At 61.7% G+C, this 57,671-nt stretch carries 42 protein-coding genes and 1 pseudogene (1 of these 43 running past the window's edge); 16 read left to right on the top strand and 27 right to left on the bottom strand.

Going from position 1 to position 57,671, the window contains the following annotated elements:
• Window positions 1–5,302, top strand: partial view of a hypothetical protein gene (locus PLL20_05980; GenBank protein HPD29523.1) — the 3' portion only. 785 nt of this gene lie to the left of the window's left edge; only the last 5,302 of its 6,087 coding nucleotides appear in the window; the start codon falls outside the window, past its left edge; the stop codon is at window positions 5,300–5,302.
• Window positions 5,303–5,430: 128 nt separating this feature from the next.
• Here the strand turns inward: PLL20_05980 and PLL20_05975 are convergent, their stop codons facing one another.
• The 6 genes from PLL20_05975 to PLL20_05950 form a co-directional block, all read right to left on the bottom strand.
• Window positions 5,431–5,859: a PIN domain-containing protein gene (locus tag PLL20_05975; GenBank protein ID HPD29522.1), complete on the bottom strand. Its 429-nt coding sequence runs from the start codon at window positions 5,857–5,859 to the stop codon at window positions 5,431–5,433.
• Window positions 5,856–6,062 (bottom strand): type II toxin-antitoxin system VapB family antitoxin, encoded by a 207-nt coding sequence (locus PLL20_05970; GenBank protein ID HPD29521.1) that lies wholly within the window; start codon window positions 6,060–6,062, stop codon window positions 5,856–5,858. The genes PLL20_05975 and PLL20_05970 overlap by 4 nt, the downstream gene beginning before the upstream one ends.
• Before the next feature lie 150 nt (window positions 6,063–6,212).
• The gene (locus tag PLL20_05965; GenBank protein HPD29520.1) at window positions 6,213–6,767 is read right to left on the bottom strand and encodes a DUF4956 domain-containing protein; all 555 of its coding nucleotides are present in this window, start codon (window positions 6,765–6,767) and stop codon (window positions 6,213–6,215) included.
• Complete coding sequence (locus PLL20_05960) at window positions 6,764–7,510, bottom strand: polyphosphate polymerase domain-containing protein (GenBank protein ID HPD29519.1); 747 nt, start codon at window positions 7,508–7,510, stop codon at window positions 6,764–6,766. The genes PLL20_05965 and PLL20_05960 overlap by 4 nt, the downstream gene beginning before the upstream one ends.
• The gene (locus tag PLL20_05955; GenBank protein HPD29518.1) at window positions 7,510–8,355 is read right to left on the bottom strand and encodes a DUF1559 domain-containing protein; all 846 of its coding nucleotides are present in this window, start codon (window positions 8,353–8,355) and stop codon (window positions 7,510–7,512) included. Before PLL20_05955 ends, PLL20_05960 begins: the two co-directional genes overlap by 1 nt.
• Before the next feature lie 233 nt (window positions 8,356–8,588).
• Window positions 8,589–9,467, bottom strand: coding sequence for a sugar phosphate isomerase/epimerase (locus PLL20_05950; protein ID HPD29517.1), 879 nt, complete (start codon window positions 9,465–9,467; stop codon window positions 8,589–8,591).
• A gap of 284 nt (window positions 9,468–9,751) precedes the next feature.
• On the opposite strand from PLL20_05950, the gene PLL20_05945 reads away from it, so the two are divergent.
• The 3 genes from PLL20_05945 (at window position 9,752) to PLL20_05935 (ending at window position 13,950) form a co-directional block, all read left to right on the top strand.
• Window positions 9,752–10,660, top strand: a complete 909-nt coding sequence (locus tag PLL20_05945) for a Gfo/Idh/MocA family oxidoreductase (protein HPD29516.1) — start codon at window positions 9,752–9,754, stop codon at window positions 10,658–10,660.
• Between the two features lie 163 nt (window positions 10,661–10,823).
• A complete protein-coding gene (locus PLL20_05940) occupies window positions 10,824–11,675 on the top strand; it encodes an ABC transporter substrate-binding protein (GenBank protein ID HPD29515.1) in 852 nt (283 codons plus the stop codon).
• Window positions 11,676–11,778: 103 nt separating this feature from the next.
• Entirely contained in the window at window positions 11,779–13,950 is a 2,172-nt protein-coding gene (locus PLL20_05935; GenBank protein ID HPD29514.1) for a LamG domain-containing protein, read from the top strand.
• Between the two features lie 146 nt (window positions 13,951–14,096).
• Here the strand turns inward: PLL20_05935 and PLL20_05930 are convergent, their stop codons facing one another.
• Window positions 14,097–14,528: a DUF488 family protein gene (locus PLL20_05930; GenBank protein HPD29513.1), complete on the bottom strand. Its 432-nt coding sequence runs from the start codon at window positions 14,526–14,528 to the stop codon at window positions 14,097–14,099.
• Between the two features lie 136 nt (window positions 14,529–14,664).
• Here PLL20_05930 and PLL20_05925 point away from each other — a divergent pair, with 136 nt between their 5' ends.
• Window positions 14,665–15,483 carry a hypothetical protein gene (locus tag PLL20_05925; GenBank protein HPD29512.1) on the top strand — a complete coding sequence of 273 codons (819 nt, stop codon included), beginning with the start codon at window positions 14,665–14,667 and terminating at the stop codon, window positions 15,481–15,483.
• A 92-nt stretch (window positions 15,484–15,575) separates the two neighbouring features.
• Here the strand turns inward: PLL20_05925 and PLL20_05920 are convergent, their stop codons facing one another.
• The 4 genes from PLL20_05920 to PLL20_05905 form a co-directional block, all read right to left on the bottom strand.
• Window positions 15,576–18,989, bottom strand: coding sequence for a hypothetical protein (locus PLL20_05920; GenBank protein HPD29511.1), 3,414 nt, complete (start codon window positions 18,987–18,989; stop codon window positions 15,576–15,578).
• Window positions 18,990–19,067: 78 nt separating this feature from the next.
• Window positions 19,068–20,330 (bottom strand): neutral/alkaline non-lysosomal ceramidase N-terminal domain-containing protein, encoded by a 1,263-nt coding sequence (locus PLL20_05915; protein ID HPD29510.1) that lies wholly within the window; start codon window positions 20,328–20,330, stop codon window positions 19,068–19,070.
• On the bottom strand, window positions 20,327–21,739 hold the full coding sequence (locus PLL20_05910) for a beta-N-acetylglucosaminidase domain-containing protein (protein HPD29509.1): 1,413 nt from the start codon (window positions 21,737–21,739) through the stop codon (window positions 20,327–20,329). The genes PLL20_05915 and PLL20_05910 overlap by 4 nt, the downstream gene beginning before the upstream one ends.
• Window positions 21,740–21,798: 59 nt before the next feature.
• Window positions 21,799–23,094 carry an alpha-L-fucosidase gene (locus tag PLL20_05905; protein ID HPD29508.1) on the bottom strand — a complete coding sequence of 432 codons (1,296 nt, stop codon included), beginning with the start codon at window positions 23,092–23,094 and terminating at the stop codon, window positions 21,799–21,801.
• A 382-nt stretch (window positions 23,095–23,476) separates the two neighbouring features.
• Between PLL20_05905 and PLL20_05900 the strand changes: the two genes are divergently transcribed.
• The 5 genes from PLL20_05900 to PLL20_05880 all read left to right on the top strand — a co-directional run bounded on the left by PLL20_05900 (window position 23,477) and on the right by PLL20_05880 (window position 28,896).
• A complete protein-coding gene (locus PLL20_05900; GenBank protein ID HPD29507.1) occupies window positions 23,477–24,031 on the top strand; it encodes a hydrolase in 555 nt (184 codons plus the stop codon).
• A gap of 405 nt (window positions 24,032–24,436) precedes the next feature.
• Window positions 24,437–24,763 (top strand): PqqD family protein, encoded by a 327-nt coding sequence (locus tag PLL20_05895; protein HPD29506.1) that lies wholly within the window; start codon window positions 24,437–24,439, stop codon window positions 24,761–24,763.
• Window positions 24,760–25,716 (top strand): hypothetical protein, encoded by a 957-nt coding sequence (locus PLL20_05890; protein ID HPD29505.1) that lies wholly within the window; start codon window positions 24,760–24,762, stop codon window positions 25,714–25,716. The genes PLL20_05895 and PLL20_05890 overlap by 4 nt, the downstream gene beginning before the upstream one ends.
• A gap of 79 nt (window positions 25,717–25,795) precedes the next feature.
• Window positions 25,796–26,893 carry a nucleotidyltransferase family protein gene (locus PLL20_05885; protein ID HPD29504.1) on the top strand — a complete coding sequence of 366 codons (1,098 nt, stop codon included), beginning with the start codon at window positions 25,796–25,798 and terminating at the stop codon, window positions 26,891–26,893.
• A gap of 95 nt (window positions 26,894–26,988) precedes the next feature.
• Window positions 26,989–28,896 (top strand): glycoside hydrolase family 127 protein, encoded by a 1,908-nt coding sequence (locus PLL20_05880; GenBank protein ID HPD29503.1) that lies wholly within the window; start codon window positions 26,989–26,991, stop codon window positions 28,894–28,896.
• A 76-nt stretch (window positions 28,897–28,972) separates the two neighbouring features.
• On the opposite strand, the gene PLL20_05875 is transcribed toward PLL20_05880, so the two are convergent.
• From PLL20_05875 to ilvB, 6 genes and pseudogenes are all read right to left on the bottom strand, one after another.
• Entirely contained in the window at window positions 28,973–29,437 is a 465-nt protein-coding gene (locus tag PLL20_05875; protein HPD29502.1) for an aminoacyl-tRNA deacylase, read from the bottom strand.
• A 57-nt stretch (window positions 29,438–29,494) separates the two neighbouring features.
• The gene (gene cyaB, locus PLL20_05870) at window positions 29,495–30,064 is read right to left on the bottom strand and encodes a class IV adenylate cyclase (protein ID HPD29501.1); all 570 of its coding nucleotides are present in this window, start codon (window positions 30,062–30,064) and stop codon (window positions 29,495–29,497) included.
• A gap of 84 nt (window positions 30,065–30,148) precedes the next feature.
• Entirely contained in the window at window positions 30,149–30,799 is a 651-nt protein-coding gene (locus PLL20_05865; GenBank protein ID HPD29500.1) for a Uma2 family endonuclease, read from the bottom strand.
• 593 nt (window positions 30,800–31,392) lie between these two features.
• A pseudogene (ilvN, locus tag PLL20_05860) lies at window positions 31,393–31,866 on the bottom strand (acetolactate synthase small subunit).
• A 53-nt stretch (window positions 31,867–31,919) separates the two neighbouring features.
• The gene (locus PLL20_05855; GenBank protein HPD29499.1) at window positions 31,920–32,741 is read right to left on the bottom strand and encodes a DUF502 domain-containing protein; all 822 of its coding nucleotides are present in this window, start codon (window positions 32,739–32,741) and stop codon (window positions 31,920–31,922) included.
• A gap of 20 nt (window positions 32,742–32,761) precedes the next feature.
• A complete protein-coding gene (ilvB, locus tag PLL20_05850; GenBank protein HPD29498.1) occupies window positions 32,762–34,420 on the bottom strand; it encodes a biosynthetic-type acetolactate synthase large subunit in 1,659 nt (552 codons plus the stop codon).
• Window positions 34,421–34,906: 486 nt separating this feature from the next.
• Here ilvB and PLL20_05845 point away from each other — a divergent pair, with 486 nt between their 5' ends.
• Window positions 34,907–36,277, top strand: a complete 1,371-nt coding sequence (locus PLL20_05845) for a sulfatase (GenBank protein ID HPD29497.1) — start codon at window positions 34,907–34,909, stop codon at window positions 36,275–36,277.
• Window positions 36,278–36,363: 86 nt separating this feature from the next.
• On the opposite strand, the gene PLL20_05840 is transcribed toward PLL20_05845, so the two are convergent.
• Window positions 36,364–37,710 carry an MFS transporter gene (locus PLL20_05840; GenBank protein HPD29496.1) on the bottom strand — a complete coding sequence of 449 codons (1,347 nt, stop codon included), beginning with the start codon at window positions 37,708–37,710 and terminating at the stop codon, window positions 36,364–36,366.
• 197 nt (window positions 37,711–37,907) lie between these two features.
• On the bottom strand, window positions 37,908–38,342 hold the full coding sequence (locus PLL20_05835) for a hypothetical protein (protein ID HPD29495.1): 435 nt from the start codon (window positions 38,340–38,342) through the stop codon (window positions 37,908–37,910).
• A 574-nt stretch (window positions 38,343–38,916) separates the two neighbouring features.
• On the opposite strand from PLL20_05835, the gene PLL20_05830 reads away from it, so the two are divergent.
• The gene (locus PLL20_05830; GenBank protein ID HPD29494.1) at window positions 38,917–42,186 is read left to right on the top strand and encodes a hypothetical protein; all 3,270 of its coding nucleotides are present in this window, start codon (window positions 38,917–38,919) and stop codon (window positions 42,184–42,186) included.
• 73 nt (window positions 42,187–42,259) lie between these two features.
• Here PLL20_05830 and PLL20_05825 read toward each other — a convergent pair whose 3' ends face one another.
• Window positions 42,260–43,660 carry a sulfatase-like hydrolase/transferase gene (locus tag PLL20_05825; protein HPD29493.1) on the bottom strand — a complete coding sequence of 467 codons (1,401 nt, stop codon included), beginning with the start codon at window positions 43,658–43,660 and terminating at the stop codon, window positions 42,260–42,262.
• Window positions 43,661–43,810: 150 nt separating this feature from the next.
• Between PLL20_05825 and PLL20_05820 the strand changes: the two genes are divergently transcribed.
• Window positions 43,811–44,875 (top strand): DUF933 domain-containing protein, encoded by a 1,065-nt coding sequence (locus PLL20_05820; protein ID HPD29492.1) that lies wholly within the window; start codon window positions 43,811–43,813, stop codon window positions 44,873–44,875.
• Here PLL20_05820 and trpC read toward each other — a convergent pair.
• Window positions 44,865–45,686 carry an indole-3-glycerol phosphate synthase TrpC gene (trpC, locus tag PLL20_05815; protein ID HPD29491.1) on the bottom strand — a complete coding sequence of 274 codons (822 nt, stop codon included), beginning with the start codon at window positions 45,684–45,686 and terminating at the stop codon, window positions 44,865–44,867. The genes PLL20_05820 and trpC overlap by 11 nt on opposite strands.
• 101 nt (window positions 45,687–45,787) lie before the next feature.
• On the opposite strand from trpC, the gene PLL20_05810 reads away from it, so the two are divergent.
• Window positions 45,788–46,798, top strand: coding sequence for a CPBP family intramembrane metalloprotease (locus tag PLL20_05810; GenBank protein ID HPD29490.1), 1,011 nt, complete (start codon window positions 45,788–45,790; stop codon window positions 46,796–46,798).
• A gap of 23 nt (window positions 46,799–46,821) precedes the next feature.
• On the opposite strand, the gene PLL20_05805 is transcribed toward PLL20_05810, so the two are convergent.
• The 5 genes from PLL20_05805 to PLL20_05785 all read right to left on the bottom strand — a co-directional run bounded on the left by PLL20_05805 (window position 46,822) and on the right by PLL20_05785 (window position 53,233).
• Complete coding sequence (locus tag PLL20_05805; protein ID HPD29489.1) at window positions 46,822–48,915, bottom strand: alginate lyase family protein; 2,094 nt, start codon at window positions 48,913–48,915, stop codon at window positions 46,822–46,824.
• 313 nt (window positions 48,916–49,228) lie between these two features.
• Window positions 49,229–49,579 carry a hypothetical protein gene (locus PLL20_05800; GenBank protein HPD29488.1) on the bottom strand — a complete coding sequence of 117 codons (351 nt, stop codon included), beginning with the start codon at window positions 49,577–49,579 and terminating at the stop codon, window positions 49,229–49,231.
• A 44-nt stretch (window positions 49,580–49,623) separates the two neighbouring features.
• Window positions 49,624–50,514 (bottom strand): prepilin-type N-terminal cleavage/methylation domain-containing protein, encoded by an 891-nt coding sequence (locus tag PLL20_05795; protein ID HPD29487.1) that lies wholly within the window; start codon window positions 50,512–50,514, stop codon window positions 49,624–49,626.
• Between the two features lie 333 nt (window positions 50,515–50,847).
• A complete protein-coding gene (locus PLL20_05790) occupies window positions 50,848–51,381 on the bottom strand; it encodes a hypothetical protein (GenBank protein ID HPD29486.1) in 534 nt (177 codons plus the stop codon).
• 28 nt (window positions 51,382–51,409) lie between these two features.
• Window positions 51,410–53,233: a HAMP domain-containing sensor histidine kinase gene (locus PLL20_05785; GenBank protein HPD29485.1), complete on the bottom strand. Its 1,824-nt coding sequence runs from the start codon at window positions 53,231–53,233 to the stop codon at window positions 51,410–51,412.
• A gap of 211 nt (window positions 53,234–53,444) precedes the next feature.
• Here PLL20_05785 and PLL20_05780 point away from each other — a divergent pair, with 211 nt between their 5' ends.
• Window positions 53,445–54,962 carry a hypothetical protein gene (locus PLL20_05780; protein ID HPD29484.1) on the top strand — a complete coding sequence of 506 codons (1,518 nt, stop codon included), beginning with the start codon at window positions 53,445–53,447 and terminating at the stop codon, window positions 54,960–54,962.
• A gap of 251 nt (window positions 54,963–55,213) precedes the next feature.
• Window positions 55,214–56,620 carry an NADP-dependent phosphogluconate dehydrogenase gene (gene gndA / locus PLL20_05775; GenBank protein HPD29483.1) on the top strand — a complete coding sequence of 469 codons (1,407 nt, stop codon included), beginning with the start codon at window positions 55,214–55,216 and terminating at the stop codon, window positions 56,618–56,620.
• A 105-nt stretch (window positions 56,621–56,725) separates the two neighbouring features.
• Here the strand turns inward: gndA and PLL20_05770 are convergent.
• On the bottom strand, window positions 56,726–57,671 hold a 946-nt coding region (locus PLL20_05770), incomplete at its 5' end, for a hypothetical protein (protein HPD29482.1).

The raw sequence follows: 57,671 nt of genomic DNA, 5'->3' as shown, positions 1-57,671 counted from the left end.
CGTTGTGCTGATTATTTCGTCGCTACTGGTACCGTTGAATCTTCTGGCTTTTGCCGTGTTTTCGCCGCGGGGGCCGACGATCAACGCCTGGACCTTGATCGTGGAGCTGCCGGCCGTGGCCTTGTTCGCCTGGCTGACCTTGCTGGCAGGCCGCGTCATTATGTCGGATGGGGCAAGACTGTTCGCGTCCGGAATCGTGGTGCTATCGGTATGCTCACTGGTCATCCGCTTTCTGTCGCCGTTGTCCGCCAGCGGACTTGTGGCCGTGGGGCTGCTGCCGGTCGGGTGTTACGTCATCGTGATGGGCATTTCTCTGCGACGGCAATCACGAGTCGCATGCATCGAGGACACGGACGCCAAGAGGCTGATCCTGCAACTGGGAGTTCAAACGTTTGCCTGCCTGGTGCCCTTGGGGCTGCTGCTCGGTGAATCGGGGCATCTGGCCGGGGCACTGCACGTACTCTCGCCCTTGATCTGCGCCTTGGCCGCACCCGCACTGCTGGCCGGCCTTCTGCTGGTCAGTCGACTGGCGCCCGCAGTGCCTGCTCAAACGCGTTTGACCGCTACAAGCATCGCCCTGGTCGCGGCCGCGGTCATGCTGATCGGCGTCGGGTTGGCTTGGCCGACGCCGTCACGGTTGCTGCCCGCGATGCTTCTGAACGCCCTGGCCGCGGCGGCCGTTTGTTCGTCAATTCGCCACCCCGCCATGCATGCAGCCGTCGCAACGTGGCTGACGCTCGCATGGATCCTGGGAATCCACCTGATTTGCGGCGCGGTTTCGTGGTCAGAGGTTGGGTCGAGAGCGATGCTTGCCGCATTGTTCTCCGCCCGGACGGGCCAGGCATTGGTCGGGCCTGTCGCGGCATGTGCCGTGGCCGCGGCCTTGCTGCACCGTCGTCAACGTCGGGAACTGGCGATCGGATACGACCTGAGTGCCCTGGTTTTCTCCCTTCTGAGCATCGGCGTGGTGACATGGTTCGGCTTCGGCGTGCCGGGAGATGCTCAGCACGTCATTTGGGTGTACCTGGTCTACGGCGCGGCCGCGATGGTGGGTGCCGGTCGACTCAAGAGCACGCGCGTCGCCTGGGTCGGCTGCATCCTGATTCAGATGGCGATCATTCAGGCGATGGTTTACGCTTGGCCGCTGCAACAGTTCCCCTGGCCGACCGCATTGCTGATCGGGGCCGGCGCTTGCACAGTGGCAGCCGTTGTTCTGAGACTCGCTCGGCTGACAAGTGACGCCGCGAACACGTATGTCGACTCTCTGGCCGGGTTCGCGACGGTCGGATCGTGGCTGGCCGTCGTGTGGATGCTGAACACGCTGCCGTCACATTCACTCGCCGCGTTCTCGGCAAGGATGGCGTGGACCTCGGTCATATGGGCTGTTGTGGCAATCGTGAAACTATGGCCCATTCTGCTCACGGGCGCCGAGATTGCCATAATCGTGTCGACATGCACCGCGCTGCAATGTCACCTTCGCAGTCTGGAATGGTACCGACTGCTCTCATCACCATTTCACGACCCGTGGGTCTGGCAAGCGCACCTGATGGTGATCGGCGGGTTCGGCTTGGTCCTGATCGTGGCCCGCCAGGCGATCACGCAATGGTTTGCCCCACTGACAAGCGGGGACACGCCGGAAGCACCGGCGCCAAGCGACGCAGGTTGGCGAAGTGTCGCAAGACAGTTGTTGGAGCCGTGGTTCCCCGCAACAGACCGTTGGCTGGTCGCTCTTCCATTTCTCGCACTTGTGTTTCTGGCCGGCTGGAGCGTCGCGCCCGCAGTGGTCGTCGAGCATGGTGCCGCAGCCTCGAAGGTGGCCTGGGGTCTGCACGCTCACGCGGCCGGGGCAGGGTCATGGATTCTGCTGGCGCTGGTCGCAGCAACGCTCCTGCTTCACATTTGGGAGGGATTGCGCAGATGGGCCTTGCTTGGGATCATTGCCGCGGCGGCATGTGGCCTCCTGCTGGTCGTCGCGAGGTTCGAGTCGCGGCACCAGGTCGTCGATGCCTGGCGCTGGCTGTCGGCATGCGCGTTCCTGGCCGTGTCTGTTGCATTCTGGATGCGTGGCTACTGGGTTGACAGACTGCTGCAAATGGCTCGCTGTCGCCCCGCACGGCAATCAGGGAACACCGACATCACCCGCGTTTGCCTTTTCTGCCTCTTCGCGTTGCCGGCCGTTCTACTCACCGCGTCGCACATGGCGGCCGCCGGTTCCATGAAGCTTCCGATCTCGCCTGACTTGACCGAGCTTCGACTGCACGTTGCCTTGCTCGGCCCGGTGGTGCTTGTGATCGTTTCGGTGATCGGCTACGGCCTCAGCGAGCGGCAAGTCGGTTATGCCGTTGCGGCTGCCGGGTTGGCGTGTGCCGCCGTGACCGTGACCGAGTTGCACATTCTCAGACAAACCAAGCAGCCGTTTTCTGCGGGTTTTCTGATCTGGCTGACGCAATTGAACCTCATTGTCTCTTCCGTCGTTCCCATTTTCTGGAAGGTGCTGCGAGATCTGTTCCGGACGAAGGATGATCGCTCTGATTATCCATCGGGGCCGCTGATCGCAGGTCGCGTGGCCGTCGGCATCCTTCTTGCCGTCGCGGCCACCGGAATGTGGATCAGCCCGCAGTTTCTGCCCTCGGTCACGGTCGCGGCCGGCACGTTGTGGGGCATTGCGGCGGCACTTCTCGTCGAATACGCGCTGCTGACCTCGTGCCGCCCATCGTCGGCCAACCAGAGGGGCCACCGCGAGAGCGTGTGGGTGCTCTACGGCGTAGCCCTTATTGCGTGTGCCCTGGCGCCGCTGGATACAGGCAACTGGCTTTGCTTCCACGTCGCGATGGTCGGTTTTGTGACCGCCGCCGCGATCAGGCTTTGGGCTGGTGACAGACAGGCCCGCGAACTGGTCGGAGCCGGCTGGCAGGAGACGTTCGATACCGCCTCCGCCGACGTGAGCGGCGCCGTTCGGCAGATCGACCATGACCTGAGTTGCACACGATGCGGCTATAACCTGCGAGGGCTTTCTCCGTCCAGCCGATGCCCCGAGTGCGGCCTGGAGATTCCGGGTTCGGTCGAGACCGCGGTCAGCAGGTTGACGCCGCAGTCGACCGCCGAGCGCGCCCAGGCCCGCGTTCAAGCCGTGACCGGCGTTCTGGCCTGCATCTTCCTGGCAACCCTGTTGGCGATGCGGGCGGCTACCGACGACCCCCAGCGTCCATGGTGGTCGACGGGAACCATGTGTGCATTGTCGGTGCTGTGCATAATCACTGCCGCATGGGCGCCCCGTCGTGCGCTGGCCTATCTCGGCGGCGTCGAGATCTGCCTTGCGGCGAGCGTCTGGTGGGTGCGGTTCTTCTGGCTCAGGCTCGCTACCTTCTCTGGGGCGAATCTGATCGACCTGGTGAATGTCAACGTCATTGCGCTGGCGGCGGCGGGAATCACTTGGTTGCTGGTCGAGCGCCGATTCGTGCTGCCTCGCGTCCCTTCCGGCCACACGGAGCGCTGGCCCTCGTTCCATCACGCGGTTGCGACGGTTTCCGTCGTCATCGTGTTCTTGCTGGCGTTGCGGGCGATCTGCCTGGCGGCCATCGGAGAGCCGGCCGGCAACTCGATTGCCGTGAGCTGGCTGGCGTGGACGGCGGCCGTCGCGATCGTGCTGGTCTGCGGCCTGGACTCCAAATCGGTACACTTGCCTGCGGGCATCTACCTTCTGGGGCTGACGGGCATGAGCCAGATCATGGCCCAGACGGGCATGACGCCGCGATACCTTGAGTGGGCGATGTCGGTGGGGCTGGCCGGTTACGCGGTGGTCACGACCCTGTCCTGGCGGCGATGGACGAGAACCGGGCCGCTTGCAGCCGCCCGGCAGACCACCGACGGCTGGTTGCCCTCAGCCAATAGCATCCTCGCGCTGATCGCCATGCTTCTGGCCCTGCACGTCAGTTGGGGCCATCCTGCCCTGGTCTGGCGCATGCTCATCGTCATATCGCCGCTGCTGTGCGCCGCATGGGCTGTGCTTACGGCCGTGGAGGCAAGGCGGCTGGTTATGCAGACCTGCGCTATGCAACTGCTGGCGGCGGCTGCCATCCTGTTTGCCTGGTCGTGGGTCTCGCCGGAGATGGCGGCCGGAGTACTCCACCGGGCGGTCGGTCTCATCGCGGCCGTCGCCCTGGCCACGCCGGTTCTCGCCGTGGTCAGAACGCGAATTGCAGCGGGCGATACATGGCCGACGGCCCTGACTCGTTCGATCATCACGGCAAACGCGTTGGCGGTCGCCGGACTGGCGTACTGTTGCGCCTCTGACGCATTGAGCATATTGGGCGATGACCTCCTGCCGCTGACTCGGCCGGCCGTCGTCGCCATGGTCTTGGCCCTGCCCCTGATGATCATCTATTGCATTCTCTTTGCCACGCGCGATCGGCTCGATCCGCTGCAGCTCGACGCCCGCCGCAAAGAGGCCTACGTCTATGCCGCCGAGGTGCTGGCCGGCCTATTAACGCTGCACGTCCGCGCTTCGATGCCCTGGCTGTTCACCGGCGTGATCGAGCAGTATTGGCCTCTCCTGGTGATCGCTCTGGCATTTGCGGCGGTGGCAGGCCAGGAAGCCTGCGAGCGATACGGGCAGCACGTGCTGGCCCGGCCGTTGGGACGAACGGGTGTTTTTCTGCCGGCGTTGTCGATGCTGGATCTGTTCATCGCCGCGTCGCGGGTCCACTTCTCGGTAGTGCTGTTCACGACGGGCGTTTTGTACATCGTCCTTGCCGCCACGCGGCGATCGATGGTGATGGCCGTGCTCGCGGCCTCGTCGTTCACCGGCAGCCTCTGGTATCTGCTCTATCGGACGCCGGGCATGGGCCTGACCGAGCATCCCCAGTTGTGGTTCATCCCGCCGGCGATAGCCGTGCTCATCGCCACGCACCTGAACCGCGACCGTCTCGACGAGATGCAGCGAAGGACCGTCCATTACGCGTGCCTGCTGACCATCTACCTTTCATCAACCGCGGACATCTTTCTGATCGGCGTGGCCCAGGCGCCCTGGCTGCCGCTGATTCTGGCCCTGCTGTCGGTGGTGGGCATCTTCGTCGGAGTCGCACTGCGGATCCGCTCGTTCCTGGTGCTCGGCACCGGGTTCCTGTGCCTGTCATTGCTGACCATGATCTATCACGCGGGCAGCAACTTGGGTTGGGTCTGGATATGGTGGGCAAGCGGCATCGCCCTGGGCATCGCGATCCTCTTCGTGTTCGCCTTGTTCGAGAAGAAACGCAACGAGATGGTCGCCCTGCTCGATCAGGTTCGCAAGTGGCATGACTGAGAGGATCCCCTGGCTGGTTTCTCTCCCGTCGCGTGGAGAAGTCGGAAGGGATCCTTTCGCTACCCATCCTCACTCCTGCCGAGCGCGGTTCCGCTATCACGATGGGAATGTGTGCTCCATTGCTCAGGTCAGTCGGGGATTTCCGGCAACTTGTGCAGCCGGATCGGGAGAAACTTCGCATACCGAGCGAAATCTTCGTCGGTCGTAAAGATGGGCACATCCGCACGAGCGGCAACAGCGCAGATCAGCAGGTCGATGGCGGTACCGGCAAAACCTTTGCCGCGACAAACATTGAAGAACGCTGCGGCCTGATCGTAGTCCTCCGGGAGGATTTCGATGCAGCCAAAGGCGGACAGCCGCGTGCGAACCGCGAGGAAGTCGGACTCTCGGCGGATCCCGGAAAGGATCTCTTGACGAATAGGACCGATCAACAAGATCCGACCCGCTTCGACCAGTGATGCCCACTCCTGAACCAGCAGCCGTTCGCGGCGATTGAGCTCCGACGTCCGGCGCCGCAGAGCCAGGGACCAGATCGTCGTGTCAACGAGCATGCTCATTGCCGCCGGCCCCGCCGCAGGGCCTTGTGATCGTAATCATCCCAGTATTCCACCCGCCCGGCCAGGGTGAGGATTTCTCGCTGCTTGCGGTGCTGCACGTACTCCTTGAGCGCCGCGGTCACCGCGTCTTTCTTGGTTTTGTGCTTGCCGGCCTTGCGGGCTTCCTCGATCAGCCTGTCGTCCAGTGCCAGGTTCGTAGGCATAGCTCACCTCACTTTGGCCCCTTAATCCTACACGATGTCATGTGTAGGAGCAAGCGCGTGTCACTTCTGAAGCGTGCCGAGATATCGCAACGGAAAAAGAATCGGGATCCCAAAGCCTTCTCGTCAGGGACGCTCTGCGCAACGCCGCTTCTACTTCTGCTGCGGCGGTTTCTTCCCGTCGGTTTGCCCGCCGTCCAGGAGACTGAGCAGATCGGCGGCCTTTCTGTTGGCGACGGTCAGGGATCGGCGGTGGCCAAGGTACAACAAGCACATCACAGCGAGCACGACGACGGTGCCGATCACAGCCACCAGAACCTGCCCCAAGCCGCAGGCCATGCCCATGATCATGCTGAACAGCAGGATCGTTGTATCCTTCGGGTCGCGGACGATGGTGCGGTAGCGGATCAGCCCGATGGTTCCTGCCAGGCCGAAGGCCCGCACAAGGTTGTCGCCGACCACCAGCCAGATCAGCGCCCCGCCCAGACACAAGAGCAGGTGCGTGTCCGGCAGCGTCGGGGCGAACCGCTGGCCGGTATAGGTTCGGCGATAAACATGCCCGATCAGAAACCCGATGGCGCACGCGGCAATCAGGCGATAAGCAATAACGTCCGCCCCAAGCCGCGCGTCCGAGGTTCCGCCAAAGGTGTCGCTGATGAGCCGTTCGAGGTCCGGATGGTCTTCGAGGAAGCCGGCGATGGTGTTCACGAGATGCACCTCTGCGATTGAAGCTCCAGGATTCGTTGCATGCTGCGAGCAAACTTGGAGAAACGCTTGACCCTCTTGAGCCCCAGGCTCCTGCGCATCTCGCGCAGATGCTCCGGCTCATCGCCGTGGTGCTTGCTTTCGATCACCAGACCCTCCAGGATGCCGCTGTAGCAGCCGCAGCCGCTGACAAAACGCAGGTTGCGGTCAAGGGTGATCCGAAAGCTCCGGGAGTCCGGGCCCTGGAAGGCCAGGCGCTCGTATTCGACCCGCACCGCCGGCCTGAGACGCTGTTCCAGGATCATTGCCCGAATCGCACTGTAGATTTGAGTAATGTCCCCCTCGTTGCAGGGGGCAACGCGATCGAGAACGTCTTCGCCGCGCATCAAAGCAGCCAATTCCGGCTTGCGGCAACAGAAGCGGCGTTTGAGGCTGAGGCGATGGTTCTTGATCTTGATTTCCACCCAACACAGGTTGCTGAACTCTCCGGCCACACCGTACTGGCGGATCCGGATCTTCTTTCGGAGGGGCAATCGGACGAGGTATTCCCGATAGGCCGCGAAATCGGCCGTATCGAGGTACGTGGTGCGGATGCTCGACCAGTCATGATCTCCGGCATAGCGGTGTATGGGCAACAGTTCCGACAAGCGCGCGACCGCGAGATCCAGCATGGCATCGGGCAATGCATATTTGCGCTCGACACGCTGGGAGGTGGTGGATATCGGTGCTTGCTCGATCTCGAACATCACTCACCCAAGCCGGGGTCAGGATCCCAGGGTCCCATATCCGGCGGCTGCCAGATGATGGAGCCTACCGGATTGGGCCTGCCTGCGTCATAATCGGCCTTGTTGTACGACCTCAAGGCCAGCGCCTTCTTCTTCATGTTTTCCACGTGCCAGTCGGCAAACAGGAGGTTGGTGGCGATGTTATGACGGTAGTTGACATCGTCATTGTGCAATCGCCAGCGGCCCTTGAACGACGGCGGCGGCGGTGAACCCGGCCCAAGATCGACAGGGCCTGTTCCCACATCGCCGTCAAACAGGACAACCGTGTCTGACGGCCGCTTGAGAGTCTCGACCCTTCGATAAGGCATGAAATAATCGTTCCGAGTGCCGTCCTTTTTATAGAGCGAATAGTCCGCCAGCTTGCTGTTCATCCGGTAGCTCTCTTCACGATTGGGCTCGAATCGCTGGACGGTCGGGCAGATCTTGACTTGCTCGGCAGAGACTCCCTTGCCCATGTAGCGATCCAGGCAGTCAAACCAGCAGATCCAGCCGCGGACCTGGGCCGGCCGGCCGGCCGACGCGGGCACATCGTCCCACACCTTGTCGCCGTTTTCGTCCTCGCCCATGCCTGGACGAGGGTCGGGCCGTTCCTCGAACGGCAGGACTCCGTTGGTGGAATTGACATACATCAGGATGGCCAGGCCCCACTGATGGAGATTGCTGCGACAGTTGACCGAACGGGCGTTTTCGCGACTGCGGGACAGCGAGGGCAGCAAAATAGACAGCAACAGCGCGATAACGCCAATGGTGACCATCACCTCGATAAGTGTAAATGCCGCTCTCTTATGGAACCTGCAGGAGGACATCACCGTTTCGAAGCCCCGTTATCTGACCCATCCCGGCTCCCTTGACTGCTCCGCGTCATTCTATTGTACCACACGCCGGTCCGAGTTGGAAACGCTTCCATTAACCGAATAGGAACCGAATCTCAACACCACGGACTCTTCCGCACTCTATGTCGTGGACGGCCAGACGGGACTGGAATGAGGGCTGCCCGAAACCAAGCCCTGCATGGGGGGTAGAGGACAAGTCCGCTCCGTCAAACGGTTTCCAGGTACTGCAGTGATGCCAGGAGGCCGGTCTGTTCACCCAGCTCGGTACCGTTGTACTCGGCGTCCTCCAGTTCAACCGAAACAACACCGCCAAAACCCGATTTTGCGAGGATCGCCAGAATGTGGCTCCAGCGGGCCACGCCGTGACCGGGAATCGTGTATCGCCACACGAACTCGCCACAGAAGAACGGTTTCTGGAAGATGGACTGCTGGTATAGGCCAATCTCGTAGAGGTTATCGGTAATGATCTCCGTATCCTTGGCGTGAAGATGTATGATCCGATCGGCGAACTCGGCGGCGAACCTGGCATGGTCGATGCCCATTCGAATGAGGTGCGAGGGATCGTAGTTGATGCCCAGACCGCGGCAGGGCACCTCACGGAACATCGCCCGGCAGGTCTCCGGATTGCAGCAGAGATTGGCGAACGGCGGACTGCCGGGCCAGCCTTCCAGTGCGATCGTCGCTCCCAGGCTCTCGGCCACAGGGGCCAGATCGCCGTAGCTGGCGACGGCCAGGTCGAAGTTGTCCTTGCCCGGCCGGGAGGGGTCCTCTGGGATGGCCACGGTGAAGAAAACCTGGACCCCCAGAGTAGCCATCTCCTTGAAATAGGCCGCGTTGCGGGCGATGGCCGACCGGCGTTTGCCGGCGTCGGGACTGAGCAGGGCCGACCAGTCGAGCATGTCCACGGATACCACCTGCAGGCCCGCATCCCGTACTTGACCGATATCTTCGGGTCTTGCCTGCGCAAGATCGATGGCCTCAAAACCCGCATCCTTGGCCCAGGTTGCCAAGGCAGGCAGGTCTTTCTGCCAATCGCTCCACCCGCGACGAAAACCGATCCGAAAACCGCCGGTACGTGTGCGCATGGACACCTCCCAAACAGCATGCGGCTCCTGGTGTCGCAGGATAGGAGGCTGGCCAGACCAAGTCAAAACCGCTCGGCCCGGAATCCCTTCCGAGCCGCCTCGCCTGGCCGAATCCGTTCGGCATTCGGTGATAATGAGGATGGGAATCCTCGACGCAGATGGCCCCAGAATGGATTCTGGGACCAGCAAGACCAGACCAAGTCAAAAGCTTCACGGCTGGATTTCCCTGCCGCTCTCCGTTATGAAAGTGCCGGAACGAGAAAACCGAAAGGAGATTTGCCTCCATGCCAGACACCATTCGCGTCGGGATGATCGGTTGCGACACATCGCACTGCGGAGCGTTCACCAAGCTGTTTCACGAGCAGGCCCCGGCCGAGGGCGTGCCCGCGGTCCGTGTGGTCGCGTGCTACCCCTCATTCAGCCCGGACGTCAAAAGCAGCGCCGATAGGGTTGAGGAGTACAAGAAGAACCTGGTCGAGAAGTGGCAAGTGAAAATGACCGCCTCCATCGAGGAGATGCTCAAGGAGGTGGACGTGGTGATGATCGAGAGCGTCGACGGCCGTCGGCATCTCAAGGAGCTTCGGCCTGTGGCCGAGGCCGGCAAGCCGGTCTACATCGACAAGCCCTTTGCCGCCAGCCTGGGCGACGCCAAGGAGATGTTCAAGATCATCAAGGATGCCAAGCTGCCGGCGTTCAGTTGTTCGTCGCTGCGATTCGACAGCCGGGTGGCCGGTTTTGCCGACCTGACCGACAAGCACGGCAAGGTGGTTGGCTGCGATGCGTTCGGACCTGCGCACCTGGAGCCTACGAATCCCGGGTTCTTCTGGTACGGCATCCACGGTGTCGAGATCCTCTACACCATTATGGGTCGCGGGTGCAGGGCGGTGCAGTGCATGAGCACCGCCGACGGCGACCTGGCCATCGGTGCGTGGAAGGACGGACGGCTGGGCTCGATGCGCGGCATCCGCAAGGGTAAGGCCGAATACGGGGCGATGGTGCTGTGCGAAAACAGCCTCCAGCCGCTCCACCCTGTCGGCGACTACTACCCCGGTCTGGTCAAAGAGCTGATCAAGTTCTTCAATACCAAGCAGCCGCCGTTCCCCATCGAAGACACGCTTGAAATCTGCGCCTTCATCGACGCGGCCCTGCGGTCGGACAAGAAGGAAGGCGACGAGGTGGCGTTGGATCTGTGAGAGCACGTGCGAAAACCTGCTGGGGCAAGTGGTAGGGCAGCGTCGAGGTCGCCCCGGCGACCGAGACTTGCCGCATAGCTGAGCTTGGGTTGGCAGGTCTCCGCCGCCTCCGGCGGCTCCGACCATGCCCTACCGTTTTCGTACACGCTGTGAGGCATAGAAGATGGCAAACCAGAACACCTCTCACAGACTCCTCCTCGGCCACAGCCCCGACCCGGATGATGCCTTCATGTTTTACGGGCTGGCGACCGGACGCGTGGATTCCGGACGATGGCGATTCGAGCATATTCTGCAGGATATCCAGACGCTCAATGAACGTGCGATGCGCGGCGAACTGCACATTACCGCGATCAGTATTCACGCCTACCCGCACGTGGCCGGCCAGTACGCCCTGACCAACTGCGGATCGAGTATGGGTGACGGCTACGGTCCGATGATCGTCGCTCGCCGGCCGATGGACGTGGCGGCGCTCAAGGGCAAGCGCATCGCCGTGCCCGGACGCATGACCACCGCCTTCCTGGCTCTCAACCTGCTGCTCGGCAAGGATTCCTTTCAGCACGAAGTGGTCATGTTCGATCAGATCCTCGCCCACGTGGCCGACGGCAAGGCCGACGCCGGGCTGATCATCCACGAGGGCCAACTCACCTACCGGAACAACAAGCTGCACTGTGTCGTGGATCTGGGCGTCTGGTGGAAAGAACTGACCGGCCTGCCGTTGCCGCTCGGGGGCAATGCGATCCGCCGCGATCTCGGCGAAGGGAACATGCGCGAAATCGCCGGGATCATCAAGAACAGCATTCAATACTCGCTCGATCACCGCGATGAGGCCGTTCAGCATGCGATGCAGTATGCCCGCGACATGAACCAGTCGCTGGCCGATCGGTTTGTGGGCATGTACGTCAATGAGTGGACGCTGGACTACGGCGACACGGGCCGCAAGGCCGTTCGCGAACTGCTCCGCCGCGGCCACGCCGCAGGACTGGTACCCGACGCCGGACGGATCGACTTCGTTTAGCCGCCTTCCATTCCCGAAAGCGCCGGCCGACAGAGTCGCATGGGAGATGCCACGTGCGGCTGACCCCGCGGCATTGGGTCAATACACGAATGGAGACGAATCCATGCTGTGCAAACACGATCGACAGGTGCGGTTGCAGGGCATGAGGCCGGCCTCCGGCAACGCGGCGAAGGTGAGCATCGGGATTGCCTTGCTCTCGAGCGTGTTGTTGACGGCTGACCAGTCGGCGTTCCCCGCTGACGATGGCTTGCTGGCGTGGTGGCGGTTTGATGACGGCAAAGGGAGAACGGCCGTCGATGCCGTGGGCCAGACACCCGATCAACTGATCGGCAACGTCAAGTTCGCCGAGGGCGTCTCGGGAACAGGGCTCAAATGCGATGGCTTCACGACCTGTCTGACGCGAAGGGCGAAAGACGCACCGAAGCCAGGCGACGCGTTCAGCGTTGAGGCCTGGATTGCCGTGCAGGCTTACCCTTGGGGATGGTGCCCGGTCGTGAGTCAGCGAACCGGTCACACGGCCGGGTATTTGTTCGGCGTGGATGCCCGCGGCCGCGTGGGTCTGCACATGGCCGTGGGCGGGCAATGGCGGGAATGCACGTCGGAGGCTATGGTCCCGCTGATGACATGGGTCCACGTGGCCGGCACGTTCGATGCAGGTTCGGGGCTCACCGTCTACATTGACGGGGCGAAGGCCGGCACTCTTGTTTCCTCAGGCTCGCCAACGTACGCCGACGACGTCGACCTGCTCATCGGGCGTAACCACACGAAAGAGCCTGCCATGTTCTCGGCCTTGTGGGGGGCCGCCGATCAGCCGGTCCACTTCGCCTTCGACGGCATCATCGACGAGGTGAAGATGCACGGCCGCTGCCTGACCGCCGACGAGGTGCGCAAGGCGTTTCAGGCAGTTCGCCCGAGCGCGCCGCTAGACCTGAAACCGCGCCGCATGCCTTCGGGGCCGAAAGATATCCATCGTTTCGGGGCGTTCTATCATCATCTGAAGTACTGCGAGGAATGGGACGCTATCTGGCGAGGCAACGGGCCCGACGTGGTCGTGGCCTTCAAGTTCGCACCCGTGCGGCTGGTCTTCTGGCGGGGTGTCTCCTACGCACCCTGTTGGGTGACCGAGAAGGACAACTGGTTCACAAACGAGTTCATGGAACGCGGGCCCGATCGCAAGACACGGGGCTGCTCGGAGTCGATGTCGGACAAGCGCGCCCACTACTCGCACGTCAAGATCCTTGAAAACAGCGACGCGCGGGCGGTCGTGTACTGGCGGAACGCTCCCGTTGGCATCAACTACGAATTCGCCTTCGTGGACGAGATCACGGGTTGGGGCGACTGGTCCGAGGAATATCATACGATCTACCCCGACGGCGTGGCGGTGCGCAAGGTCGTCATGTGGAGCAGCAACTTCAAGGAGTGGCACGAATGGTGCCAGTCGATTCAGCCGTTGCACGCCGGACAGCGACCCGAAGACGTGCTTGACGCCAAACGCATCATGTCGGTGGCGAACATGAACGGCGAAACCAAGACGTTCGGCCGGGAATCAGGCGAGAAAGGATACGGTTTCCCGACCATTCCGGGGGCCAACATCCAGATCGTCTATCTGGCGTCGAAGTACAATCCCTTTCTCGTGCTTGATGATCGTGAGGGCAAGAACGATCGTGGACGGCCAGGTCCTGAAATTGTCCGGGCAAGCGGCGACGGCTGGTCGGAGCACTCGGTATTCCCCTGGGGAAACCACTGGCCGGTCACGCAGATTCCGGTGCTGGCACGGTATCCACAGGCCGCCGACCGACCCTCGCACACATGGACCTCGACTCAGTACAGTGCTGCCTATGAAACCACCGACAACTCGATGACCAAGATCATGCTCTGTGGCCTGACCGACAATTCGGTCGAGGAACTCTTGCCGCTGGCCAAGTCATGGCTTCGGCCGCCCAAGCTGACGGTTAACTCGGCCGCGTTTGTCAACGAGGGCTACGATCCCGCCGAACGAGCTTACGTTCTGGCCTGCAAGGACCACGGCAAGCCCGCGAAGCTGGAGGCGGACATCGCGGCCAATGAGGAATCTCCTCTGGTGAACGCGGCCTTGGTTATCAGAGACTGGGGCAAGGCCGGTGCCACGGCCCGCCTGAATCAGGTCGCGGTCGAGGCCGGAGAAGACTTTGCCGTCGGCCACCGGGACAGAATGGAGGGCACCGACCTGATCGTGTGGATTCGGACGACCTCCACGACGCCTGTTCACATCGAGCTGACGCCGGCCGGCGAGTAACAAGCCGAGTTCGCCAACCGGAAGGCTTGCTGCCAGGTCACACCATAACAGGTCGGGTAGTACCGCTCCGGCGCTTGCGGCTTGGCGAGGGCATTTTCACGTTCGCGCAACCGGCAAAGTCCATCGAGGTCCTCGCAAGCCGCCGGTCAGCTACAGGGAATCGCCATGTGCTCTTCGATAAGGGCCTTCAAGAGTGATCGATGGCACCGCGATTCCAGGATGCAGGCAGATGAACAAAGCAGCGTGATCGTCTCACCATTGGCCGCTCGTTTGGCCAATTCCGTTATCGTGGAGATCTGCTCCTTCATCTCTCTTAGGTATCGAGCTCGATATTGTTGCCAGCCAATCGGCGGTCTGCCTTTGCCGTAGAAGGCTGCGTGCAACTCGGCACTCGGCGCGAGATTCGGCAGCCATGCCTCCCATGTTTCGTCCGCCTTTGGCAGCGCCCGCGGCCGGTATCGCGTGATCAGCACGCGATAGCCATCCTCCGGCTCCCGAGGGTCGTCCCATCGCTTGGTTCGTATTGCCATGTTCAGGCACCACACCTCATGCAAGACCGCGTCGGATCGTGCAGACACGAGACTCTCCTATTCTAGCCTCGACCGCAAGGGCTGGGCAACACTCGTCGCGATTGCGTTCTTGCCCAGTCCTCGATAAGTTAATCGTGGCGTTAATTCATCAGATGATCTGTTTTTCGTCCGGAGACTATGCCCTTTGGTCATTCGCCTTCTCATTACGGTCAAGACCTACCCGATTCCTTCGGCGAAGTATGATGAGCTGGTCTGTACTGCCGGCGTAACGGAAAACGGCGACTTCATCCGGCTCTATCCCATCAATTTCCGCGACTTGCCGTACACCCAGCAATACCGGAAGTACCAGTGGATCGAGGTCGATGCGGACAAACACACCGGTCGAGACGTCCGAAAGGAGAGCTACCGGCCCAGGCCCGATACTCTAAAGGTTATCGGGAAGCCGATACCAACTCGAAATGGCGACTGGTCAGAACGGGCGAAATATGTCCTGAAGAAAAAGGCCCAGTCGATGGAGGAACTCCAAGCGAGGCAGGAGGCGGACCAGACCTCGCTGGGCATCTTTCGTCCAAAGAAGGTCAACGACTTGATCATCGCGCCCGACGACCGCGAATGGAAACCTGCATTCCAAGCGGCAATGCGACAGGCTCGGATATGGGATGAACGCACGGTCAGCAAGGAGCCGCCTCGAAAAGTGCCGTTCAAGTTTCGTTACCGCTTCGAGTGCGACGACCCGAGGTGCAGGCGAAACCATGAGATGATGATAGAGGACTGGGAAGTCGGCGCCCTGTTTTGGAATCTTCGCGACAAAGGCGCGACCGAGGCGGAGGCAGCCCAAGGGGTTCGTAGCAAGTTCCTCGACGGGCTATGCGCCCCCGACAAGGATACCCACTTCTATGTGGGTACCGTTCTCAGCCATCCGAAGTCGTGGATCGTCATTGGAGTGTTCTATCCGAAACTGGAGAAGACACGTGTTCCCGATCTGCCCACGCTCTTTGACTAGGGCATGGAAGGGCCTTGGCGATCAACTCGTGACTTCTGCGTCACTGTCAGATTCACAAACCGCCGAGCAAGCCGAATGCACATCGCTCGCGCTCAATACTGCACAATCACGTTGACGACCTCGCCGGTCTTCGGCAGCCGGATTCGCTCGTGTTTTGGATCGACGTCCGTCCACTCCTTGCCGTTGATCTCGACCTTCCTGATTCGTTTAGCATCGGGCACGCGAACGTAGAGCCAGACTTCCTTCGGCGCGTTGCGGGTCGGAGGTCGGACCGTGGCCACCACCGTGTTCGGCTCGTCGCCGGCGTGCATCGTGAAGGCCAGCGGGCCGAAATACGAGTTGATCTCATCGACGCGGATGCCCTCTTTCGACGCCAGCCAGCGGCGAGGCGTGCCCGAGGCCAGCCACAGGTCATCGCCCGACTCCAGCACCAGCATGTCACGCAACCGATTCACGAACCGGGCCTCATCGGGGCTCTTGTAGAACGGCCCGCTGGCCCGGCCCCACATGCGGTATTCCTCGGTCAGGGTGTTAACGTCGGGGTAGAGGCAAGCGACGAAGTTGTTGTAGATGTTGCGAATGGCCGCCGGCACCTCGTTGCGCTTCAGGTACATCTGGATCGGGTTCTGCAGGTTCGATTGCCAGACCATCCCACCCTGGCTGAACCAGAGCCTCTCGTCGGTGATCCCGTGCACATTGAACCGCCGCTCGCCCGAGAGCGTGAGGTTGTCCTCCCAATCGTCCAAGATCCAATCGGCAACTACGTCGTTCGGCTCAAACATTCCCAGATCCAGCAGGATGATCGGCCCGTAGAGCACCTCACGCGTGCCTGAGAGCCTGAAACACGGCAGCACGTCCTCCGGCTTGCCGTAACGGCTGTAGAACTCGGCCTGAAGCGGGCCAAACTGCCGGAACCGCTGCCGGGCTCTCGTCGCGATGTACGGCGAATAGGTGCCGTCGCGCATCTTGACCACCGGTGAGATCTCGGCGGTGCGAATCACCGAGGATCGCAGGTCTTCGCAGTATCCCGCAGCCTGTCGGGCGATCTTTTCCGCGTCAGGATGGCCTATGTCGGCCATCGCCCTGGCCATCTCGGTCATGCCCGCCACGCAGTAAGCATTCACACTGAACCAGTAGCCCCAGTCCGCGTTGTCTTCGAGGTGCCCGGGCGGCAACAGACCGTACTCGATCGGCCGGCGCCCGTGGATATCCTCGTGCATGGTCGCCTTGCGCTGCCGCTCGATCCACTCGACCGCCTTGAACATGCTCGGCAGCGTCTTTTCAAGCCATGCCTTGTCACGGGTGTACTTGTAATGCCGGGCCAGCGACCACAACACGGTGCCGTGGTCAAGGTTGTACTCGTGGGCGGTGTAGTCGTATTCCTTGTTCACTTTCGCCCCGTGATAGACGCCGTCGTTGGACGGCGTGTACGCGCCGCGGAACATCCGGCTGCCCTGGAGGGCGACGAAAGTGTCGAGATACTGCCCCGCCCGTTTGGTGTCGCCGAGAGCATCGAGCAGCATCGCCTGGAAGCACGCCTCGTTGGCGTACACGCGATAGCAGTAGCTGGCGGCCGGAACCATATACAGCCCGCTCTTGGGGTCCTTCGTCGTGCTGATGTGAATGTGCGGCACAACAAAGCGCGACAAATAGTTGAATTTCGGTTCCGGTGTGCTGAAACGCGTGGTTCGCTGGATCATCGAACGCCAGTAGTCGGCCACGCGTCTGCGTTCGGCGTCATAGCTGAGCGCTTCCAGCTTGTCGGCATCAGCGCCGGCAACATCGGAAACGAACGGGATTGCCAAGTAGAACACCTGCGATCCACCGGCCGTGACCTCGAACCGGCAGGCCACTGCATTGACTGCTTCCGACGGAAGCTTCTCCACCCGCTCCAGTTTCGTCTCTGTCCCAGAGGGGCAAGAGATGATCGCCCGGAGAACTCGCTCGGTTTTCGTCGGGTCGTCCCCCAGTTTAGCGATGATTCGCTTTCCAGAGATCTCGAACGGGCTGTCAGGCCTGGTTTGGAACCAGAGCTGCGAAGCTCTCGGCTCGCGGCCGGAGTTGCGGGCGGTCAGTTTGATCATTAGCACGGCCGGGGTCTGTTCGTCGCGCGCCGGGTCGTTGGGGTCCAGCGGACCTTCGAGCAGCGTGGCGAACGACTCTTGTTCGTATTGCAGGCCTTTTCGCTCCCACCGGTTGATCATGATCGGCAGGTTCTCCTCGGCCACCGCCATGCTGCCCTTGTGGTCCTCGCGGAAATAGGGCGTGGCTCCCGTGCCAATCCAGAAGTGGATGCTGTCACCAGGCCACTTAAGCCGCTTGGCCTCGGCGCCGAACGCCTTCGTGCATGACCGGGAGATGAAGATGTTACCGTCATATCGGACGGCGAACTTCTGCCAGCTCGAATCGGCAGCCGCGACTAGGTAGACCATGTCGCCGTGCTGGCGAACCCAGGGATCCTGCGGCGGGATTTCCTTCGTTGCCCGCTCGTATGACTGTTCCGGCTCAAGCGGGATCAGATCGCGGATCTTTCCGCCTTTCTCGAAAACGGTGATGTCAAACGGCTTCGGATCATCCGCCTTGGTGACATACGCGTTCATGTCGGGAACGTAGATAGGTCCGTCGGCCAGGTCGCGGGTGCTGAACGAAAACGTACGCGGCATCAATTGGTCGCCCACCCGCATCATCGCCCGAACGGTTACGACAGTGATGTCGTTCGAACCGCGAAGCTGCGACTCCGTCTCCAAAAGCTTTACCACAAAACCCTTGGGCTTGTCGCCGACGCGAACGTCTTTCCACGAAGCCGGAGATTCGAAGCGGTCACGTTCCTCGAATTGCCACGGGCTCACGCTCTCCAGCCTGCCGTTGAACACCTCCACATTGCCCGACCAAACCGTCTCACCCTTCCGGTCGCACCCCAATTGGACGCGCACGGCCAGCGGTTTGAGCACGGAATCGGAATGAACGGCCAGGGACTGCAATCTCGACGAGCCCTTTGGTAAAACCAGACGAACCTTGAGCGTCCGCCGGTAGGTCACCCCCGGCAGGTTTTCTGCCCGCGGGTTTTCTTCGCCCAGAGCGTCAAACGTGAAAACACACCGCCTGCCCTCGATCCGCGTCTTGATGTCCGCCGGTAGCCACTTGCCTTGCCACGGGTCGTCGATCTCATCTTCGATATTGGGCATGCTCGGCGGAGGCGGCGGCCATGTGCGAAACCAGTATTCGACGACGACATCGTTCGGCGCGTCGCCGTCAAACTCCGCCATGATCTCCCGCACGTCGCGAGGGTCGTCCCACTGCACGCCGACCGCCTGTGCGCTCTCCGGGGCGTCCGTCAGGGATTTCACAGCGACCGGCTGATCAAGCTTCTCACCGGTCCAAATCATCCATTGGCCGAACTCGGCGAGGTCCATTGGCTCACCCTCGCCGGCGATAAGGGCCGCTGGTGACATGAGGCATAGAACCGCCGCGAAGGCAACCAGTAGAAGAATAGTCATGGTGTTCATGGTAGGACCTTTCTCAGAAGCTGCCGGCCGAGAACGCGATCGTCAACAAGGCTGTCGAACCTCAGCACCCAGGCTCGCTCAGGCAAACAACGAACGCACCAGTTGAACAGCTTCATCGGCCAGGTGTTCCAGACCACCGGGCTTGAAGCGGAAGCTATTATAGAAGAAGTGAGCAGTCTCGACTTCATAACCGCCTTCATCGTAGGCGGCCTTCGTCGGCAGGTACCCGCGCACGCCGTTTGCGTAGCCGACCGTGTACACGCTGCGTCCGGTGGCCTGGCGGACGAGGTCGGTGAACGTACTGAAAACCTCCGCGTTCACGCCAACCATCACTGCCGGGCCGAGTCTCACAGCGAAGATTTCCATGTCCGCGGTGGCGGCGCACTGCCCGCTTCGTACCTCCTCGATTCGCAGTCGACGCCACTTCTCAAGCGCGCGCGTATAGCGGTCACCCCACTCGCCGACACTGCCGGCATGGCCGATGTAGCGGTCGGCTATGCTGTCGATCTGATCAACAGTCAACACGTCCAATGCGATCGGCACCACGCGCGAGGCCAGCCTCAGGGTGCAATCGGTCAGCGGTGCAGCCCCGGGCAACAAACCCGACACGGCGTCGGCCACCTGTCCGCCCCATACCGACAGTTGTTCGGAAGTGATGTTCTCGTACGGCGGGTTGAGGTTGCCGCAGGCCCCGTTGGTGGCCAGCACGATCGGACGGCCGGGCAGCCGTTCGGACACGATCGCGGCCGTGCGGCCCGGCAGGTCGGCACTGATCATGCGGTTGCTCGGCCCCAGTGCCACGGCGTGCATCGCGTAGTTGGTGATTGCACCGATGAAACTCCCGTCATCGCGCCGCCAGCCGAACGCCGCCACGCGAGGATCGGTCCGGGCCGAAGCTTTTTTGCGCCGATCGACGGCCAGGTCGCATCGGCCCTCAACGAAGACCGGCACACAGGCGGCCGTGTTTTGAACCGCCGCTTGTGCTACTTCTTCGAGCCTGGCTCGCAGGAATCGCACGTATGCCGGGTCGTACCGCCCCGCTTCGGAAATCTCGACCGTTGCCGGCCCGGAATGCGTGTGGATCGCCGAGATCATCACCTGAGAAGCTTTCAGACCCAGCTTTCCACCCGCCCACTCGCGGAACTCGGTGACGAATTCCCGCAGTAGGCCGATCAGATCCACGTTGATCCAAAGCAGTCGCTCGGTGCCATCCGTCACGTACAGACACTTGGCGTACAGTCGGTCGAGCACGCCGATCGATGGCTGCGTGCGGGCCGCGAAACCGGACAGTTCGCACCCCGGCTCGGGCGTGATGTCGACTTGGGCGGCACCGACATTCATTCGGCTTGCTCCGGCCCGTACTTCTCGGCAAACGCGCGGTTCATCCAGGTGATATCATCGATGACCGTCTGCCGTTCGGCCTTGAGCCGGTCGGGGAAGGCTTTCTCCATCCGGCCGGCCAGCGAGTGCAGATAGTCGATGTACATGCGCGCGACATATCGGGAATGCGGGGCGGCGGCGATACGGGCATACTGCTCGCGAACCGCGTTGAAGCCCGTGCCCTTGCCGTAGTAGAGCATTCCCGGGTACGCCTCGACCAGATCCTTGACCAGGACCTGTTGCGCCGGGTCATCGGCGAAATGCAGGATGGCCTGACCGATCGAGCGCGCGGGATCATAGGCCCAGGGGTTGTAGGCGAAGTCGGCGCAGGTCAACAGGGGGATACGATTAAGCTCGTTCTGCTTGCACAACGGGTTGCTCATGTAGCCGTCGATGACCTCGCAAAGGTCCGGATCACGCCCGAAGACCGGCCCCAGGTGCATGGTCGGATTGTTGTCGTTCACCGGATAATTATCCCACAGAATCAGGCGGTGCTTAACGATGCTCTTGTAGGTCTCCGCACACTTGCGGGTAATGCGGTTGATCACCACCGCGTCACCGGTCCAGAACAAGTAGATATCCTTGTCCAGCTCGCGGGCGAACGTCTCCAGATAGGGGCGGTGCCTGGCGTCTGTGCCGTCGCCCCAGTACCAGGTCGGACACACAATCAACTGGGCATGCGGGTCGCCGGCGCGCAGCCGTTTCAGAAACTCGTTGGCCACCCGCGCCTGTCCGGAGGCATCAATGCCCTCGGAAATATCATCCAAGGCGATGTTGAACCACTTGACGCCCAGCCCCTGCATCCAACGATAGTGGTTCCACAAGAGGTCAATGTCCTCGGCCTTGCCGTAGTCGAGAATGCGCTCGGTCCCCAGATTGGGGTTCATGCTGAAACAGAAATCGATGCCGGCCTTCTGGCACTCGCGGACGATCCGCTCGTATGCTTCTTTCTTCGCTTCCGGCAGCGGCTCCCACCAACGGTTGCAGCGCTTGTCTCCCCACGGGTGATGCTCGATGTCACACATGCTGAGGTAGCAGTTCATCAGAAAGTTCATTTTGGCGCGGACCAACGTCGGGATTTCGGCCAAGTACTGCTGCGGTGTCCACATCCAGCCTTTGGTGCCGCGGATCGCGAAGCCCGGCTTGCGGCCATCGGGCAGCGGCTCGGGCAGCGGGCGCTTCGCGGCCGGCAAGTCGACGGTGAAATCCTTGGTGATCTCCGGACGACAGGCGTGCTTCTGCTCGGCCTTACCACCGCCGGCATCGCCCCTGCCAAGGAGCGGGACGGCGGTCTCCGATCGAGCACCGGCGGTCATGAATGACATGGAAAACAGAACCAAGAGCAAACGCAGATGGCGGGTCGGTCGCATCCTATTCTGACTCCGTACAAAGAGACTCCCTGGCTTGTGCTTGCCTCGATCACACGCGTTCACTTCAGATACAACTCGATCACCGGCACGGCGACATTCGGCTGGCGGACGGGCAGGTCGAAGGTGATTCCGTCAGCCGCGTCCTGTTGTTCGGCCATCCACGGACCCTTATTGGTGCTGAATCGCACCTCGCTGGCATCGTTGAGCAGTTGGGCATAAGCCACCTTGTCGGACATGCCGTCGAACTGAAGCTTGCCCATCGGCCAGACAAGCACGTGAACGTAGAGCCGCCTGGTTTTAGGGTTATAAGTCAGCAGGCAGTTGTCAGGCTTCTTGATATTGTCCGGAGCGGCCGTGCAGCCGTAGATGGACCGGCTGTGAAGCCACATCCAGTCGCCTATGGCGGCCAGGCATTCCATTGCCCGATCATCAAACGTTCCCCGGGCGGTGGGGCCGACGTTGAGCAGCAGGTTGCCGCCCTTGCTGACTGTCTCGATGAGCATGACGATGAGCTGGTGCGGACTCTTCCAGGTAGCCTCGTCGCGGTGATAGCCCCACGAGCCGCTGAAGGTCTGACAGGTCTCCCAGGGCACGCGCATTCCGTCCATGCTGACCCAACTGCGCGGCATGAACTGCTCGGGTGTTCGGAAGTCCCAGCCGTCAGGACGGTCGAGAAGATCCAGCCGGTCGTTGATCAGACAGTCGGGCTGCAACTCTCGGATAACCTTGAGCAGTCGCTCGGATTGCCAGTCGTTTCGGCCCTTGCCGTCAGGACCGGGGAAGGAAAAGTCGGCAAAGAGACAGTCGATCGGCCCGAACTGGGTGAGCAATTCCCGCAACTGGTTCTCGACGTAGTCCACGTATCGCTTCATGTCCCGATTCTTGTTCTTTTCGCGCTCCTCCTTGTTGTCACGCATCGGGTGGCAACTGTCGACCGTATAGTCGGGGTGATGCCAATCGAGCAGCGAGTAGTAAAAACCGACTCGCAGCCCCTCGGCCCGGAAGGCCTCGACCATCGGCTTGATCAAATCCTTGCCATAGGGCGTGTTGGTCACCTTGTAGTCGGTGAACTTGGAATCCCACAGGCAGAAGCCCTCGTGGTGCTTGGTCGTGATGACAAAGTAGCGCATGCCCGCGCCCTTGGCCGCCCGGGCCCATTCCTGCGGGTCATAGAGGTCGGGATCGAAGTGGTCGAAATACTTCTGGTACGCGTCGGTCGGGATTCGCTCGTAGTTTTTCACCCACTCGTGGCGGGCGGCCAGTGAGTAAGTGCCCCAATGGATAAACATGCCAAACCGGGCCTCAAGCCACCATTGTATCCGCTCGTCCTTGAGCTTGGGCGATTCCTTGGTCATTTCAGCCCCCTGTACAAACAGCGGGAAGAGCAAGCAGACCGTCAGACAACAACATTGATACGCTTTCATGAGTCGACCCTTTCGATAATCACGTGTATCTGATTGGGTCAGAGGCTATCCCAACAGATTCGGGCTGTCCAGTGGGTGAGGAGAGACCCGGCTGCGCCTCGTGCGACAAGGTATGCTCCCTGGCGCGCACGAAAGTGGACGTTCTCGGCAGGTCTCGACGGCGGTGGCGATTTCGACTTTCCTGCCGGCGGTGATCGTCGACACATGTGCAACCATTGAAGGGGTGCGCCCGCCTCGTGCGACGCTCAACTGACTCGTTGACTGTGCTTCGCCGGGCACCTACAGTGTTGCCGACAAACGGAGGAAACGAACCGTGCCCAGTGCTCTCAGCCAGATACGGCCGGACAATGCGCTATTGCTGGTGGTTGACCTGCAAGACCGCCTGCTGCCGGCGATTCATGACAGCACCGCCGTGGTCGAGGCCTGCCGCCGCATCATCGAGGCCGCCAAGGTGCTTGAGGTGCCGATGGTGGTGACGGAGCAGTATCCGGAGGGCATCGGCCGCACTTGCCAACCGCTCCTCGAATGCCTTGGCGATGCGCCGCTTTACACCAAGATACGCTTCAGTGCTTGTGTCGAGTCCGTGGTCGAGAAACTGGCCTCCCTCAGGCGCCCCAACGTGATTGTCATCGGCATCGAAGCCCATGTATGCGTCATGCAGACCACCCTGGACCTCTTGCGACTCGGCTACACCCCCTACCTCTGCGCCGACGCGGTCGGATCGCGGCGGCCCCATGACCGCGACATGGCCATCGAGCGAGTTCGCCAGGCGGGGGCCATTGTCACCACGACCGAAAGCGTCACGTTCGAACTCATGGGCCAAGCCGGCACCGAAGTCTTCAGACAGATCCTCAAGATCGTGAAGTAGTCGGGCAGTCCGATAACAGAGCGGCCGGCCGTTCTGCTGACCGGTTTTGGGCCCTCGTCTTTTGACTCGAAACCCGGCGAAGAATGGCCGATAACCATGGTGGAGGGCGGCGGTGGACTGCGCGAGGGTTGTCAGAAGAATGGGAGACTTCTGGGTGGATAATCGTCGACTGGAAAGCAGTCCCCTTGCGGAGGAACGGGAGGAGCCGCAGGCCGGTGTGATCGCATCAGAGGCTCCTGCTTCCCAAGAGCTGGACTCAAGCGGGACGCGGCGACGCTTCCTCAGTTGTTCGGTGCGCAAATTGGCCTATGTATCTCCGGTAGTGTTGCTGTTGCGGCCGCGTCCGGCGTGCGCGTCGCGGATCTACTCGTGAAGTGATTGGCGCGGCTAATGGATCCCATGACGATGTCGGCAGGTTCACGGAAGGACTCCCCGGGCGACCAACGGCGCTGGATGCCTATCCGGCGCGAGGGCCTTTGTTGTCGTACGTTCGATGACGAGGCCGTTCTCTACGATCCTGCACACCATGCGGTCCACTATCTTAATCGTACGGCCTGGTTCATCTGGAATTGCTGCAACGGCCATCGAGACGTTGAAGACATTACTCTGGAAGTTGCGGCGGGGTTCGAGCCGAACGCCCAACAGGACAATCCGTTGGCCGCGATTCGCGACGATGTTCGGGCCACCCTGTCGCGCCTGACCGAGAACGGATTGATCGAGTCGGCCCCATGACCCGGCTTGCGCCTCCCAACGTGACCGATGTATCGGATTCGCAGCGATCGCGCGTCGGCTTCTGCCTGTTCGGCCCCAAGCCCGAGGTCCGCCATTATCGAATCGGGCCGGTGCCCGTGTCTCTGGCCAGCATCCTGACGGGCGTTGCGACTGATTTTCACGAGTTGTATCGTGCTTACTCGATCGAAGAGCCGACCGGCAACGAGTTCGCCATCGAGGTGATTGTCAAGCGGTCCGCACGATCGCTTCGGCGTTACTATCACGTGGTTGCCAACGGCGAGAGGCTGTTCGCGATGCGCAGCGAGAACGAGGTTCTCCCGCATGTGGAATGGGCGATCAACACCATGGTCGCCACGCGATTGTCGGAATACCTGCAGATCCACGCCTCGGTGGTGGCGCGTGACGGCGTGGCGATCATTTGTCCGGGTCAGCCGGGACAAGGGAAGACGACGCTGGCGGCCGCCCTGCTCAGCCGGGGCTGGTCTTACTTGTCCGATGAGTTTGCCCTGCTTGATCCTGAGACGCGGCTGCTGGAACCCTATCCCAAGGCATTATGCATCAAGGCGGGATCTTTCGAGGTTCTTCGGCGCTTGCGCCTGCCGATTGATACCGACCGCGTTTACTACAAGGGCGAGAAGGGGCAGGTAACGCTGTTGAATCCTCTGAGGATCCGCCCCGACGTGGTCGCCGACCGTTGCCGGGTTGGAATGGTGGTTTTCCCCGAGATCAATCGCTCGACCACGCCGGTCATCGAACGCGTGTCTCGGGCCCAGACGGTTTTTGAACTGACTCGCTGCGCCTTCAACTTCGGCAGGTTCCGGGCGACGGGCTTCAACCTGCTGGCGGATGTGGTTGAGCGGGCCGGGTGCTACCGGCTTCGCTGCGGTCATCTCGCAACGACGTGCGACCTGGTTGAGGCTTTCTTTACTCGTGAAGTCGGGTCGGGGGTGTAGCTTGGCGCACGGCATTGCAGACCCTTCGACTGATCGGCTTAATCGGCTTGTGGCGGATTGCCTCACGGACCGAACCCTTATGGCGGTCGAGGGGCTCTGGCGCGACGGTCTGTGGAGCCAAGTCGTAGATCACGCATGCTCGTCGGGCGTGGGGGGCGCCGTTGCCCGGAACATGGCAGCGCGAGAGGTGGAAATCCCCCGGTCGGCGGCAATCCAGCTTGATTCCTACAGGCAGCACGTAGCGGCGGCAGCAGCCTACGGCCTGGAGAAGACCGAACCGATACTCGCATGCCTGCAGAAAGCCGGGATTGCCTTTCTGGTGCTCAAGGGGGCGGCGCTGAACGCCGCGCTCTACGACGGACTCGGCCTGCGACCGATGATGGATGTCGATCTGTTGATCCGCCCATCTGACGCGCAGCGAGCCGACGCCGCACTCACAAGCCTTGGCTGCCGTCCGGGGCCCGATCTGGTCAACGAAGACTTCTACCCACGTTTTTACTATGAGCGGGAGTACTTCCTGCCCTGCCGTCCGGAAGTCAAGATTGATTTGCATGTTCGCCCGTTCCGGCCGCTGCGCTATGCAGTGACGCTGCCGGATCATGCCATGTGGGATGAGCCGATGCCGGTGAGGTACGGGCGATTGACGGTGCAGATTCCCAACGTCGAGAACATGCTGATCCACCTGGCGGTGCATGCGGCCTGTCACGGCGCGGCAGAGTTAAAATGGCTTTATGACCTCAAGCTGTGGCTGGATCGGTACGGCGACCGCCTGGACATCAGGAGGCTGGTGGACAAGTGTCAGAGATGGAAGATCGGTTGGCCGGTACGCGTCGTCCTCGAGCACGTTGACAGCCTGTTCGGCGAAGGCTCGGTGTATCTGGAACGGACGCTCTCCGCGTTGAAGGGTTGCCGCGCCGGGTGGAGGGACAGGCTTGCCTTGGTTCAGAGTCCGCGCGACGCCGCACACCCGCTGGCCGCCGTCGCAGTGAACGTGCTCTGTACGCCGGGCGTCCGATTCAAGCTTGGCTACCTTCGGGCCGTGCTGCTCCCTGCCCGATCGCACCTGGCCCAACTCTACCACGGCCGCCATCCCGGCTGGCCGCTGGTGGCCCACGCCGTTCGGATCGGCCGTCGCCTGACACGGCGATTCTGCCGCACTCGCCCCGCATCCGTATAAGACGATACGGGCTGATCTCGCTTCCCCGACACATCTGTCGTATCCTATCGACTCTTGTGAGATTACGGTTCAATTGCAGTCAGACGAGGTGGAGCATGGAGTCCAGGATCACGTTTGTGGCCGCAGCAGCGGTATTCATGGCGTCGATGGCGGTTGCCGGCGAGATGGGGATTGCGAAGATGAAGGCGGTTGCGCCGACACAGGTCAAGCTGACTGATTCGTTCTGGGCGCCGCGGCTGGAGATCAACCGGACGGTCACGCTGCCGCACAATATCAAGATGTGTGAGGAAACCGGCCGGATCTCCAACTTCGACAAGGCCGCCGGCAAGATGCAAGGCAAATACGAAGGTGCCTATTTCAACGACTCAGACGTCTACAAGGTGCTTGAGGGGGCAGCCTACATACTGGCCGCTCATCCGGACAAGGAGATGGACGCCCGCGTTGTCGACATCATCGCCAGGATCGCGGCGGCCCAGCAGCCCGACGGCTATCTCAACGCCTACTACACGGTCATGGAGCCGGACAAGCGGTGGACCGATCTGCCGAAAATGCACGAGCTCTACTGTGCCGGACACCTGACCGAGGCGGCCGTGGCGTGGGCTGACGCGACCGGCAGGACCGACTTCCTGGACGTCGCCCGCAGATTCATACACCACATCGAGGGCATTTTTGGGTTTGACAAGCGGCACGGCGTGCCCGGCCATGAGGAGATCGAGCTGGCCCTTGTCAAGCTGTACCGCAAGACCGGCGAAGAGCGGTACCTCAAGCTGGCGGAGTATTTTCTTGCCGCCCGCGGCACCAAACCCGAAAAGGGCGCTGAGTACCGCCAAGACCACATCCCGATCAAGCAACAGAAGGAGATCGTCGGCCACGCGGTACGGGCGATGTATCTCTACTCGGGTGTGACCGACGTTGCGGCGATTACCGGCGACAAGGAATACCTGCAGACTCTCGACACGATATGGCACGACGTCGTGACTCGGAAAATGTACATTACCGGCGGCGTCGGAGCCCGGCACGAAGGCGAGGCCTTCGGGGGAGCCTACGAACTGCCCAACGACTCGGCATACGCCGAGACCTGCGCCGGCATCGGCCTTGCATTCTGGGCCCACCGGATGCTGATGCTGCACGGAGAGAGCCGTTTTGCCGACGTGCTCGAGCGAGAGCTGTATAACGCATTTCCGTCCTCGGTCTCGCTGAAAGGTGACGCGTTTTTCTACGTCAACCCGCTTTCGAGCAAGGGCGAGCACCACCGCCAGCCATGGTACGGCTGCGCCTGCTGCCCGACGAATATCGTCCGGGTGATGCCACAGGTGCCGGGGTATGCTTACAGCCAGTCTGACGACGGCGTCTGGGTCAACTTATACATGGCGGGTGAGGGGACCGTCGCGCTCAAGTCTGGTGAGGTCAAGCTGGCTGTTGACACGAAGTATCCGTGGGAGGGCAAAGTGAAGATCAAGGTGACGCCCAGGGAGCCGGCCGAGTTCGCGATCAATCTCCGCGTACCCGACTGGTGCGAGCAGGTTACGGTCAGTCTGAACGGAACGGCGATCCCCAACCCGACCATGGACAAGGGATATGCGGTGATCCGGCGGCAGTGGAAAGCCGGCGACGCGATCGAGATGGACATGGCGATGCCGGTCCGGCGAATCCAGGCTCATCCGAACGTGGCCGCAAACCGCGGGCGGGTAGCCCTCCAACGCGGTCCGATGGTCTTCTGTCTGGAAGCGGTCGACAACGGCGGCAAGGTGTTTGATCTGGTTCTGCCGCGAGATGCCGAACTCAAGACAGAGTTCAGGCCCAACATGCTCGGCGGCATCATGACGATCAAGGCCCAGGGCCTCAGGTGCCCGGCTCGCGACTGGAAGGACAAGCTGTATCTGGCGGCACCAGCGCATGCCGAACCGGTCGAGCTGACCGCCGTGCCCTATTGCATCTGGGACAACCGCGAAGCGGGCGAAATGACCGTATGGATTCCGGAGATCACCGGGCTGTCCAACTGACCAGCCAGGGGACAAGGTCGCGGTTGTGACCGGAGTGGCAGCGCACACCCTCCCCGCCCTGCCGGTGCCTTGACCGTTACGCGCAGATGTCGGCGGGCCTGGCGTTGAGGAGGCGCACGACGTCTTCGGTGGCCATCTCCACGAGCACGCCGCGACGGCCGCCATTAACGATGATTCTGTCGAGGGCCAACAATGATTCCTCGATGACCACGGGCAACTGGCGCCGCATAGCGAACGGCGAGATTCCACCGACGCGGTAACCGGTGATTTTCTCGGCCTCGTCATGCTCGGCCAGTTCCGCCTCGGCCGCACCGATGGCTCCGGCCATCTTTCGAGTGTCGAATCGCTGATCGCCGGGCACGATGGCCACCCAGAAGGCCTTGCCCACAGCCTTGACGATCAGTGTCTTGCAGCACGATTCGAGCGGACGGCCGACGGCCTCGGCCGCACGGTCGGCTCCCACCTCGGTGAAGGTGTATTCGAGCACCTCGAATGGTACGCCCTGGGATCGGAGCCACTTGACCGCATTAGTATCGGACATGGTCTTCTACGTTGCGCGAGCCTTTCAAGAACCTGCCGTCGGTATCCGCAAAATACTTCAGGAGGCAAAGGCAATGCGGTCGATCGCCAAACCGTTCCTGCGGCAATGCTCAACCAGGAGCGAGACATAGCTCTGGCGGACGGTCCGGCACTCGCCGAAGCCCAGAGCCCGCTGGGCCTGCACGACGGCAGCCTCATCAGGTCCCTCGATCTCGATATAGCGGCCCAGGTAGGGAATCTCATCGAGTTCGATCGTGCAGTCGCCCAGTCGCCAGGTTTCCCGCCGTTTTTCGAAGCACAACACCTCGACGAACCCCAGGGCCTGGATGAGTTCCTTACAGGCCTCGCCGTCGTCCGTTGCGATCTCGATTTCCTCGCGGGTCTTGAGGGGCCCCTGGATACGAGGTCCCTTGTAGGTCAGCGTAGCAGGCGGGTCATTGCCGTCCTCGGCCCGGCAGATTCGAACCCGCAGGCCGCGTCCGCTCGACAACAGCGTACGATCCCGGTTGTCGAAGATATGATTGGTCTCCAACACCCGGCAGATTCGCATGGCTCGCAACGATGAGAGCCTTTCCAACACGGCTTCGTGCGAATCCACTTTGATCTTGGCTTCCACCTCGACAGGCATGGGTTTCTCAACGCATGTGCCGGCATCAACGTCAAGGGCCACCCCCACCGGCCAATCGACCACCTCGCTACGTCAGGGCAGCCCTCACTTGGTCGCGGTCTTGAGACACTCCAACGGATTTGGGAGCGGCTCCGTCCAGAACCAGTTTACCTCGATCGAAATGCCCGGCAAGATGCGACCGTCGAACCGTCCGTTGGTGAACGTGTTGGTCAGGTGGACTTCGCCTTCGAGCACGTTCACCTGAACCTGCTTGTGGTCCGCGTTGATGAACCAGATCTTCGGGATCCGGCCCTGATGACAGGCGGCGTGCTTCTCGCCCAAGTCGTACTCCCGCGTATCTGTAAATGCCATCTCGACGACCAGGTCCGTCGGCCCGACGACCCGCGTCCCGCGGATGCGATCCGTGTGCTCGGCCGCCAGATAGGACAAGTCCGGGCAAAACCGCCGCTCGCCAAGCTGCATGACCGCATTGGAGGCGTACATCCTACCGAGCCGGCGTCCGGCAACGACCGTGTTCAGCAGCGTGGCCAGGAATATGAGCCTTTCTTCGTGTTGAACCGATGCCGGTGAATGCACAATCTGTACTTCATCAAGGTACTCACATCGCAGGTCTTCGTGGGCCGGCTCTTCGTAGTCCTCGATTGTCGCCTCGTATTTGCGCAGCTGATAGGGCGGAGCAAGATGCTGGAGGTCTTCTCGCAGCTCACGGATGTGCTTGGCATCAAGTGTCAGCATGAGCCATCTCCGGCCCATTATAGCGATTCGGTGCTCCACAAGACAGTCACGAGTTCGCGGCCGAGGCCGACGGAGCCCATGACAGAAGCGGCGGCACTTCTCGCGGCTGACCCGGTTGTCGTGAACGCAAGCCAGACCGCTTCAGCGGTCTCTCCCGAAGGGCAAACAGGCCGGCCGTTTGACGACTGGTTCACGGTCGGCCAATTCCTCCTTCTCTGTGTTACCCCATCAAGCCCGTCTTAACGGGCATGTCCTTGTCAGGTAAGCCCGTTGAAACGGGCTGAGACCATAGAAAGGAAGAAGAACCGCGGGCAACCGCAAACCGGCCGTATCACGGCCGGCCTATCAGCCCGTCTGTGGCGGCAAACCCCCCTGAAGGGATTTTGATGCCAGCGGAAAGAGACTGCCGACGAGGGCGTTGGCACCACTGGATCAGGTCGACACCCACACCACTGGGTCAGTTCGACATCGGCACCAGTGGATCAGCTCGGCGGCAGGACCGCCTCGGGCACGGCGCTGGGCACCTTGCTGTCGGCGGCCGAGCGGATGCGCCGGCGGGCGGAGGTTGCGGGAGCATCAGACTCGGGCTGGCTGGCGCGAGGCACCGCGATCAGGCCTGTCCGCGACAGGGCTTTGATCCCATACGGTCGGCACAACTCGACAAATGCCTCGATCTTGTCCTCCGGGCCGGTCAACTGGATCACGATCGACCGCGGGCCGACATCCACGATGCTGCCGCGAAAGACCTCGGTAATCTGTCTCAACTCGACGCGTTTCTCGGGCGGACAGTGCACCTGCAACAAGAGCAGGTCTCGCTCCACGCAGGACTGTTCGCTCAGGTCGCGGACCTTTACCACCTCGACGATCTTGCCAAGCTGCTTGCGGACCTGCTCCATGGTCTGATCATCACCGGTGGAAACGATGACCATCCGCGAGAACTCGGGATCCTCGGTGCGGCCCACGACCAGCGAGTCGATATTGTAACCCCTGGCCGCGAACATGCCCGCAATGTGGGCCAACACACCGGGTTTGTTATGCACCAACACGCTCAGAATATGTTTTCTCATGATTGCCTCGTAGCCTCTCGCCGGGGAATTGGCCCGGCGTTCAATGTCCCATTTCATGCGCCTCGTTGCACCTGGGACGCCGGCTGAAGGGGAACTCCCCCCATCTCCGCGGCCCTGGCTTGGGGAACGATCATCTTGACCGGATGAACACGGTCGAAACGGACGTTCTCGGGCAGCACCAGGCCGCCGGACATCACCGCCTTGACCGCCTCCTCCACCGTCCAGTCGGTCTCCGACACTTCCTCCAGCGGCACAAGCTGCGTGTAGCCGGTGGAACACGTCGGTGTGCTGGCGATGAAGATTGCGGCGATCTTGCGGCCGGTGTCCGCATCGTCCACCACCGACGTGAGAAAGCCGATGCACTTCATGCCCGGCCGCGGGTACTCGACCAGGACGACCCGCTGGAAGTAACTCGACTGGCCCCCACCGACCGTCAGCACGATCTGCTTGGTCGAGCGGTAGATGGTTTTGACCAAGGGCACTTTGCCGAAAATGCCGTCCAACCACAGCAGGAACCGTGCCCCAAACACGTTCGCCGAGAACAAACCCAGGAGATACAGCAGGAACAGCGTCAGCAAAACGGTCACCGCCGGGACGACCCATTCCTGGTAGTCGTTGACCGTCTGCGGCAGCAGCGCCTTATTGTGTTCCAGCAGCGCCTTGGCCACCCGGCCGGCCAGCGGATCCATCGCGGAGCGCAGGTTGTCGAAAACGAATTTCACAACAACCCACGTTACCCAGATGGGGATCAACGTCAGGAGACCGGCCACGATGCGCGTCCGCAGGAGCGTACGGATCATCGGCCACGGTCGACGCGGATCCTGCGACCGGGGAAGTTCGTTCCGCTGATCGGTTCTGTCTTCTTTGCCGGACACCGCCGCTCTCCGGTGCTGTGTCAGGACATGCCGCCCATTTCCATCTCGTGCAGGCTCTTGCCGACGGCCACCATCGGATAGACATTCTCCTCGCGGGCGACGTGCGCGTCCACCACGACGGGGCCGGGCGTGTCAAGCATTTTCTTGATCGCCTTGGGCAGGTCTTGCGGATCCTTGACCTCGATGCCGGTGCATCCGAAAGCGTCGGCCACGCGCGCGAAGTTGGGGTTGACCATTTGTGTGCCGACGTACCGGCGTCCGAAGAACAGCTCCTGCCACTGACGAACCATGCCCTGGAACGCGTTGTTCAGGATAACCACCTTCACGGGGATCTTGCGCTCGGCAACGGTGGCCAGTTCGCTGCAGGTCATCAGGAAGCTGCCGTCGCCATCGATGTCGATAACAATCTTGTCAGAAAGACCGATGGCCGCGCCAATGGCCGCGGGGAAACCATAGCCCATGGTTCCCAGGCCCCCCGAACTGATCATCTGCCGCGGGAATCGCCAGCGGTAGAACTGGGCCGCCCACATCTGGTGCTGGCCCACGCCGGTGGCAATGACCGCCTCGCTGTTGGTCTGACGGCAGATTTCCTCGACAACCGCCTGCGGCTTGATGACGCCTGCTTGGGGCTGATAGCTGAAGGGGAAGCGTCGCTTCCACTCATTGATCTGGGCGAACCACTCGGCACGTTCGCGCCGCTCGATCAAAGGCAGCATTTCGCAAAGCACTTCCCTGGCATCGCCGACGACGGGGATATCCACATCGACACTCTTGCTGATGCTCGATGGGTCAATGTCGATATGGATGATCCTGGCATGGGGCGCGAAGGTATCCAGCTTGCCGGTCACGCGGTCATCGAATCTTGCACCCACGGCGATCAGCAGGTCGGACGCCTGGACGGCGTAGTTGGCGTACGCGCTTCCGTGCATGCCCAACATGTGCAGAGCCAGATCGCTATCGGCCACCTCGTCGAACGCGCCCAGCCCCAACAAGGTAGTCGTCACGGGGATGTTGCCGGCACGGGCGAGCTTGCGCAGTTCGGCCGAGGCATTTGACGAGATGACGCCGCCGCCGACGTAAAGGACCGGCCTCTCGGACGCGTTGATGGCTTGGGCGGCCAGCCGGATCTGCCGCTGGTTGCCCTTGCAGCGTGGCCGATAGCCGGGAAGAAGCGGCTCCCTGTTGTTGCCATCATCGGGGATGGAGACCTGCACATCTTTGGGCAGGTCGATGAGCACCGGTCCAGGACGCCCGGTTCGGGCGATGAAGTAGGCCTCGCGGATGATCCGCTCGAGGTTGTTAACGTCCTTCACCAGAACGTTGTGCTTGGTAACCGGACGGGTCACGCCCACGACGTCGGCCTCCTGGAAGGCGTCGTTTCCGATCGCGGCGGTAGCAACCTGGCCGGTGATGGCCACCAGCGGAATGCTGTCCATGTAGGCCGTCGCCAGAGCCGTCGTCAGGTTGGTAGCCCCGGGACCGCTGGTGACAATGACCGTTCCGACCTTGCCCGTGGCTCGGGCGTAACCATCGGCCATATGCCCGGCGCCCTGCTCGTGCCGACTGACGATAAACCGGATGGGCGTATCATGCAGGGTGTCGAACGTGGGCAAGATGGCCCCTCCGGAGTAACCGAAGGCGACTTCAACACCCAAGTCAACCAACGTGTCGTGGACAATCCTGGCACCCGTTTTTCGGGCCGGGGGTGAAGATGCTGGTCGGGACGACGTAACTGTAGGCGCAGAAATGGTTTGCGGTTGCGCGGCCATGGTTTTCTCCTTTCCAATAGGTTTCCATGGTTGCCACCGGGGCACCGCAAGCACCGATGGCCGAGCCTGACCGGCTTCAACCGGCCCTGCTACGGGGTTGCTCCCACGGCAACCCGCGACAGGCGGCTCGTAATGTCGAATTATCGTTCAAATACCGGGGTCCCTTGAACCCCAAACGGTCTGCGACGCAGGCCGTCTGGTGGTATTCTTACACACAACCGTCGGTATTGCAAGGGCTGCAGGGCCGTCGCGCAGCCCTGAGCCTCACGTCCTTTGCCGAATCTTAGGTCCCCACCTTGGCCCAGACCGTATTGCCGCTCGCTTGCCAAGCCGACGTTTTGCCGGTCTACTCAGCCTGCACCGTCGGCAATCGAAGACTGGACTGGAGGTGGCACTATGTGGCGATTCGCACCCGCAGTTGTGATTTGCGCGATCGTGGCGGGGAGCAGCCAAGGCGCGCCTCGCAACGTGGTGCTCATGATCGGTGACGACCACGGCATGCAGGTCGGTTGTTATGGCGACAAGGTCATCAAGACCCCCTCCATGGATCGGCTGGCATCACAGGGCACGCGGTTCGCCAATGCCTTCGCGGCGGTCTCCAGTTGCAGCCCGTCGCGAGCGGTCATCCTGAGCGGGATGTTCACGCACAGTAACGGCCAGTACGGCCTGGCGCATGCCACGCACAATTTCCATTCGTTTCACGACGTTCAATCGTTACCGAGGCAGCTCAAGGAGGCCGGTTATCGAACCGCGATCATCGGCAAGTACCACGTGCAGCCGGAGGAAACTTATCCGTTCACCGAGACGCTGCCCTGTCCGGGCGGGCCGCGAAACGTCGCCGCCATGGCCGAGCAGGCCCGCAGGTTTATGGGGGCCCAAGGCGACAGCCCTTTCTTCTTGCTCGTCGGCTACACCGATCCGCACCGCGATGCGAAAGGCTTTGCCAACAGGCCCAAATACGACGGCATCGAGACGATCACCTATAAGCCCGAAGACATGATTGTTCCGCCCTGGCTGAGCGACCACCCGGAGGTTCGCAAAGAGCTGGCAGAATACTACCAATCGATCAGCCGTCTCGATCAGGGCGTCGGGCTGATGCTCAAGGCGATTGCCGACACCGGTCACGAAAACGACACGCTGACGATCTATGTGAGCGACAACGGTCCGCCCTGGCCGGGGGCCAAGACCACCTTGTACGACCCCGGTATTCACTTACCTCTGATCATCCGAAGCCCGCAGCAGAAAAAAGCCGGGGTCGTTAACGAAGCGATGGTCAGCTTCGTGGATCTCACGCCGACCATCTTGGAATGGGCCGGCGTTGAGAAGCCTTCCAAGGTGTTCGGCCGCTCGCTGTTGCCGATTTTAGAGGAAACACGACCGGAAGGCTGGGACACCGTTTACGGGTCGCACATCTTCCACGAAGTCACCATGTACTATCCCGCGCGGATGATCCGTACCCGCCAGTACAAGTACATCCTCAACCTGGCACATCGTCTGGAGTTCCCTTTCGCCTCGGACCTGTGGGGGAGCGACACGTGGCAGGGGGTGCTGAAACGGGGCGACAACCAGTATGGTAAGCGAACGGTGGACGCTTACATCCATCGCCCTCGCGAAGAACTGTACGATCTCCAAGCGGATCCCCACGAGACGAAAAACCTGGCCGGCGATCCGGCACATGCCCAGACAGTGGCCGACCTGCGCGCACGGTTGCTGGAATGGCAGAAGAAGACCGAAGACCCGTGGCTGGTCAAATACCAACACGAATAAGGCTCTTGGGAGGTCCACGGGGGGCAGCTCTTCAGTGACTCGAAGAAGGCAAGAGGCTGACGGGAAGAGTTGTCGGTCGCCAGTTGTCAGTTCCCGGTCTCGCGCACGGCAACCACTTCAGAACCCCGAACGGGCGTTGCAGGTAACAGCGGCGTCACGGGGTCGAGAAACATCCAGCAGAACGTTCCCATGAAATAGGCACCGGCAAACGTGTAGAGTACGACGTCCCAATTATGGCCCGTCCGCACCAGCAGAAAACCCGTGGCGAGCGGGCCAAGGCTGCCGGCGAGATTGCCCATCATGTTCATGCCGCCGGAGAGCGTGCCGCAAGCCCTGCCGCCGACGTCCATACAGACCGCCCAGCTCGGCGGCACCGCAAGGTCCATAAAGAAGCTGGCCAGGCCCATGACGATCATTGCCGTAAGGGGGCTGTGGATACTCACGGACACGGCCGTGCACCCGGCGGCACCGAGGCAGCCTGCGCAGGCCATGAGGCGGCGAATCCTTCGGGCGTTTCCGCCTTTTCTCTCGAAGTGGCCGCCGATGAACCCGCTGCACAGGGAGCCCACGCCGCCAAACAACAGCGGTATCCCCGCCAAGACGGCACCAGTCCCGAGTTGAAGGCCACGAGCTTCCTTGAGGTAGGTCGGCAGCCAGGTGATGTAGAAGGTCCAGCCGTAGCTCAGGAAAGCGTATTGAGCACAGAGCAGCCAGACGGTTTTTGATCTGAGCAGTTTTCGCCAGGGCACGGCCTGATGAACCGGCGCGGTCTCAGAGGCAGTTGGGATCAGGGCCAGCTCGGCGGCATTGACGTGGGGGTTATCTCGCGGGTCGTCGCGATACCAGCGGTAGAAGAAGACGGCCCAGATGACACCCAGCAGTCCGAAAGCGCCGAAAGCCTGTCGCCAGGAAAGGAACTTGAGTACCAGTATCACCAGCAAAGGGGTAAAGGCTCCGCCCCAGCGGGCGCTGAGCCACATGAGTCCTTGAGCGCGGACCCGCTCGCCTCGCGGCAGCCAGGTGGCGAAAGCTTTGGTCACATTCGGGAAGCAGCCGGCCTCTCCGGCGCCGAACAGGGCTCGGGCCGTGACCAGGGAGGCCAGATTCCATGCCCAGCCGGTGGCCACGGTGAAGAAGGACCACCAGACTACGACCCGCATCAGGACTCTGCGGGCGCCCCACCGATCGCCCATCCAGCCGCCGGGTATCTCAAACAAGGCGTATGTCCAGAAGAACACCGCAAAAGCCAGGCCCATTTGAACTTCGCTGAGGCCAAGATCCTGCCGAATGAATGGTGCCGCCTGGGAAATGCAGACCCGATCGATGTAGGTCACGACCGCTAGCGTCACGGCAAAGACAATGACCCAGAAGCGGGTACGCGTCGGGGCGATGGGCGGTGCCTTCGAGAGCGGTTCCTGAGCGGTCTGAATCATGCCGATGCAATCTAAGGCGGACCGCCTTTTTGGGGGCCGCAACCCAACCGTCCTACGATGCAGAAACATGCGTGCAAACCGCACAGATGTCCAGCCGTAAGGTGCTAACCATCCGGGACCGGGACGGCAAAGCGCCCGAAGCAACCAAGATCACAGCAGCGATCCTGCCGAGCCGCTTCTGGTCACGCAGAGAACGCTCAGCCAATAACGTTCTCGCTGATCTCCAGAGCGGTGGGCACGTCAGGGTGGTCGAAGGTGTAGATAATGATATCCCCGCAACCAAAGTCGCCACCGTCTCGGAGAATATCCGTGCTGGCACTGGGACCAACGGTTCCGACAAGGCTCAGGTCGGCTTTCTTGATCAGAATGGCCTGAAGGTCCTCACAATCCTTGAAGAACGTGACCGCCTGACCGGGTGGGATAGTGTAGGTCAGCTCTGTTCCAAACTCCCTGAGCAACTCCTGAAGCACATACTGATTGTTGCTGATTCGAAGCTCGACGATGACCGGGTAATCGCCGTTGTTGACCAGTTGGACGGTCGTGGCTTTGCCCTGAAGCAGTTTCATCAGGTCGCAAGCCCCGACCAGCGGCAATACCAACCCGACCAAGGCAAGACAGGCAAGACGTTTCATCGCGGTCTCCTTTCCGCAGCGCAAATGGCCTTCCATGAGATCTGCCGGCACCCCGCAGCCTGGCCGGCTTGCGACAATTATACCTCCGAAACCGACATCATGACGAGGGAGTCAGGTCTGCTTGGATTGCCACACGGCGGCTTTCGGCACGAGTGTCACACGGGGTTCGGCCGCTGGATCCGATCGGATGGTCGATTCGGCATATGCCGAATTGCCGACGGTGGACCGGCCAGACCAGAACGTCCGCATCTTACCGATTCCGAATCCGAACCGTCCAGCGCAAGTACTTTAGTACCATGAGGATGCGGTTTTCCAGGAACCAACTGTTCCTTTGGGGCATCTCCTTCCAGAACGGGTGAGAACGTTGTACAATAGGGCATCAACCCCGTTCCAAGGACCGTGAAGGGACAGGGGTGGTTGCGCGTCCGATCAGCCGCGCGTCGGGTAAAGGATGACGCTCCCGCGCGAGAGGCGATCACTTGGTTCGGTCGGCACCGAGTCCTGCGAGGACTCGGCAACAACGGCCCGCAACACGTCGCAGTCGCAGGTCAAACGCGAGGAAGGGAACGAACCCATGCGCCCCAAGTCAGTTCTGACAACCGTCATTCTTTCATCATCAATGGTCACGGTCTTTGCCAAGGCTGATCTCACCTACAACTATGAGATCCTTTCCGCCGGAGTCGAGGCGGGGGGGTTTGTTCTTCCTGACGAGACCTTGACGTTCGTGGAGCAGGTTTACGACGACACGCCGGAGCCCTACAACCACCAGGCCGAGCTGATCACCAATACACTGACCGGCAGAGGGCTCAGCATCCTGGATGTGTCGATTGCTCCTGACAGCTACGACTTTCAGCACATTGACGCGGCGCTGCTTGACCTTCAGGCCGAGCTCACGGAGACGGGCTATTCGAAGGTTTTTGCTCAAGGCGACAGCTATTTCCAGTTCTGGGTCCAACCAAGGGACAGGAACTACGAGTATGTTGTCAGGGTGGAGCAGGAATATGATGATGGGCTGGTGCCGGCGTATCTTGCCGGAGGCGACCGTGCCTTTGACCTGTTTGCGGTCCTGGAAGGTGTCGGAAACACGACCCCGGGCGAAGCGGGCTTCTGGTATTTCGTCGGAACACTTGCCCCGGGGGTTGATTACCACTGGTACGGCGGCGTCCGGGCAGCAGCCGAGAGCAACGGCCTTCTATCAGGTCCCTTCAACGCCCGCTTACGGATGGATTTCACCCTGGTGCCTGAGACGGATGACTATCTTTGGATCGGACCGGACCGCGGACTGTTCGCCGAAAGCTCGTTCTGGGACCCGTCAGGCACCCCCTGGGAAAACGGTCGCGCGATCTTCAATTCGCCGAGCGGCGCCGATCAGACCGTCCTGTTCGACGACGATCACCGGACGGGCCGACTGGTGGTGACCGCGCCGGCGGGCCAGAACACTGACGATCAGATTGTGTTGGATCTGGATGGCTGGAACTACTGGATACTCAGGGAATGGAACGACGTATACCGGGCTTCTCTCACCGTCGGCAACACCGCAAATGCGACGGCCAACCTGGCCATTGTCGACGGCCACGTTGACGCGAAGGACGTCGAGATCGGTCTTAACGGAACCGGGCAGCTGACCATCGGTGAGGACGGCGTGTTCACCGTCGTTGCTCACGGCGTCAGCGTTGGGACTCAAGACTATGGCTCACTGCACATCGTTGACGGTGGCTGGATGCATCACGGTCACGGATTCGTCGGCCAGTTCGCCGGCTCGCACGGCACGATCACCGTCGACGGCACGAAGCCGTCTGACCCCAACGTGCGTTCCTATTGGCAGGCCGGCGGCTGGCTCGGCCTCGGCGATCAGGGGGAGGGTAGCTTGTATGTGGCCAACGGCGCGGACGCTGAAACGGGCAAGTGCGACATGGCCTGCAACCCGGGCTCGACGGGCATGGCCGACATTTCCGGCGACGGATCACAATGGGAGTTGCAGTCCCATTGGGAGGTCAGTCTGATCGTCGGCAAGTCCGGATCAGCTTCTGTGACCACGTGGGACGGCGGGTCGGTGGTCAATCGAGGCGAAATGCATCTCGCGGAAACGCCGGGCAGCACGGGGACGATCGTGCTCGTTGGACCGGGCAGAGACAATTCCGGCGCGACGATCCCGGCACTGGAATGCGAACAGCGTCTCACCGTGGGCTACGGTGGGGTTGGCGATTTCGAGCTATGGGCGGATGCGTGGGCTGTCGTCCACGGGCCGGTCATTGTGGGCACCGACCCGAATGCCGAAGAGAGCAGCTACAGCCAGGTTATCGTGGACGGGGCCGACTCTCTGCTGGAAGTCTCCGGCAAGGATGGTGCGGGCAGCTACATCGGGATGGAGATCGGCCGGCAGGGCGCCGGCAATCTGCTGAGCATCACCAACGGCGGCCAAGTCACCACCGGCTATACGACCACAATCGGCGGTGGCGGCGGCGACGCGACCCTGCTGGTTGACGGTTTGGACTCTCTTCTGCTGTCCCACTTTCAGTTCGAGGTTGGCCGTGACGGCCCGGGCGAGGTAACGGTGAGCAACGGCGGCAGGATCTATGTCGATGGCTCCAACACGGACCCGGAGTGGGACGACGGTTTCAAGGGCCTCACTCACATCGGCATGCGTTCGACCGGGATCCTGACGGTCACGGGCATGGATGGCGGGACGCCTTCCACGTTGGAGAGCATGGCCCAGATCTCACTCGGCTCGAACACGGGCGGCAATGGAACGCTCAACATCGAGGACGGCGGTCTCGTCGTCTCCTGGAAGCACGTTTCCCCCACTGAAAGTGCCGGTATCGTCGGCCGAGGCGCAGGGGGCACCGGCCTGGTAACGATCAAGGACGGCTCTACATGGCAGATGCCTGATGGCGGCTTGACCGTCGGCTGGATGGGCAAAGGCCGTATCGAGATGGCGGGCGGCTACATGTTCTCGACCTATGGGGTCATCGGCCGAACACCTGGCTCGCAGGGTGAGGTGGAACTGTCCAACCCGACCGGGTCAGATCCCTCTCATTGGGATATCGATGGCCCGCTGGCCATCGGCGGCGATCTGGCCGGGACGGTCGGCGGCACCGGCCGCCTGTTCATCGGGCGGGACTGCTGGGTATGGACGTCGGGCGGCACAACCATCTACACCTCCGGAACACTATCTCTAGCCGAGGGCGGAATCGACACTGATATCACACTTCACGGAACGATCGAAGGCGTCGGCTGGATTGCTCGCCCCGTGACCAACGTTTCCGGCGTGGTGCACCCGACCTATACGGGGACGGGTGCTCTTCGCGAGCTGACCTTCAGGCAAGGCTACGTCCAGCAGTCGGGAGGCACGTTCCTGGTCGACGTGGCCGGAGACGGCGACTCCAGCGTCATCGTCACTTGGGATTCCGCCTACTCAATCTCGCTGGCCGGGAAGCTGAAGGTCAAGATCCTCAACGGCTACATACCGGCGATCAATTCGAGGTTCCTCATTGCGCACGCGGAAGGCGGCATCATCAACGAGGCATTCGACACGCTGGACCTGCCCACCATCGACGGCCAGCCCGTGTTCGAGCTGTACGCGGAGGGCACCAGTCTGCTCTGGCTGCGGACCCTTCGCGATTACCATGCCCCGGTCGATTACGACGGCGACGGCGACGTTGACCAGGACGATCTGGACATCTTCGAGGCCTGTGCCACCGGACCGGGCATACCGTTCGCCGACGGGAATTGCGCGAAAGCCGATCTCGACCGGGATACCGACGTAGATCAGACTGACTTCAGCACCTTCCAGCGCTGCTACAGCGGCGAGAACGTGCCGGTCAACGCCGATTGCGCGAACTGACGCTGGTTAGACTGATGACGCGGGTCTTCGTTGCGCCCGGCAAGTGCGACCTTGCCCGACCGGTGTGGTGAGGTCACCGCTCGTCCGGGCGAATGTACTCTTGTCCGACGGGGTCGGCGCCGGCCTCGACGTACTGCTCGAACCAGTCCAACATGCGTTTGCGAAGCACCGTTCTCAGTTCCCGATGTTCAGGCAGATCCACCAGATTGGTCGTCTCCTGAGGGTCTCTGGACAGGTCGTACAACTCGAAAGGCCCGCCGTTGGCCCGGTGAATGTACTTGTGGGCGGCGGTGCGGATGTAGCGGAGCTGGCCGTACTCGCCTAGTACGGCGTCGGGCCAGTCCGGCTGCTTCTCGCCGCGAAGCATGGGGGCGAAGCTGCCGCCGGGCAGATTCCGGTCGGTCGGGGTCTTTACATCCAGGTAATCAAGAACCGTGGGCATGAAATCGTACGCACTGACCATCGCGTCCACGGTCGCGCCGGCCGGAAGACGCCCGGGATGGCTGAAGATCATCGGCACGCGCAGTGAGGTGTCATAGGCGTTTCGCGGATTGGTGCCGTTGCCCTTGCCCCAAAAACCGTGATGACCGGTACAAAAGCCCTGGTCACTGGTATAGACCACCAGCGTGTCACGAATCAGCCCCAACATCTCGAGTTCCGCCAGCAGGCGGCCGACGGCCCGATCGACCCCCGAGCAGGCGGCAAAATACTGCTCGAGCGGCTCGCGCTGGTTGTGGAGGCTCGTCAAACCCGAAGCAGCCCACGGGTGCGGCGCCAGCGTGGGGATTGACGCGAACGGGACATCGGCAAACAGGTCGACCAGTTCCTTGGGCTGGCCGGTGTACGGGCTGTGCGGGGCGTTGTATTGGATGTTCAGGAAGAACGGCCGGTCGCGGTTGGTTCTTAAGAACTCGACGGCCTTGTCGGTGATGCGATCCGTGATATAGCCCTCGGCTTTGACCAGCTCACCCTGCCAGATCATCTCGGCGTCGTTGTACTGGCTGCCGCCTTGTGGCATCGCGTACCAGAAGGTATAGCCGGCGCGGGCGTGGAGGCTGTCGCCGAGATGCCACTTGCCCGACAGGCCGCAGACATAGCCGGCCTCGGCGAGAACCTCGCTGATCTGTTTCTCGCGGGGCAGGCAGTACCGTGCTCGCGGCCCCATGTTTTCATGCTTGATCCAGTCATGGATGCCGTGCTGGGAAGGGATCCGTCCGGTGAAGAACGTCGCACGGCTGGGCGAACAGACCGGCGTCGTGGCAAAGGCACGCGTCATGCGGACCCCGCCGGCGGCCATCTTGTCCAGGACGGGCGTACGGGCCTCTGAATTGCCGTAGCAACCCACCGACCAGGCCCCCTGGTCGTCGGTCATGATCAGAACGAGATTGGTCCGGGTGCCCGGGGCGGCCGTCGCCTGCGACCCCGCGGCCAAAGCGGAAACAACCATCGTCACGAGGCGTTGTTTTCGACCCATCGTGTGCGCTCCCTGGGTTGTGAGCCTGTCTTCCGGAAAGCAAGCATCATCGTAGCGACGTCGCGACCGCAGCGGAAGCGATGGGTTGACCGCTTTGCGCCGGAGCATACAATCGCCCATGCCAATGTTTCCTGAGAATCGGGAGTTGCAATGAGAATTGCGTTCGTGGGCCCGCCACTGAGCGGCAAGTCAACCCTGTTTCGGGCGGTCACCGGGCAAGCGGCTCCAAGCCACCCGGGACTGGGCGAGCACCTGGCGGTGGTGAAGGTGCCCGACCCGCGGCTGCATTGGCTCTACAACCACTACAAGCCCAAGAGAATGGTCGAGGCGACGATCGACTGCCTCGATGTTCCCGGTTTCAGCCATGAGACCGCCCAACAACAAGCGGAGTTCCGAAAGAGCCTTCCGCACCTTCGGCAGGCCGACGCTCTGGTGGCCGTCGTGCGGGCTTTCGACAGCCCCATGGTTCCCCCCTACCGCGATCGGGTTGACGCTCGCGCTGATCTCGAAGAGCTGGTCGCAGAGCTGATCTTCTGCGATCTCGAAGCGGTCATGAACCGGATCGAAAAGATCGAGAAGGCTCTAACCAAGCCGACCAAGACCCACGAGCCGGAAAAACGCGAGCTGGCGCTCATGAAGCGATGTCAGGAAGCGCTGGAAAACGAAAAGCCCATCTCCTCGATCATCGAAACCGATGAGGAACGTAAGACGCTTTCCGGCTACCAGTTCCTGACCGAGCTGCCACTGATCGCGGTGATCAACGTCAACGAAGATCAGGCGGCCAAGCCGGCACCATTCGAATGGCCGCAGGCAAAGGCCACCATTGCGCTATGTGCGGAGACGGAAGCCGAGATCGCCGAGCTGCCGCCTGAGGACCGCAAGGCGTTCCTGGAGGACCTGGGCGTGAGTGAATCGGCCAAGGATCGTCTGATCAAGACGTGCTACGAGGCCGTGGGACTGATTTCCTTCCTGACCGTCGGCGACGACGAGGTGCGGGCTTGGTCGATCAAGAGAGGCAGTGACGCCGTCGAGGCGGCGGGCAAGATTCATACCGATATCGCCCGGGGCTTCATACGGGCCGAGACGGTCGCCTACAACGATCTCCATGCCGCCGGTGATATGAAGGCCGCCAAGGCCGCGGGCAAAGTTCGCCTCGAAGGCAAGACCTACATCGTTCAGGACGGGGACGTCATCAACTTCCGGTTCAACGTGTGACCGGCACGGGACCCAGCAGTTCAAGCACCTTGGCGGCGACGTCGGGCGATCGCATGAAGGTCTCGCCGATGAGCAACGCGCGAGCCCCCGCCTGCGTCAATCGCTGGACATCTGCCCTGGTCTTGATGCCGCTTTCAGACACGAAGACCACGTCTTTGCCCACCTGCTTCGCCAGCATCTCCGTAGTCGCCAAGTCCGTCTGCTGGCTCTTCAGATTGCGGTTGTTGATCCCCAGCAGACCGCGCTTCCTGTTTGGAAAACCGACGACCGACTGGAGTTGCTCCAACGTCTCGGGCTCATGGACCTCAATGAGGCTGGCCAAACCGAGCTCGTAAGCCAATTCGAGCAGGTCGGCGAGACGAGCCGGAGGAAGAATCTCGCCGATCAGCAAGACTGCGTCTGCCCCGGCCACGCGGGTCTCGTAGAGCTGGTACTCGTCGATGATGAAGTCTTTGCGCAGCACGGGAATCGGCACGGTCTCTTTGACCCGGGCGATGAATTCAAGAGAACCGCCGAAGTAGGTCCGATCCGTCAGGACGCTCAGCGCGTCAGCCCCGACGGAATGATAAACGCGCGCCAGATCGACGGGATCGAAGTCGTCCCTGATCAGGCCGGCCGAGGGCGACTCCCTCTTGATCTCGGCAATAAGATTGACGTCTCTTGCGGGGGACTTGGCCACGGCGCGTATGAAATCGCGCGTCGGCCGTGTATCTCGTAAGGCAACCTTCAATTCAGACAGGGGCCTCCGCCTTTTGGCCGTTGCCACCTCGCCCCGCTTGGTTTCCACAATCTGATCCAATATATTGCCCACGTTCGAGACTCCTGTGACGACGACGTTCACACATGCCGAGAAGGCTCGTTTCCTGAAGCGGCATTGTAAGCGATCCGACGGGTGGATACGAAGAGGCCCCCATGATGGCCGTGCTCGCCGTGCTCTCAGCGAACACCATGCAAACCATTGACCTCAGCCTGCTTGTCGCAGGCGGGGTTGTTATCGTGGCCTTGGCGGCCAAGTGGTGGCAAAGCGGACGCCGCGACCCGCTCTGCGGCTCACCGATCCGCCTTAACCGCCTGACCCCGGTCTGGTTGTGGTTCTGCGTGCTCGCCCAACTGCTGGCCTGGATGATTGCAGGCCAGGCGGCTTCCTGGATGGACGGCACATCGGCTGAGACGCTTGCCGGTTCCGCTTCTCGACCTGTCGCCCCCGTCTCTTCCGGCGAGAGTGATGTTCTTCCACCAGACAGTCAGCCGATACCCCGGGCTTTGACGTCGTCACCCGCCACCGCGGCCACCGAATCGAATCCGTCTCCCAAGCCCCGATCAACCGTGCTGGCGGCCAACCTGGCACAAGTGCTCATGATCGCCGCGTGCTTGGTGCTCGCAAGGATGACTTTCCCTCGCGGCTGGAGGCAATTCGGCTTTGGCCGCCGACCGTTGAGCAAGGACATGCCGTGGGCTCTGGCAGCCTGGCTGGCGGCCTTGCTGATCTGCACCATGCTCTACTGGGGCAGTATCGGGCTGTGGAGACTCCTGTGGCCAGACTCCGTTCCCCCCGAGCACACGGTGCTCACTGTCGTGAAGGACGCTGAAGCCGGGCTCGGCGTACGGATCATCGCGATCGTCGGCGCGGTCATTCTCGCTCCGGTGGGCGAAGAAATCTTCTTTCGCGGGCTCCTACAGAGCGGCGTCAAGAAGCTGGCTTTTGTTCGCCGGGGTTCCTGGCAACACCGCTGGATGGCCATCGGCGTGGCGGCCGGCCTCTTTGGTCTGATGCACACGGTCACGCCCCAGCACATCCCGGCCTTGATAGCACTCGGCATGATTCTGGGGTACGCATATGAGCGCAGCGGCTCACTGACGCTGCCGATCCTCGTGCATATGCTTTTCAATGCCAAGACGCTGCTATGGGTAGCGCTCGGGTAAAGGAACCGGAGCGATCCCGGCCGTCAGAGCGCCGGCACCAGGTGTTTGCGCGTTGTTTCACCGGCCTTTACCTGGTAGACGAGCATTCCATTGTGCCTCGGCAGAGTCTTGAACTCGACCTCCTCGATCTCGCTGCCGATGAGCCACACGGCCGCGAAGATCGCCTGCTTCTCCTTCTTGCGGACCATGATCATAGGGATGCTTGGCGAATCCGGCTGGTCGGTGGACGGGTAGCCGCAGAGGATCACACGTTCGATCCCCGGATCGAGCATCCGCAGCCGCAAACGCACCTCGCCATCCTGCCACTCCATTCTGATTGGCCCGGTCGGTTTGAAACTCTGGGGGTCGCGAAGCCATTTCCATGCCGCGCCCTTGGGCAACTCGAAAGGCTCGCGTGACGCCAGATCAGGATTACCGGACTCGGACATCCTGGCGTGGCCATCGAGGATGTGGGCCACCCAGTCGATCTGTCGCGGCTTGGCACCGCAGTCGACCTGGAACACGTCAAGCACGTACTCCGGGGTCATCGCTATGGTCCGCATCTGGCGGATGCCCTCGTAGAGGATGCCCCTGTCGTCGGCGGCGGTGACGCGCTTTTCTTCGGGCAGATCGCGGAACTCTATGAGGCGCAACATCTCGGAGCTGCAACGCTGGTCGCCGCCGTCGATCATGACCGTGTTCTGGCTCAGGGCGCCGCGGTTGAGCTCGCTCTGGATCTTGCTGCTGAACGCGTGGGGCACGGTCGCCCGCCCTTCGACGTCGGAGACCAGCATGCGTTTCTGGCCGAACAACGTGAGGCTGAGCTTGTCGGCGTTGGCATGAACGCCGCTGCGGTCGTACGTCAGGAACGCGCACCAGGCGTCGGTGTCCCAGTAGAGGTCGTCCTGCTTCGATCGGAGGAAGGCGTACCCGTGCTCGGGCAGCAGAATCGAGCCGATGGGCGGTGAGGGCACGTTCTGAGGCAGCGGTGGGGCGAAGAGCATCGTCACCGAGGGGTTCTCGCTGTGGCTGATGAGCCAAGCGTACTTGGAGTCGCCCCACAGCAGCCAGCAGGTTTCGTACAACTTGTTGTCGTACAGCCGCTGGTGGTGGCCGTAGGCATCGCCGACGGGCGGGATCATGCCGTCAGCTGACAGGACGTTAAACATGGCGTCGAACGACTGCTTGAGCATGCGGCCGTTGCCGGCAACCAGCCCGTGCAGGCCGGGACTGATGCCCAATCGCCGCTGACAATCGGCCACGATCAGCATCGGGGCGATGGCCGCGAACTGGTAGTTGAGGCTGCTTTCGCACCACAGCCCGTCGTCAGTCAACCCGTCTTCGAGCAGGGACACGAGCCCGCGCCGGCCATGGAGACAATAGTCGACCATCTCGGGGCGGTTGTAGAACATCCCGAGCAGCCCGAGCATCATCTTGTGCCACGCCAAGTGATTGTTGATGCCGCCGCCGACGTCATTCTCGATCCAGTAAACATCGTTCTTGGCGACGGCCTTGGCCATCCGAGTCAGGCAGGCATCGATCGCCTTTCGCTGACTCGGCGGAAGGGCGGGCAGCAGGGCGTCGTAGGCCTTGAGCATCGACAACCCCCAGCCGGCATAATTCATCCCCACGTCGAAATGCTCGGGGGCGAAGGAGTAAGGAGTAAGGTTCTTAAGCAGGGCGACGGCCTTGTCGGCATACTCCTGCTTGCCGGTCAACAGCCAGGCGACGGCGAGAGTCGCGGCCGGGTGAGCGTACGCTCCGGGCCTGATCGCCGTGTTCTCGAAGACCTCCGGATAGGTCTCCTCCCACTTCTTGCTCTTGGCCTTGTTCCACCAGCTTTCATCCAGCGGTTTGATCTCGATCTGCAGGTGCTTGTCCGCCTCGGCCTTGAGGTTGTCGAGGATGGCCCGAGCCTGCTCGTCGGTATCGAGGCGCGCCGTGGCCCGCTCGATCTCGTCCTGAGTGAAAAAGAGGCGAGGACCGGCGGCTTTGATGGCCGAGGCGTCCAACGTGCCGATGTCGAAGGGCAGCCCCTTCGATGCCTGCGTCTTGTCGGCCCCTTCGGCACGTTGAGAACATGCGAGCAACATGAAACACTGCATGACAGTCCATATCAGTACCAGGTTGCGGTTCACTATCGCGGTCCTCCTTGAATGACGATTCGAGTGCAAACGGTGGGCGATGATACCTTCGGAAAGATAGGTTTATCAACCGGGGCATTGCATACGGCAACGCTGCGGAGCGAAGAATAGCGAATGCAGAATCGAGGATGGGGCTTGTTTGGTCGCCTACGGCGTAATGCACCGGTGCCGGCGTTTTAGTGCAAGCCAGGAAACCCTGCGAGAAGGCCGCCTGCAGATAACCTGATCCGCGAGCACAGACCCTACATACCCCGTCCGATTGTTCCTGGTCGGATTTCATGCAACTGAGGGGTTAGCAGTCCGCCGTTCAGGATTGGGGTTCCCAGGGTTTGCCGCAGTGCGAGCACGACTGCGGCACCGCATAGTCTCGGGTGCGCGGGTCCATGAGCGGAATGAGCTTGCCGCATTGGCTGCATTTTCCCGAAGGATAGGCACTCGATCGTTTGCACGAGGGGCAGGGCTTGGGCCAAACCTCGTCCTTGACGTCACCGGTGATCTGGATGGTTGCGTCGGCTCCGCAACGCGTGCAGATCACGTTCACGGCCTGGGACTTGTCGCCGGCTTTCGAGTTGGTATCACGTCCGCAAGCCACAAGTAGCATTGCACCGATAAACAGGTAGAGAGCCACGAACAACGTCGATTGTGCGATCCGCGTCATGTTTCACACCTCTGTCTGGTTCAGGTGGTCGGGGTCGGCTCGGCTCACGGCCATCCGATGCGCGTGCCCCTGACCCATTCGACGTGCGTGTCGCCGAAGATTGCGTTTGTGCCTCCGCCGGTGCTGGTCCGGTGGCTTCCCATGTCGATCCGACGACTTCCCATCTCCATATGTTCACCGATGGCACAGTAGATGACCGTCACGCCGCCTAACCCGGCAGCCTTCTGAAGGCGGGCCTCGCCGTCCGTCCACCGCCGGTGAAGCAGGTTCTTGATGGCCGGGTCGCTTGGCGGCTTTCCGGTCTGGCGTACCTGATTCCAGGTCATGACGGAATACTGGGGCAGGCCGTCTGTAGGCCGGGACCAGCCTACGGGTTCAGAGTAGACCTGCTGATCTCGAACGATGTCCTCCCAGAGCCACGTCTGGTACGACTCCATGACACCGTTCCACTCCCACAACGTATGCGGCGGTGCGAATCCGACGTGCCTTAAGTCCCAAGGTTGCCGGCCCCGCTCAAACGGGCAGACGTAGTGGGCTGGGAGAAAGCGTGCCTCGTAGTCGTCGCGGGTGTCAGATGACCAAGACTCGTTTGGATCGAAGTGTTGGCCGGTGGTAGAAACGCGCTTCGACAGTCCGAAGAGGCCCTTTTCAACGCTGCGAAGGGCCACAGAGAGAAAGACTGCCCGTGCCGGAGCGTTGTACACGGGCCCGGAATGCCAGTTCAGCATGATCGGCACGTATCCCTGAGCCTCCGCCTGGTAGATGCTCATTGCGGTTGCGATCTGCTTGGCGCTTGCCTTGCAGTGCGTGAGCTTGGCCTGATTGCGTGCTCCCTGGAGCGACGGGAGAAGAATCGCGACCAGAAGTGCCAGGATCGCAACGACGACCAGGACTTCGATCAACGTGAAGGCTTGATGGGTCAGGCACCGGCGCATAATCGGTAGCTCCCCGCACGCGGCGGACTATCGGAACCACAATTGATGCAACGGGTGCTTCCCCGGGGGCAACGGCGAATTATACCGCGCGCCAGCTCTCTTGCCAAGGTATCTCCAAAGGTTCCCCGGGAGCGAGGGTACATCCCTGAAACGGTGGCACAGGTATCGGCGGCCGTCACGGTAGGCCGGTGTCCAGGTCGCCACCGCGACCGAGACCTGCCGAGAACGGACAGGATCACCGGCAGGTCCCATCCGCTGCGCGGATTTCGACCATGTCCTGCCTTCGGAAACGCCACCGAAGACGGGATACATTCCGAGAACGATCGTCGGTCGTCACAGGAGGCTCCAGAACAGGCCGGCAAACATCAGGAGGCCGACTGCAAAACAGAAACCGGCGATTGCCCAGCAGACGTGCTCAAGTACCGTCAGGCCGGGCCCACAGATCAGGCGGATTCCATGGTTCTTCAGAGCCCAGGGAGGGATGGCGCCTCGTGCCGTCGCGACAGTTCCCGAGAGGTAGGCAAACCCGAACCCAATGCCGAGAACGGCAACGAACCCACACAGGGGACCGCGAGCCGGTTCCAACCATCCCATTGACGGCAGTCTGCTGATCACAATGAACGCCGGCGCCGCCAGGAAGGCCAGCGTCCCTTTGAGAACGTAGTTGATGCCGTTTGTTTTGGCATTTGTGGGGCGAATCCAGTACGTCTCGGGCTTGTTCGGGTCAAAATCCTTCCCGCACTCCGGGCATCTCGGCTCGGGCAGGTGGTCGATGATGTACCCGCAATCGAGGCATCGCCTCGGTGCAGAACCTTCGTCGGCTTGCCTTTGCGATAAGCGTTCGGCTTGAATGGGGTCATGGCTCACGAGAAGGGCACCATGCGGCCGGGTCGCGTCAGGCACGAAGCGGGATCGGCGGGCGTTCGGCCGACTCGGGGCATTCAACGGGGAGCTCGACGATGAACCGCGAGCCTTGGCCGAGTTCGCTTTCCACGCGAATGGTACCGCCCAGCATTGTGCAAAGCTCCTTGCTGATCGCCAGCCCCAGCCCGCTTCCGCTGTGCTCGCGGGTCACCGACGAGTCCAACTGATGGAATTTCTCGAAGATCCTGCCCTGGTCTTCCGGTGCGATGCCCGGCCCGTTGTCGATCACTGCCAACCGCACCCACCGGCCACCGGCGAGCACGCGGACTTCAAGGCGTACCGATCCTCCTTCCGGCGTGTACTTGATGGCGTTGCTCAACAGGTTAAACAGGATCTGCCGCAGTTTGCCGGCGTCAGAGGTCATCATCGGCAGGTTCTCGTCAATGTCCGTCGTCATGACCAGGGACTTCTTCTCGATGTTCGGGCGCACGAAATCGCACAGCGCCTCGCAGACGTCGCGAAGCGAAAAGACGGTGCGATGCAGCTCGATTTTGCGGGCCTCGATCTTGGCCAAGTCCAGCAGGTCGTTGATCAGGTCCAGCAGTCCGCGGCCGCTGACGAGGATGTTGTCGGCAAACCGGGCGGCCCGTGCGACGTCGATCTGCCCACCGCTGAGCATGGAATCCCGCAACAGGTCCGCAAAGCCGATAATCGAGGTCAGCGGAGTACGAAGCTCGTGGCTGACGTTGGCGAGAAACTCGCTCTTGATGCGGTTTGACTCGAAGAGAGCCACGTTGGTTTCGGCCAGTTCGCCGAGCTTTGCGTCGAGGGAACGGTTGGCCGTTTCGAGTTCGGCTCGGGCCTGCTCCAGGCGAACGAGCATGTCGTTGAAGGCGTCGGAAAGCTTTTCGTACTCATCGCCGGTCTGGAGGCTGGCCCTGGCCTGAAGATCGCCGCCGGCGATCCGGCCCGCCAGTGCGGTTAGTTCGCGAACGGGAGCCAGAATCAGCCGTTGCGAGATCAGGTAGAAAACCAGGATCGCCAGGAACCCGGCCAGCAGCCCGGCCAGCACGAGGATGGCGCGAGTAAGGAATCGTAACTCATCCGTGATCGGCGCGGACAGACTGATGTCAATGATGCCGATGAGCGGGTGGCCGGTTGACGGCGAAGAGGGCGATCCCCTGACGGCCTGAATGTATCGGTAGACCGTCGGTCCGTCCGGTGAGCGCATCGGCCCACCCTCGCCGCTGGAGCCTTCGTTGAGCATTCGTTCGACGCAGTTCTTCTGGAATTCGTCCAGCGGCGGATACCACTGGTTACCGATGGCGAATGCGCGTCCCAAGTCGGCGGCCGCCCGGCGAATCGCTTTCAGGCAATGATCTCGCTTGTGCTCCGGCAGGGATTCCCATGCGAATCGAGCCACTTGCCAAGCGGCGGGGGGATCCCATCGCCGCTTCAGCTTCTCCACGACCGGACGCACCTGCGCAGACAGGTTGCCGATGAGCCGTGCGAATTCCTGCCGCTGCTGGGCGGCGACTTCTTCGCTGTCGGCCGGCAGCAGCTTGATCACCCGTGGACGGCACTCTTTCAGAAACGGAATGACTTTTTCGTTGACTTCCCACCACTGGTCAAGAGCCTTCTGCTGTTGGCGCCAGTCGGCGGCGGCCGGGTCGATGCGAGCGGCTGCCACGGCGGCCAGTTGCTGGGCGCGCTGGACGTGCATCTGATCCACGAAAGAACCCATGTAATAGCCGGGCACGAAGAGTGCAGCGGCAATGATCAAGAGCACGGCGAGGCCGAACAGCAACTGGCACTTGCGGGCCAGGGAGATCTGGAACAGCGAAAGCAGCCTCATGCCCGGCCATTGTACACACCGCCCGTGAGGCTCGCACTGCCCGGCGGAAGATGGCATCGGAGGCCGGCGGTGCGTAGACTGGTATCGCTTTCGACCGGCCAGTTGGGGACGAGCGGGCTCGGCCGGGTCGAGGCTGCGCCGGGCAGGGCGGCCGCAAGTACCGCCTGCCGAATCGGCGAGAGTCGTCAACCGACAAGGGCACCAGGAGCTCATGCGAAAGCGAAGGGTGGCGGCAGCCTGGGGGACATGGCTGATGGTCGCCGGGGTGGTCGCGGCCACAGTGGCCCATGCCCTGTACTACCAGAGCGACCTCTATCGCCGGGGGCTCGAAGCCGATCTGGTCGGCTTCTTCGGACTGCCTACTGAGGTCGGGAGCATCTCCCCGCACAGTTTCACAGCTCGGCAGCTTGACGATGTCCGCGTCTGGCTGCCCGAGAAGCGGGACCTCGTTTTTCGGTGCCCACGGGTGATCTGGGACAAATCGGGCGCTCCCGGCGGGCACGAGGCATCGCTCGACATCCATGAGCCGGTGTGGCTGCTCGGCTCAGAGGCCTGGCGATCGCATGACTATACCCGCCTCCTGCAGGCCGGTCTGAAGCACAACTTCCAGGCGGTGAAACTCGGGATCGTCCGACTGCACGGGGCCCGTCTCGAATGGCAGTGGCCGGGCTGCAATCTGCACGCGGATGGAGTCGACGGCAAGCTGGTTTTCGATGTTCAGGGAAGCGGGCACGCGGATCTTGTCTGTCACCAGTTCAACGGCCATGTCACTTCCGCTCCCATCCACATCTCGGCCCGGATCGATCCCGAGGCTGACGACCTTCTGCCTGAGGTTGTGCTGGTGGTTCCGGAACTGCCTCTGACGTCACTGGGGCTCGACCAGATACTCCAATCCCCAGTAACCCAGGGGTCTTTCTGCGGGACGATCACGCTGATGCAGTCGCGAGGGGGCGACCGGATCGTCTTGTCGGGTCGAGCGGAAAAGGTTCGTCTGGATGAGTGGACGAAACGAATCCCCGGCGGTGCCGTCTCGGGCCTGCTCGATCTGACGATCGAAAAACTGGTCGTGCAGGACCGCCAGTTGCGAGAATTGCGGTTCAGAGGAGAAGCCGCGGAGATCGCGGTGGACCCGCTACTGGCCAGGTTCGGATGGCCGCAGCTTGGGGGTATCGCGAGGCTTCGCGTGCTGGATGGACAGGTCGCTGAGGGCATCGTACGCAACCTGCACGTGCTGGGAAGCTGGGACGGCGGCTCGCTTGACGGTTTGTGTCAGAGGCTTTTCGGAAAGACGGGGCTGGAGGGGCGACTGCGAGCCCGCATCAATTCACTGGTGATCGAAAACGAACGCATTGCCGGCGGCGACATCGAGCTGTCCGGCGAGCCTCCCGCCGGCCAGACCGGGACGATCAAGAAGGCTTTGTTGACGGAGGCATTCGAGAAGGTGTTCGGTTTGTGGCTGCCGAGCCAGCTTTTGCCTGATCGTGTTCAATACACCCAGATGGGAGTCAGAATCCTGATCGATCATGAGGAAGTGCGCGTCCTGAGCGGGCTGGGGCCGGCCGGTCCTGCCCTGATCACCGCGAGGATTCTGGGCCAGGATCTGCCCTTGGGCGGTCAGTTGGACCTCCATCTGAGCATTGATCAGCTTCTCGATCAGGTCAAAGGGCAGCTTAATCTTCTGCCCCCCGACCTCCGCAGACGGCTCTTGACGGCGACGAGACCGACTTGAACTATCGCAGATGGGTCGTAGAATCTTGCGGTCCCGGGCAAGAGCCGGTTTGAGCGGGGTGTCCGGCTGTTGGCTGGTCGGGGACTGCGGACCCGCCGGCTTCCCCTTCAAACACGGGTAAAACTCTGGGCTTCCGGCTAAGTCCGTCGGCCTTCTTGCGGGTCGCAACCCAAGCGCACGGCGATCCAGAGACATGCGCGCAAGCTGCACGGATGTCGGGCCGGAAGGTTCTAACGAGTGGAGAGCGACTGATGGCAAAACAGCAAGTGGGTCTGATCGGCTTGGCGGTAATGGGCGAGAACCTGGCTCTCAATATCGAGAGCCGCGGCTACTCGATGGCCGTGTTCAATCGAACGTACAAGAAGACCGAGGACTTCATGAACGGCCGGGCCAAGGGCAAGAAGTTCATCGGGGCCAAGACCCTGGAGGAGTTCGTGGACGCCCTCGAGAAGCCTCGGAAGATCATCCTGATGGTCAAGGCCGGCCAGGCGGTCGACGACTTCATCAACATGCTGGTTCCGCTGTGTGACAAGGGGGACCTTTTCATTGACGGCGGCAACAGCCATTTCCCGGACACGATCCGCCGCAACAAGGACCTGTCGGCCAAAGGCTTCCTCTTCATCGGGACCGGCGTTTCGGGCGGCGAAGAGGGTGCCCTCAAAGGCCCGAGCATCATGCCCGGCGGCCAGAAAGAAGCCTACGACATGATCGCCCCCGTTCTGACGGCCATCGCCGCGAAGGTCAACGGCGAGCCGTGCTGCACGTACATCGGTCCCGACGGAGCCGGCCACTACGTGAAGATGGTTCACAACGGCATCGAGTACGGCGACATGCAGTTGATCTGCGAAGCATACGACATCATGCGCAAGGCCCTGGGCCTTGAGGCGAAGGCCTTGCACGAGGTGTTCAAGAAATGGAACGCCGGCGATCTCAACAGCTACCTGATTGAAATCACCACCGACATCTTCAAGCGAATCGATGACGAAACCGGCAAGCCGCTGGTGGATATGGTGCTCGACACCGCCGGGCAGAAAGGGACCGGCAAGTGGACCAGCGCCTCGGCTTTGGATCTGGGCATCGCCGCCCCGACGATCGCCGAGGCCGTGTTCGCTCGTTGCATCTCGGCGATCAAGAAGGAGCGCGTCGAGGCAAGCAAGCAGCTCAGCGGACCGTCCCCTGGCTACAAGGGTGACAAGGAGGCGTTCATCCAGGCGATCCACGACGCCCTGTACGCGTCGAAGATCTGCTCGTACGCTCAGGGTTTCCAGCTCATGCGGGCGGCCAGCGAAGAGTACAAATGGTCTCTCAAGTACGGCGAGATTGCGATGATCTGGCGGGGCGGCTGCATCATCAGGGCCCATTTCCTCAATCGCATCAAGGAAGCCTACGACCGCAACCCGAATCTGGCCAATTTGCTGCTCGATCCGTATTTCAAGGGTATCATCGACAAGAGCCAGGCGAACTGGCGCAAGGTGGTCTCGACCGCGGCGGATCTGGGCATTCCGGTGCCGGCCTTTTCATCGGCGCTGGCCTATTACGACAGCTATCGGAGCGAGAAGCTGCCCGCCAACCTGCTTCAGGCCCAGCGAGACTATTTCGGGGCCCACACCTACGAGCGCATTGACAAGCCAGGCGTGTTCCACAGCGACTGGACGTAGGCACGCGCCGTTGCTCCATAGGTGCGTCGGTCGCCGAGCCGTCCAGCGGCCGGCTGTTGCGAACCTGCGTCAGGTCGCGAACGAACAAAATGCCGCATCGGGTGGTTACGGAGAGGGGGAGTCTGCTTGTTCCTCCGGCGGCGCGGCGGGAGCGGCATTCGGATGCGAGATGCCCAGCGCCAGGCCGGCGGCCCTTGCCTCGGGCACGACCTTGCGAGGCTGGGTGCCGTGAAAGAGCAGCGCGAAGATCGCCGCGCAGCACGCCTGGATGCTCAAGCCCAATTCGACGCTGCCCTGGAACTGCCCCCATATCAGAATCATGGTTCCCACCGGCCCGCACGCCGACAGTCCGGTCACAATATCATCTAGCGGCTGCATGCCGGAGAGACCAAAACGGATGAAGTCGAGAGCAAGAGGACCGATCCACGTGCAAAGGACGAAAAGGAAGACCATCACGGCCGACTTGCCGGTAACACGGTAAAGAATGCGCATGAGATAGCTGATTGTGATCAGATTGAGCGCGATCGTTACGGCCGTGTATCCCAGATTCCGGGTCATCGTGGAAGTCCAGGGCGAGTGATACACGCGCATTTCCCTTGCGATCAGGGCCAGGGGAATCGTGCACAGAATCACCGTTACAGCCAACACCATGATATTGGGCGACAGCGGTCTTGAACCGATCGCCACGTCCCGCAGGAGCCGTCGTTGATGGTGCGCCGCCGCCAGCCGCGCGCTTGCCATCACAGGCACGATTGCGACAAGAACGCCGAGCAGTGTGGAAGACACAATCTGAACCGCGGGGGGCAGCGGGTCCCCCGGACCGAGCGATCGGGGGCCGGCGCTGCCGAAAAACCGGTCCATGCTGACGATCCCCAGCCATGTGAGTGTTGCCCAGAAGGCTACCAATGCCAGCCCCATGAGCGGAGTGAATGGCAGGACGTCCTCACGGTGGAACTTGCGAGCGGCGCCGACGAAACAGAACATCGCCAAGGCGGCCTGTGCGGGAAGCGAGACCTTGAAATCGATCGACGGACCAGTCCCGGAGAACGCT

Source organism: Phycisphaerae bacterium (assembly GCA_035384605.1).
Taxonomy (GTDB): Bacteria; Planctomycetota; Phycisphaerae; order UBA1845; family PWPN01; genus JAUCQB01.
The sequence above is the reverse complement of the archived record's forward strand: the minus strand, read 5'-3'. Positions and strand labels throughout refer to the sequence as shown.

Bases quoted from the DNA above. Each gene is read 5' to 3' on its own strand.
- PLL20_05810 (HPD29490.1), top strand. From the start codon at position 45,788: ATGATGGCCGTGCTCGCCGTGCTCTCAGCGAACACCATGCAAACCATT.
- PLL20_05835 (HPD29495.1), bottom strand. From the start codon at position 38,342: ATGAAACGTCTTGCCTGTCTTGCCTTGGTCGGGTTGGTATTGCCGCTG.
- PLL20_05800 (HPD29488.1), bottom strand. From the start codon at position 49,579: ATGACGCGGATCGCACAATCGACGTTGTTCGTGGCTCTCTACCTGTTT.
- PLL20_05910 (HPD29509.1), bottom strand. From the start codon at position 21,739: ATGCGACCGACCCGCCATCTGCGTTTGCTCTTGGTTCTGTTTTCCATG.
- PLL20_05905 (HPD29508.1), bottom strand. From the start codon at position 23,094: ATGACCAAGGAATCGCCCAAGCTCAAGGACGAGCGGATACAATGGTGG.
- PLL20_05840 (HPD29496.1), bottom strand. From the start codon at position 37,710: ATGATTCAGACCGCTCAGGAACCGCTCTCGAAGGCACCGCCCATCGCC.
- PLL20_05955 (HPD29518.1), bottom strand. From the start codon at position 8,355: ATGTCCTCCTGCAGGTTCCATAAGAGAGCGGCATTTACACTTATCGAG.
- PLL20_05885 (HPD29504.1), top strand. From the start codon at position 25,796: ATGGCGGTCGAGGGGCTCTGGCGCGACGGTCTGTGGAGCCAAGTCGTA.
- PLL20_05975 (HPD29522.1), bottom strand. From the start codon at position 5,859: ATGAGCATGCTCGTTGACACGACGATCTGGTCCCTGGCTCTGCGGCGC.
- PLL20_05890 (HPD29505.1), top strand. From the start codon at position 24,760: ATGACCCGGCTTGCGCCTCCCAACGTGACCGATGTATCGGATTCGCAG.
- gndA (HPD29483.1), top strand. From the start codon at position 55,214: ATGGCAAAACAGCAAGTGGGTCTGATCGGCTTGGCGGTAATGGGCGAG.
- PLL20_05875 (HPD29502.1), bottom strand. From the start codon at position 29,437: ATGTCCGATACTAATGCGGTCAAGTGGCTCCGATCCCAGGGCGTACCA.
- PLL20_05970 (HPD29521.1), bottom strand. From the start codon at position 6,062: ATGCCTACGAACCTGGCACTGGACGACAGGCTGATCGAGGAAGCCCGC.
- PLL20_05830 (HPD29494.1), top strand. From the start codon at position 38,917: ATGCGCCCCAAGTCAGTTCTGACAACCGTCATTCTTTCATCATCAATG.
- PLL20_05895 (HPD29506.1), top strand. From the start codon at position 24,437: ATGTCGGCAGGTTCACGGAAGGACTCCCCGGGCGACCAACGGCGCTGG.
- PLL20_05780 (HPD29484.1), top strand. From the start codon at position 53,445: ATGCGAAAGCGAAGGGTGGCGGCAGCCTGGGGGACATGGCTGATGGTC.
- PLL20_05915 (HPD29510.1), bottom strand. From the start codon at position 20,330: ATGAATGTCGGTGCCGCCCAAGTCGACATCACGCCCGAGCCGGGGTGC.
- PLL20_05940 (HPD29515.1), top strand. From the start codon at position 10,824: ATGGCAAACCAGAACACCTCTCACAGACTCCTCCTCGGCCACAGCCCC.
- PLL20_05825 (HPD29493.1), bottom strand. From the start codon at position 43,660: ATGGGTCGAAAACAACGCCTCGTGACGATGGTTGTTTCCGCTTTGGCC.
- PLL20_05820 (HPD29492.1), top strand. From the start codon at position 43,811: ATGAGAATTGCGTTCGTGGGCCCGCCACTGAGCGGCAAGTCAACCCTG.
- PLL20_05945 (HPD29516.1), top strand. From the start codon at position 9,752: ATGCCAGACACCATTCGCGTCGGGATGATCGGTTGCGACACATCGCAC.
- PLL20_05950 (HPD29517.1), bottom strand. From the start codon at position 9,467: ATGCGCACACGTACCGGCGGTTTTCGGATCGGTTTTCGTCGCGGGTGG.
- PLL20_05865 (HPD29500.1), bottom strand. From the start codon at position 30,799: ATGCTGACACTTGATGCCAAGCACATCCGTGAGCTGCGAGAAGACCTC.
- cyaB (HPD29501.1), bottom strand. From the start codon at position 30,064: ATGCCTGTCGAGGTGGAAGCCAAGATCAAAGTGGATTCGCACGAAGCC.
- PLL20_05785 (HPD29485.1), bottom strand. From the start codon at position 53,233: ATGAGGCTGCTTTCGCTGTTCCAGATCTCCCTGGCCCGCAAGTGCCAG.
- PLL20_05960 (HPD29519.1), bottom strand. From the start codon at position 7,510: ATGTTCGAGATCGAGCAAGCACCGATATCCACCACCTCCCAGCGTGTC.
- PLL20_05795 (HPD29487.1), bottom strand. From the start codon at position 50,514: ATGCGCCGGTGCCTGACCCATCAAGCCTTCACGTTGATCGAAGTCCTG.
- PLL20_05920 (HPD29511.1), bottom strand. From the start codon at position 18,989: ATGAACACCATGACTATTCTTCTACTGGTTGCCTTCGCGGCGGTTCTA.
- PLL20_05880 (HPD29503.1), top strand. From the start codon at position 26,989: ATGGAGTCCAGGATCACGTTTGTGGCCGCAGCAGCGGTATTCATGGCG.
- PLL20_05845 (HPD29497.1), top strand. From the start codon at position 34,907: ATGTGGCGATTCGCACCCGCAGTTGTGATTTGCGCGATCGTGGCGGGG.
- PLL20_05935 (HPD29514.1), top strand. From the start codon at position 11,779: ATGCTGTGCAAACACGATCGACAGGTGCGGTTGCAGGGCATGAGGCCG.